At 56.6% G+C, this 41,318-nt stretch carries 32 protein-coding genes, 2 tRNA genes and 3 pseudogenes (1 of these 37 only partly in view); 18 read left to right on the top strand and 19 right to left on the bottom strand.

Annotated elements, in window-relative coordinates; translation table 11 throughout:
• Positions 1 to 559: 559 nt before the first annotated feature.
• The 3 genes and pseudogenes from katG to AC1DFB_RS15990 all read right to left on the bottom strand — a co-directional run bounded on the left by katG (position 560) and on the right by AC1DFB_RS15990 (position 5,074).
• Positions 560 to 2,762: pseudogene (gene katG, locus AC1DFB_RS16000) on the bottom strand (catalase/peroxidase HPI).
• Positions 2,763 to 3,186: 424 nt separating this feature from the next.
• Complete coding sequence (locus AC1DFB_RS15995; protein ID WP_480921654.1) at positions 3,187 to 4,170, bottom strand: glycosyltransferase family 2 protein; 984 nt, start codon at positions 4,168 to 4,170, stop codon at positions 3,187 to 3,189.
• A 46-nt stretch (positions 4,171 to 4,216) separates the two neighbouring features.
• Positions 4,217 to 5,074, bottom strand: coding sequence for an SDR family oxidoreductase (locus tag AC1DFB_RS15990; protein ID WP_170408734.1), 858 nt, complete (start codon positions 5,072 to 5,074; stop codon positions 4,217 to 4,219).
• 88 nt (positions 5,075 to 5,162) lie between these two features.
• On the opposite strand from AC1DFB_RS15990, the gene AC1DFB_RS15985 reads away from it, so the two are divergent.
• Complete coding sequence (locus AC1DFB_RS15985) at positions 5,163 to 5,795, top strand: class I SAM-dependent methyltransferase (RefSeq protein ID WP_170598618.1); 633 nt, start codon at positions 5,163 to 5,165, stop codon at positions 5,793 to 5,795.
• 66 nt (positions 5,796 to 5,861) lie between these two features.
• On the opposite strand, the gene AC1DFB_RS15980 is transcribed toward AC1DFB_RS15985, so the two are convergent.
• Both AC1DFB_RS15980 and AC1DFB_RS15975 read right to left on the bottom strand, forming a co-directional pair.
• Complete coding sequence (locus tag AC1DFB_RS15980) at positions 5,862 to 6,848, bottom strand: sterol desaturase family protein (protein WP_480921653.1); 987 nt, start codon at positions 6,846 to 6,848, stop codon at positions 5,862 to 5,864.
• 24 nt (positions 6,849 to 6,872) lie between these two features.
• On the bottom strand, positions 6,873 to 7,628 hold the full coding sequence (locus tag AC1DFB_RS15975; RefSeq protein ID WP_480921652.1) for a class II aldolase and adducin N-terminal domain-containing protein: 756 nt from the start codon (positions 7,626 to 7,628) through the stop codon (positions 6,873 to 6,875).
• Between the two features lie 116 nt (positions 7,629 to 7,744).
• On the opposite strand from AC1DFB_RS15975, the gene AC1DFB_RS15970 reads away from it, so the two are divergent.
• The 7 genes from AC1DFB_RS15970 (at position 7,745) to AC1DFB_RS15940 (ending at position 15,248) form a co-directional block, all read left to right on the top strand.
• Positions 7,745 to 8,620 carry a LysR family transcriptional regulator gene (locus AC1DFB_RS15970; RefSeq protein WP_170399135.1) on the top strand — a complete coding sequence of 292 codons (876 nt, stop codon included), beginning with the start codon at positions 7,745 to 7,747 and terminating at the stop codon, positions 8,618 to 8,620.
• A 157-nt stretch (positions 8,621 to 8,777) separates the two neighbouring features.
• On the top strand, positions 8,778 to 10,580 hold the full coding sequence (gene ade, locus AC1DFB_RS15965; protein ID WP_480921651.1) for an adenine deaminase: 1,803 nt from the start codon (positions 8,778 to 8,780) through the stop codon (positions 10,578 to 10,580).
• Positions 10,577 to 12,040 carry an AMP nucleosidase gene (locus AC1DFB_RS15960; protein ID WP_170737318.1) on the top strand — a complete coding sequence of 488 codons (1,464 nt, stop codon included), beginning with the start codon at positions 10,577 to 10,579 and terminating at the stop codon, positions 12,038 to 12,040. The genes ade and AC1DFB_RS15960 overlap by 4 nt, the downstream gene beginning before the upstream one ends.
• A gap of 130 nt (positions 12,041 to 12,170) precedes the next feature.
• Entirely contained in the window at positions 12,171 to 12,458 is a 288-nt protein-coding gene (locus AC1DFB_RS15955) for an HU family DNA-binding protein (RefSeq protein WP_010442901.1), read from the top strand.
• Positions 12,459 to 12,631: 173 nt separating this feature from the next.
• A complete protein-coding gene (locus tag AC1DFB_RS15950) occupies positions 12,632 to 13,345 on the top strand; it encodes a hypothetical protein (protein ID WP_170408740.1) in 714 nt (237 codons plus the stop codon).
• A 48-nt stretch (positions 13,346 to 13,393) separates the two neighbouring features.
• Positions 13,394 to 14,179 (top strand): hypothetical protein, encoded by a 786-nt coding sequence (locus AC1DFB_RS15945; RefSeq protein ID WP_480921650.1) that lies wholly within the window; start codon positions 13,394 to 13,396, stop codon positions 14,177 to 14,179.
• 181 nt (positions 14,180 to 14,360) lie between these two features.
• Complete coding sequence (locus AC1DFB_RS15940; protein ID WP_170399146.1) at positions 14,361 to 15,248, top strand: DMT family transporter; 888 nt, start codon at positions 14,361 to 14,363, stop codon at positions 15,246 to 15,248.
• Here the strand turns inward: AC1DFB_RS15940 and AC1DFB_RS15935 are convergent.
• Complete coding sequence (locus AC1DFB_RS15935; protein ID WP_480763828.1) at positions 15,224 to 15,745, bottom strand: glutathione peroxidase; 522 nt, start codon at positions 15,743 to 15,745, stop codon at positions 15,224 to 15,226. The two genes, AC1DFB_RS15940 and AC1DFB_RS15935, sit on opposite strands and share 25 nt — an antisense overlap.
• A 143-nt stretch (positions 15,746 to 15,888) precedes the next feature.
• On the opposite strand from AC1DFB_RS15935, the pseudogene msrB reads away from it, so the two are divergent.
• Both msrB and msrA read left to right on the top strand, forming a co-directional pair.
• A pseudogene (gene msrB, locus AC1DFB_RS15930) lies at positions 15,889 to 16,336 on the top strand (peptide-methionine (R)-S-oxide reductase MsrB).
• Positions 16,336 to 16,848 (top strand): peptide-methionine (S)-S-oxide reductase MsrA, encoded by a 513-nt coding sequence (msrA, locus tag AC1DFB_RS15925; protein ID WP_170408742.1) that lies wholly within the window; start codon positions 16,336 to 16,338, stop codon positions 16,846 to 16,848. The pseudogene msrB and the gene msrA overlap by 1 nt, the downstream one beginning before the upstream one ends.
• A gap of 39 nt (positions 16,849 to 16,887) precedes the next feature.
• Here the strand turns inward: msrA and AC1DFB_RS15920 are convergent, their stop codons facing one another.
• From AC1DFB_RS15920 to AC1DFB_RS15885, 8 genes are all read right to left on the bottom strand, one after another.
• Entirely contained in the window at positions 16,888 to 17,055 is a 168-nt protein-coding gene (locus tag AC1DFB_RS15920; RefSeq protein ID WP_480921649.1) for a YegP family protein, read from the bottom strand.
• Positions 17,056 to 17,309: 254 nt separating this feature from the next.
• Positions 17,310 to 19,313 carry a hydantoinase/oxoprolinase family protein gene (locus AC1DFB_RS15915; protein ID WP_480921648.1) on the bottom strand — a complete coding sequence of 668 codons (2,004 nt, stop codon included), beginning with the start codon at positions 19,311 to 19,313 and terminating at the stop codon, positions 17,310 to 17,312.
• 62 nt (positions 19,314 to 19,375) lie between these two features.
• Complete coding sequence (queG, locus tag AC1DFB_RS15910) at positions 19,376 to 20,413, bottom strand: tRNA epoxyqueuosine(34) reductase QueG (protein WP_480921647.1); 1,038 nt, start codon at positions 20,411 to 20,413, stop codon at positions 19,376 to 19,378.
• Between the two features lie 76 nt (positions 20,414 to 20,489).
• Positions 20,490 to 21,155 (bottom strand): FtsZ-binding protein FzlA, encoded by a 666-nt coding sequence (fzlA, locus tag AC1DFB_RS15905; RefSeq protein ID WP_170399162.1) that lies wholly within the window; start codon positions 21,153 to 21,155, stop codon positions 20,490 to 20,492.
• A 60-nt stretch (positions 21,156 to 21,215) separates the two neighbouring features.
• Entirely contained in the window at positions 21,216 to 21,956 is a 741-nt protein-coding gene (gene mtgA / locus AC1DFB_RS15900; RefSeq protein ID WP_170648953.1) for a monofunctional biosynthetic peptidoglycan transglycosylase, read from the bottom strand.
• Positions 21,957 to 21,994: 38 nt separating this feature from the next.
• Positions 21,995 to 22,945 carry a Hint domain-containing protein gene (locus AC1DFB_RS15895; RefSeq protein ID WP_170515298.1) on the bottom strand — a complete coding sequence of 317 codons (951 nt, stop codon included), beginning with the start codon at positions 22,943 to 22,945 and terminating at the stop codon, positions 21,995 to 21,997.
• Positions 22,946 to 23,130: 185 nt separating this feature from the next.
• Positions 23,131 to 27,663: a glutamate synthase large subunit gene (gene gltB / locus AC1DFB_RS15890; RefSeq protein ID WP_170515240.1), complete on the bottom strand. Its 4,533-nt coding sequence runs from the start codon at positions 27,661 to 27,663 to the stop codon at positions 23,131 to 23,133.
• Positions 27,664 to 27,772: 109 nt separating this feature from the next.
• Positions 27,773 to 29,206, bottom strand: a complete 1,434-nt coding sequence (locus AC1DFB_RS15885; RefSeq protein WP_170408747.1) for an NAD(P)-dependent oxidoreductase — start codon at positions 29,204 to 29,206, stop codon at positions 27,773 to 27,775.
• A 228-nt stretch (positions 29,207 to 29,434) separates the two neighbouring features.
• On the opposite strand from AC1DFB_RS15885, the gene AC1DFB_RS15880 reads away from it, so the two are divergent.
• On the top strand, positions 29,435 to 30,238 hold the full coding sequence (locus AC1DFB_RS15880; protein WP_170408748.1) for an undecaprenyl-diphosphate phosphatase: 804 nt from the start codon (positions 29,435 to 29,437) through the stop codon (positions 30,236 to 30,238).
• Here the strand turns inward: AC1DFB_RS15880 and AC1DFB_RS15875 are convergent, their stop codons facing one another.
• Entirely contained in the window at positions 30,239 to 31,222 is a 984-nt protein-coding gene (locus AC1DFB_RS15875) for a complex I NDUFA9 subunit family protein (RefSeq protein WP_480921646.1), read from the bottom strand.
• Positions 31,223 to 31,419: 197 nt separating this feature from the next.
• Between AC1DFB_RS15875 and AC1DFB_RS15870 the strand changes: the two genes are divergently transcribed.
• Positions 31,420 to 31,506 (top strand) — tRNA-Leu (locus tag AC1DFB_RS15870).
• 310 nt (positions 31,507 to 31,816) lie between these two features.
• Positions 31,817 to 33,178, top strand: a complete 1,362-nt coding sequence (gene hmgA, locus AC1DFB_RS15865) for a homogentisate 1,2-dioxygenase (protein ID WP_170613482.1) — start codon at positions 31,817 to 31,819, stop codon at positions 33,176 to 33,178.
• Between the two features lie 88 nt (positions 33,179 to 33,266).
• Here the strand turns inward: hmgA and AC1DFB_RS15860 are convergent.
• A tRNA-Arg gene (locus tag AC1DFB_RS15860) sits at positions 33,267 to 33,343 on the bottom strand.
• Positions 33,344 to 33,457: 114 nt separating this feature from the next.
• On the opposite strand from AC1DFB_RS15860, the gene AC1DFB_RS15855 reads away from it, so the two are divergent.
• Both AC1DFB_RS15855 and AC1DFB_RS15850 read left to right on the top strand, forming a co-directional pair.
• On the top strand, positions 33,458 to 34,483 hold the full coding sequence (locus tag AC1DFB_RS15855) for a LacI family DNA-binding transcriptional regulator (protein WP_170399205.1): 1,026 nt from the start codon (positions 33,458 to 33,460) through the stop codon (positions 34,481 to 34,483).
• A 6-nt stretch (positions 34,484 to 34,489) separates the two neighbouring features.
• A complete protein-coding gene (locus tag AC1DFB_RS15850; RefSeq protein WP_480921645.1) occupies positions 34,490 to 35,704 on the top strand; it encodes a winged helix-turn-helix domain-containing protein in 1,215 nt (404 codons plus the stop codon).
• Here AC1DFB_RS15850 and AC1DFB_RS15845 read toward each other — a convergent pair.
• Both AC1DFB_RS15845 and AC1DFB_RS15840 read right to left on the bottom strand, forming a co-directional pair.
• Entirely contained in the window at positions 35,697 to 36,611 is a 915-nt protein-coding gene (locus tag AC1DFB_RS15845; protein ID WP_170408751.1) for a helix-turn-helix transcriptional regulator, read from the bottom strand. The two genes, AC1DFB_RS15850 and AC1DFB_RS15845, sit on opposite strands and share 8 nt — an antisense overlap.
• Positions 36,612 to 36,774: 163 nt before the next feature.
• Positions 36,775 to 37,140 (bottom strand): MarR family transcriptional regulator, encoded by a 366-nt coding sequence (locus tag AC1DFB_RS15840; protein WP_480921644.1) that lies wholly within the window; start codon positions 37,138 to 37,140, stop codon positions 36,775 to 36,777.
• A gap of 196 nt (positions 37,141 to 37,336) precedes the next feature.
• On the opposite strand from AC1DFB_RS15840, the gene AC1DFB_RS15835 reads away from it, so the two are divergent.
• Positions 37,337 to 38,746 carry a pyridoxal-dependent decarboxylase gene (locus AC1DFB_RS15835; protein ID WP_170408753.1) on the top strand — a complete coding sequence of 470 codons (1,410 nt, stop codon included), beginning with the start codon at positions 37,337 to 37,339 and terminating at the stop codon, positions 38,744 to 38,746.
• On the opposite strand, the gene AC1DFB_RS15830 is transcribed toward AC1DFB_RS15835, so the two are convergent.
• Positions 38,743 to 39,885 carry a DUF3095 domain-containing protein gene (locus AC1DFB_RS15830; RefSeq protein WP_480887650.1) on the bottom strand — a complete coding sequence of 381 codons (1,143 nt, stop codon included), beginning with the start codon at positions 39,883 to 39,885 and terminating at the stop codon, positions 38,743 to 38,745. The two genes, AC1DFB_RS15835 and AC1DFB_RS15830, sit on opposite strands and share 4 nt — an antisense overlap.
• A 145-nt stretch (positions 39,886 to 40,030) precedes the next feature.
• Between AC1DFB_RS15830 and AC1DFB_RS15825 the strand changes: the two genes are divergently transcribed.
• Together AC1DFB_RS15825 and AC1DFB_RS15820 are read left to right on the top strand one after the other, a co-directional pair.
• Positions 40,031 to 41,203 (top strand): MFS transporter, encoded by a 1,173-nt coding sequence (locus AC1DFB_RS15825; protein WP_170408755.1) that lies wholly within the window; start codon positions 40,031 to 40,033, stop codon positions 41,201 to 41,203.
• A gap of 15 nt (positions 41,204 to 41,218) precedes the next feature.
• Positions 41,219 to 41,318: pseudogene (locus AC1DFB_RS15820) on the top strand (glycosyltransferase family 4 protein) (it continues 936 nt past the right edge of the window).

Here is a 41,318-nt window from a genome sequence, read left to right as displayed (position 1 = left end):
TCATCAGAAACCGAAAGCCGTACAAACAGTGAAGCTGACACTGGTCATCGGGGAAAAACCCCTACCAGCGCGATATACAGACATTCAATCCGTCGAAACGAACCAAACCGCCCACATATCTCTTCAGTTATCCATCAATGTCAAAGAACAAAACAACCAAGACCCAAAAACCAGACCATAACGCCAATCTCTCAGCGCCACCGCCCAATCAAAAACCTCAGATGCCCCCAGTCTCTCCCGAGCGTCTCCGCAGCTTCCACCGCGTCCCAGCACCTCAGCAGCGCCGGTGAAGGGGTATTTACGGATTAGGTCTGGGACCTGCAACCCCCAATTTTAAAAAACTTCACATTTCCGACCACCTTCCTCTTCACCTTAATAAAAACAACAGGTTAGCTTAACAAATCCTCCCGAGAACTCACAAAAAAGAGGTTTATAGAAAGAGAAAGAACAGTCTCTCGGCGGAATCGTACCCAATGCTTGGTACGCGCCCTGAGCCAGGCGCATGAAAACGCCGCCCGACTCTCCTCGGGCGGCGCAATTTACTGCGATGGTTATAGGGTTACTTCAGATCAAAACGATCCGCGTTCATCACCTTGTTCCAGGCCGAGACGAAATCGCAGACAAATTTGCCGCCTGCGTCGTCCTGACCATAGACCTCGGCCAGTGCCCGCAGCTGCGAGTTCGACCCAAAGACCAAATCCACGCGGGTACCCGTCCACTTCACGTCACCACTTGCGCGGTCGCGGCCTTCATAGACGCCGTCACCGGATGGTTTCCATTCGGTGCCCATATCCAGCAGGTTCACGAAGAAATCGGTGCTGAGCGTGCCGACCCGTTCGGTCAGCACACCATGAGAAGTTCCGTCAAAGTTTGTGCCCAGCACACGCATCCCACCTACAAGCGCAGTCATCTCCGGTGCCGACAGCGTCAGCAGTTGCGCTTTGTCCACTAGCAGGGCCTCGGCCGGAACCGAGTATTCCTTGTGCAGGTAGTTGCGGAAACCGTCCGCTATCGGTTCCATCACCGCGAAAGACTCGACATCCGTCTGCTCTTGCAGAAGCATCGGTGCGGCCGGGGCTAAAGGGAACATCAACGTCATGACCTGCGGCCTTGGCTGCCTTTTCGATGGCAGCACCACCACCCAAGACAATGAGATCGGCCAATGAGACCTTCTTGCCACCAGACTGTGCGTCATTGAACGCTTTCTGAACGCCTTCCAGCGCATCCAGCGCCTTGGACAGTTTCAACGGTTCGTTGACCTCCCAATCCTTCTGCGGGGCCAGACGAACGCGCGCACCGTTGGCACCGCCACGCATATCCGATCCCCTGAAGGTCGAGGCCGAAGCCCAAGCGGTCGACACCAGATCTGAGACAGACAATCCCGTCGCGAGTATCTTGGCTTTCAGATCGGCTACATCAGCGTCGTCAATAAGCGCGTGATCCACGGCCGGGACGTTGTCTTGCCAAATAAGCTCTTCGCTGGGTGCCTCGGCTCCCAGATAACGCGCACGCGGACCCATGTCGCGGTGGGTCAGTTTGAACCACGCGCGGGCAAAGGCATCGGCAAATTCGTCCGGGTTTTCGTGGAAGCGCTTCGAGATCGGGCCATAGATCGGGTCCATGCGCATCGCCATATCGGCGGTGGTCATCATAGTCTTGACCTTTTTCGATGGATCACCCGCTGCCGGGGCCATGTCCTCTTCCTTGACCCCAACAGGTTCCCAGATCCACGCGCCCGCTGGGCTCTTGGTCAGGTTCCAGTCGTAGCCAAACAGCAGGTCGAAGTAACCGTTGTCCCACTTGGTCGGGTTTGCGGTCCAGGCACCCTCGATGCCGCTGGTGGTGGTATCATCACCCTTGCCGCTGCCAAAGTCGTTGATCCAGCCAAAGCCCATCGCCTCCATCGGGGCGGCCTCGGGTTCGGGACCGACAAGACCGGGATCACCGGCGCCGTGGGCCTTACCAAAGGTGTGACCACCCGCAACCAAAGCAACGGTTTCTTCGTCATTCATCGCCATTCGGCCAAAGGTGTCGCGAATATCGCGACCTGAAGCCAAGGCATCTGGCTGACCATCTGGACCTTCGGGATTCACATAGATCAGACCCATTTGCACAGCGGCCAACGGGTTTTCCAGATCACGTTCGCCCGAATAGCGGCTGTGCGGGTTCTCGGTTGGGGCCAGCCACTCGGTCTCGGCACCCCAATAAATGTCTTCTTCGGGTGCCCAGATGTCTTCACGACCACCGGAGAATCCAAATGTTGTACCGCCCATGGATTCGATCGCGCAGTTGCCCGCCAATATGTAAAGGTCAGCCCACGAGATCTGGTTGCCGTACTTCTGCTTGATCGGCCAAAGCAGACGGCGCGCCTTGTCCAGGTTGCCATTGTCCGGCCAGCTGTTCAGCGGAGCGAACCGCTGATTGCCAGTCGATGCGCCACCGCGGCCATCTGCCGTGCGGTAGGTGCCCGCTGCGTGCCAGGCCATACGAATGAACAAACCGCCATAGTGCCCATAATCTGCGGGCCACCAATCTTGCGAATCCGTCATCAGCGCATAGAGGTCTTCCTTCAGTGCCTTCAGGTCGAGCTTCTTGAACTCTTCGGCATAGTCGAATATCTCGCCCATCGGGTTCGATGCAGGGCTATGCTGATGCAAAATCGACAGGTTCAGTTGGTTCGGCCACCAATCCCGGTTGGACCGGGCCTCGGCGCCATGCATTACCGGGCATTTGCCCATGTTGGGGGTATCACTTCCGTCCATATCGATCTCCAGTCCTGGCTAGATGTGTGCGTCGCGCGGTTAACTTTGAAACGAGAAACAGGGGTCTTGATTGTTTTTGCGCTCGTCCTTGACAAGGGCGTTACGCGGGATCGCGCAGATCGGCCCTGCCTTCATTGTAGGAAATAGCATTAACGACTCGTTCTTTCTGTTTGGATGTAGATTTAGCAAATCCAAGCCATTCATATAAGTTTTGTTTTTTGATGATATTGATAATCCAGAGCTATCACTTGAGCGTCTACGCGCGGCCTGACCCTGAAGCGCATGATTACGATTGCACCACCAAGCTTCACCGTGCCTCGCAAGTCGGGCACGAGAGAGAGTGGACGCAAATAAGCTTACGATGATGGCCGCGCATGAAACGACTGAACTGAGTCTAACGCAAAACGGATTGACCGGCCCAGATTCAGTGGCCACTGACCTTCTTATAAAGGGCCGATTTATAGCCGAAGGGAATTCCCAATACCCCGACAAGCCACCCAACCGTTCGGGCGATCTGGATCAATCGCCGATCTGGTTGGAACGGAAACAGAAGGATTGCCCCTAACAGCGCCAACAAGCGGAAGGGGGTGCTCAAAAACCCCAAGATCGCCCTTGTTGGCTTCTGATCAAGCTTACGGCGCATATGGGTGTTGGACTGGTCCCTTCCCCGGGCGGTCTGATACCAGAATGACAACCTTTCAGGAGGAATGGTCTCGTACACAAAAGCGTCGGGCACCCAGCCGACCGGTAAGCCTGCAGCAACGGTCTCGGCATAAAACTTTGCATCCGTCCCCCCGGTCATCCGCATGGTTTCATCGAACCAAAGGCCGGTTTCGCTGAACAGACGTGTCTCGCCCAGCCAGTTATTTGTCACGATGGTCACGCCACCGGTACCGTTCAACGTGGCTTTCTTTGCAGCCGCGTTTTCCTTGTCGAGGTAACGATTGCTGATATTGCGCAACATCAGCCGCTGAATCGCGGTCTCCTGCCCCGATGGCCCCGCCGCACGAAGCGGAGCGCCCATTAGCACGGCAGAGCTGTTGCGATACCCGGCGACCAACCGTTCAAGCCAATCGACCGCCACCACCTCGTCATCATCGACAAAACAGAGCAGATCCGAGCCATTCTCCAACGCTTCGCGCGCGGCTCGGTTGCGTCCGAACGGGATGCCGAGTTCGGTCTCAAGGACATAGTTCAGACTTGCTCCATTAGGCAGCTTCTCCCCTACTGCCTGCACGGTACCTTCGCTGAGCGCTGCGCTGTCGTTTTCCACCACCAAACATCGCACCGAGCAGTCGGGCGGCAGCTTCATCTCTCCCCAGCTTCGAATCAAAGCGGCCAGCATCTCGGGCCGCTGCCGGGTCAGGGTCGAAACGGTAATGTTCAGCGGGACAGAGCGGTCTTTCATCGAAATCCCATACAATCCGTGCCGGTTTCTTGGCAAGGCGCGGTGATCAAGTGGCATCCTTCTGATGCTGCATCAGTGCTTCCAACCCTACACGGTAGTTCGGATAGAGCAATGAGACGCCCAGTTCATCCTTGATCCTGTCATTCCGAACGCGCTTGTTCTCATTATAGAAACTGCGCGCCATCGGGGTCAGATCAGCCTCATCAAACGGAACAGCAGGTGGCATCGGCAGACCTTGCAATTCGGCGGCATAGCCGATCACATCCTGCGGCGGCACCGGTTCATCATCACAGACATTGTAGATCGCACCCGGATTGGGTTTGGCCATCGACGCGATCAAAACCTGTGCAATGTCGTCAACATGAATGCGCGAAAACACCTGGCCCGGCTTGATGATCCGCCGCAACCCACCGCGTTTCAGCTTTGAAAACGGCCCGCGACCCGGCCCGTAAATCCCTGCCAGTCGGAAGATATGCAAGGGCAGGCCCGGAATGCCGCCCCATTGCTCCTCGGCACGCACGCGCCAACGGCCACGTTCAGCCGTCGGTGTGGCGGGCGTCGTCTCATCCACCCAGCCTCCCTGGTGATCCCCGTAAACGGCTGTGGTCGAAAGGTAGCCGACCCATTTGAACTGTCCGATCCGCGCGGCGATCTCATCCTTCAATTCCGCCAGCACCGGATCACCATCGGCTGTGGGTGCTGTAGAGACAAGCAGATGCGTCACCCCATCCAGATCAGGCCGATCCCCCGGCCAGACCCAAGGCTCGGCGCCCGAGTCGCGGATTGTCTCAAGTTGCTGGGAATCACGCGTGGTTCCGATGACCCGCCATGTGGTTGGATCCAGTTGCCTCGATATCGCTCGGGCAGAATAGCCGTGGCCGAAGGAGAATAGTGTCTGTGTCATGGTCCCTTTGATGATCTGCCCGGCACGTGGATGCAAGCGCCGGATGGACGCACTTGATTCGAATCCTCTGATGCGCATTCATTGAGAAATGACCAAAAAGACACCTGACTTGCACGCAGCCTACTCCCTGAAATCGCCCGAGGAGAACAAGCGCCTTTATGCGGAATGGGCAGGGGAATATGACGACAGTTTCGCAGCGCTTGAGGACTATCAACTCCACAACCACACGGCACGCGCTTTTGTGGGTGCAGGCGGACAAGGCCCGGTATTGGATGTAGGCGCGGGCACGGGGTTATGCGGAGCGATTCTGGCCGGGTTGGGCGTGGGTCCGATCGACGCCACCGATATCAGTGCCGAGATGCTGGACGAGGCGATGCGCAAGGATATCTATCGCGACGCGATCGAAGCCGATCTCAATCAGGGCCTGCCGGTTCCGCGCGGCAGCTATGCCGGTGTCGTCTCGTCCGGAACGTTCACCCATGGCCATCTTGGGCCAGAAGTTTTGCCAGCGCTCTTGCGCGTCGCACGCCACGGTGCGCAGTTCGCCCTGTCGATCAACGCAAAACACTTTGAGGCGCTCGGGTTCGCCGATACCTTCCGCCGCCTCGAAGCGGATCAGATCAGAGACTTATCGTTAACGCAGGTCCGGATTTATGGCGATCTTGCTGCCGGCCCTAACAAAGATGACGTCGCTTTGATCGCGTTGTTTGAGAAAACCTGACCAAAGCTCTGCGTAGGTCATATACGGACCTATGCAGAACTCGGCGGGGCAGAACGCCCTCGTGATCTAAGTATACATCTGCTTCTTGAAAGCCCGTGTCCGCGTTGTCGCCTCGGCTGAACCATCATGATAAGTGCCGAACCACTTGTCGAACGGAATCTCGGATGTGCCGTAGTTACACTCGAAATACCGGTGATGAAGCTGGTGGAAGAAGTCCCCTGCCCGCGCGGCATCCGTTTCACCAGCCTTCAGCTTTTCGAAACCCGAGTGAGACAGTACAGGGCTGATCTGCTGGAAGTAGGCGTGAAACAGCAGATGCAGCGGATGCGAGGGTACAATCAGATGGATGAAGTAAGTGGTGAAATAGAGAAGGTTTTCATACCAGTGGTTCGATATTCCTGACCATGGTCCGATATTGACGTTGCGATGGTGCACGGCATGAACGTGCTTGTAGAGTTTCGGGTGATGTTCCAATCGGTGCACCCAGTAGAAATGAAGCCCTGACCACATCGGGATGAAAAGCATCCAGATCACGAACCAAACGGGGGCCGTGGCCCAGGTTATCACTGGCGCATAGCCATTCGCCATCGCCCAGTAGATCAGCCACTGATAGACAGTCGCCACAGTCATCGCACTTCCCAGCGTCCACCAGATGTTATCCAAAACCTGATTTCGAAAGGTAAACGACCCATTGTCACGTGTCAGATCGCGCCGGTCGAATTTCTTGTACCTGCCCTGCCCTTTGCGCATGTAAAGCCACCAATGCAGACCTCCTGCTATCATGATCTGAGGCACCATGTTCAGCAGCCAGATACGGAACATCCAGCCGGGCGCGAAACTCTGCATGGTCTCTAATGGAGGTAAAAACACGAAATAGGCGGCAAAAGCCATCACCATGCAAAGCGTCAGCGACGTAAGGGGAAGCCAAGCCCCTTTGTACCAGTTCAGGATAGCCGCAGGACGCGGCGGCCAGTTGAACAAAGGGTTCAAACCGACGGGCCCTTCGGGGCGGTAATTCCATCGGGCGGCTTCTGCATCATGCATATCGGTCATGGCTGAAACTCCTAACAGTGCGCTTCAGGTTGCGTAATCCGAGCCTTCGGCATCCAAAACAGATTTGATTTCGCGTAGATGTGCTTCGGCCTGACCGGGATATTCATCAAGCTCTTGCGCGGTTTTCTCAGCAATCTCATTGGACAGAACGCGCAAAGGTTGCCCGGTTTGAAGAGCGCGAATGTACGTTTCTGCGGCGCGTTCAAAATAATAGAGTCTGTTAAAGGCATCTGCCGGGCTGTCGCCGATCGCCAAAACCCCGTGGTTGCCCATGATCATGACTTTCTTTTTCGGGTCCGACAGCATCGCGGCACAGCGCTCACCTTCGTTTTCAAAAGCCAGACCTCCGAATTCTTCATCGATTACGTAGCGATTGAAGAAAGTTGCGGTGTTCTGATCGATCGGCGGTAAGGTGCTGTCTGCCAGCGAGGCAAGAACCGTCGCAAAAATCGAATGCACGTGCATCACGCAGCGCGCATTTGGGCAATGGCGGTGGATCGATCCGTGCAGCCCCCAAGCCGTTGGGTCCGGTGCGCCGGGCTGATCCATGACATCTTTGTCATTGGCATCAAGCAGCAGCAGATTTGACGCCTTGATACGCGCAAAATGCATCTGGTTGGCATTCATCAGGAACTGCGTGCCGTCTTCATTCACCGCGAGGCTGAAATGGTTCGCCACCCCTTCATGCATGTTCAACCGTTCGGTCCAGCGGAATGCGGCGGCCATGTCCACGCGTTCGGACCAATGATCGATGTTGGGACGCAGGTTTGTAACGCTCATGCCGGGCTCCTTCGCGGGGTATTCAATTTCTGGAAATCGTGCCTTCGCCGCAAACGTTTGACCAACGAAAAAAACAAGCCTAGTTCATTAGTAGAACTACTGGCAGAGTTATAAGCATGCAGAAATCACTTCCTCCGCTCGGCTGGCTGCGCACATTTGAAGCTGCAGCCCGTCATTTATCATTCACCGGGGCGGCGCGGGATTTGAACATGACGCAAAGCGCAGTCAGCCAGCAAATCAAATCACTAGAGGGCTATTTGGGTCAGCCCTTATTCCTACGTCGTCCGCGTGCATTGGAGCTGACCGAAGCTGGTATCACCTATCTGCCGGTCGTGCGTGAAGCCTTTCGAACTCTGGTAAGGGGGACACAAGCCGTCACGGGCGCACAACAAAACGCGGTTCAGGTCCAGAGCAACATCACATTTGCCGTCAACTGGCTGGCTCCGCGCCTACCCCGGTTTCGGGAACTGCATCCGGATGTACATCTGAATATCTTCACTGAGCTCTGGGAGCCGCGCGAAATGGCCGAAGGCGCGGCGGTGGAAATCCGCTATTCGCTGCGCCCAGCCGATACGGTGCGAACGGAATTGCTGCGAACAGATCACTACTATCCTGTCTGTGCCCCCGACTTCCCGGTGACGCTGGAAACTCTGCAGGAACAGCCCCTATTCGACTGTTCAAATTTGTTGTCGAATTGGGAGAGTTGGATCACAGATCAGAGTCTAACTTGGCAAAAACCCAAGGTAACCTATTCGACGACCTATCTGGTCAGCCTGTCGGTTGCGATGGCCGGAGGAGGCTTGTGTTTAGCCCACGACATGATCGCAAAACGGTTGATTGAAGAAGGGCGCCTGATCGCGCCGTTCAACCATCGCGCTGCTATGCCCGAGGCCTATTATCTATTGCTATCGCCCCAAGCCGAGGAAACGCCGGGCGCGTTGGCGTTTGTCGACTGGCTGCGCGCAGAGATTGAAGCCGATCGCCACAACTAATCGCGGGTCGCTCCCACCCATCGTCAATGCCCTTCGGGCCTCTCCTCTGGTTGGGCGTGGCAGCGCTGGCGCGCTGCGGATGGCAGGTTTTGTGATGATTCCATGATACCTTAATAGTGGGGGTTGCACCTTGCGCCGCATTCGGGAAAGTTGGGCCATGGAATACACTCCCTTCCCAAGTTGGCCCGATACCGCCCCTCGTCTCATCGCTGTTGCTGCTGGCCGCGAGGCTGCCGATTTGGTGATCCGTGGCGGCGTCTGGGTCAATGTGCATAGCCGCGAAACCCTGCCTGACCATGACGTGGCGATTGCTGCGGGGCGCGTCGCTTTTGTGGGGCCGGACGCCGCGCATTGTATCGGTCCTGAGACTCAGATCATCGAGGCGCACGGTCGCTATTTGGTGCCGGGGTTATGCGACGCACATATGCATATCGAATCGGGCATGTTGACCCCGGCAGAATTTGCCCGCGCAGTCATTCCGCATGGCACAACTTCGATGTTCACCGACCCGCATGAGATCGCCAATGTGATGGGGTTAGAAGGTGTGCGACTGATGCATGACGAGGCGCTGATGCAGCCGGTGAACATTTTCACTCAGATGCCGTCCTGCGCGCCATCAGCTCCCGGGTTGGAGACGACCGGGTACGAAATCACTGCTGAGGATGTGGCCGAGGCGATGTCGTGGCCCGGTATCATCGGACTGGGCGAGATGATGAACTTTCCCGGTGTCATTCATGGCGATCCGAAAATGTTGGCAGAGATCGCAGCCACACAGCGCGCCGGGAAAATTGTTGGCGGGCACTATGCTTCGCCTGATTTAGGGTCTGATTTCGCGGCATATGTCGCCGGCGGCCCTGCTGATGACCATGAGGGCACCTGCGAGGCAGACGCCATCGCACGTGTCCGTCAGGGAATGCGGTCAATGATGCGGTTGGGGTCGGCTTGGTATGATGTCGAAAGCCAGATTACTGCGGTGACTGAAAAAGGGCTGGACCCGCGCAACTTCATCTTGTGCACCGACGACTGCCATTCGGGAACGCTGGTAAATGACGGACACATGAACCGCGTAGTGCGACATGCGATTGCCTGTGGTTGCGATCCTCTGGTTGCGCTGCAAATGGCGACGATCAACACGGCGACCCATTTTGGGTTGGAACGCGAGATCGGCTCGATCACACCCGGGCGGCGCGCTGACATTATCCTGAGTTCTGATCTGGTAGAGCTTCCGATCGAAACCGTGGTTGCGCGCGGTCAGATTGTGGCTGAAAACGGGACGGTAACGGTCGAATGCCCGCATCTGAACTGGCCCGCTAAGGCGCGAAATACCGTACACCTAGGGCATGCGCTGACCTCGACAGACTTTGAAATCGCAGCCCCTGCCGGAGCGAACCGTGTCACGGCCAACGTGATCGGGGTGGTTGAAAACCAAGCTCCAACGCAAGCGTTGAAATCCGAGCTACCGATTATCGAAGGGCTTGTTGAAGGCGAAGGCGATGTGTGCCAAATCGCATTGGTCGAACGGCATCGCGCTACCGGAGGTGTGACCAACGCCTTTGTCTCGGGCTTTGGGTATCAAGGCAAAATGGCCATGGCCTCGACCGTTGCGCATGACAGCCACCATATGATTGTTGTCGGCACCGACCGTGAACAGATGGCGCTGGCAGCGAACAGGCTGGCCGAAGTGGGCGGAGGCATCACAATCTTTCGCGATGGCGAGGAACTGGCCTTGGTGGAACTGCCGATCGCAGGCCTGATGTCCGACAACCCAGCGACTGAGGTTGCCGCCAAAGCAGAACAAATGGTCGAGGCGATGAAGACCTGCGGCTGTCAGCTTAACAACGCATATATGCAGCATTCTCTGCTGGCCCTGGTTGTGATTCCTGAACTGCGGATCTCGGACCTTGGGCTGGTGGACGTACGTACATTCGAAAAGATCGACCTTCTGGAACCCCTTGCATGACTACTATCCGAACACCTGACGTTCCCAACCCCGAGAAATTTAGCGATCCGCTTGCAGCTGTCGCACGTTTAGAAGAGCTCTATGAACAGGCGACAAAATTCCTGTGCGATAGGTTTGCAAATGCACTTAAGAACGGCGCTCCTACCGAGAGGTTCCGGGCGTTCTACCCCGAAATTCGGATCAGGACCTCGTCTTACGCGCAGGTCGACAGTCGGCTGAGCTTCGGTCACGTGTCCGAACCAGGTACTCATGCCACGACAGTGACGCGCCCCGATCTGTTCCGGTCCTACCTTACCCAGCAAATCGCGCTATTGATCAAGAACCACGATCAGCCGGTCACAATCGGCGCCTCGGAAACGCCGATCCCGGTCCATTTCGCTGTCGCCAATAACCCGGATCTGGTTGTCCCGCATCAGGGTGCAGCTGGGTTCACTCTGCGCGATGCGTTTGATGTACCGGACCTGAATACAACAAACGACGATATCGTGAATGGCGTGCACGAGCTGGAAAACGAAGCGGGACCCCTTGCGCTCTTCACAGCCCAGCGGGTGGACTATTCGTTGGCAAGGCTTTCGCATTACACCGCGACTGACCCCGGTCATTTCCAGAACCACGTGCTGTTCACCAACTACCAGTTCTATGTCTCGGAATTTGAGAGCTACGCACGGGCGCAACTGGCCGATCCCAACAGCGGCTATACCAGCTTCGTCTCGACCGGGAATGTCGAGATCACGGATGCCGAAGCCGTACTGGAACAGCCCCTTAAACTGCCGCAAATGCCAACCTACCACCTGAAACGCGCGGATGGGTCTGGGATCACGCTGGTCAATATCGGCGTCGGGCCATCGAATGCCAAAACAGCCACCGACCACATTGCGGTTCTGCGCCCGCACGCCTGGTTGATGGTCGGCCACTGCGCCGGTCTGCGCAACACGCAGGCGCTTGGGGATTTCGTACTGGCACATGCCTACCTGCGCGAGGACAAAGTGCTGGACGACGACCTGCCCGTCTGGGTGCCGATCCCACCGCTGGCCGAAGTCCAGGTCGCGCTGGAACAGGCTGTGGCCGAGGTAACCGAGTTGGAAGGCTACGAGCTGAAACGTATCATGCGAACAGGTACAGTCGCCTCGGTCGATAACCGCAATTGGGAGCTTCGCGATCAGTCCGGCCCGGTGCAACGACTCAGCCAGTCCCGTGCGATTGCGCTGGATATGGAAAGTGCAACAATCGCAGCCAACGGTTATCGGTTCCGCGTTCCTTACGGCACCTTGCTGTGCGTCTCGGATAAGCCCTTGCATGGTGAATTAAAGCTTCCCGGCATGGCTTCGGCGTTCTATACCACTCAGGTCAGTCGTCATTTGGCGATCGGAATCCGGGCGATGGAGCACTTGCGCGGCATGCCGCTGGAACGGTTACACAGCCGGAAATTGCGTTCGTTTGACGAAACGGCCTTTCTCTGAAGCAAAAAAGCAACGAATTTCCCCTATTTTTGGGGTTTTTAGTGCTACTATTCGTTGTGTTCAGCCACAATATCCCGTTACAGTTACGCGGTGAGGCCCTATAGATCGGGCACGTTAAGGAGACCAAGAAATGGCAAAGCCTATGACAAAGACTCAGCTGGTGGCTGCTCTCGCTGAGGAAATGGGAACTGACAAGAAATCCGCAAATGCTGCGCTGGAGGCCATGACCGGCCTGATCACTCGCGAAGTTTCGGCCGGTGGTGCCGTCACCCTGCCCGGCGTTGGCAAAATCTACTGCCGCGAGCGCCCCGAGCGCATGGTGCGCAACCCCGCCACCGGCGAGCAGTTCAAGAAAGAAGCCGACAAAGTGGTCAAAATGACCATCGCGAAAGCTCTGAAAGACAGCGTCAACGGCTAATTCGCCGAAGACAGATCGCAAGATCGAAGGGGTCGCCACCGGGCGGCCCTTTTTTGCCTGAATAAGCTATGTAAACATCTGATTAATATCGAGTTTTTGCAGCTATCGCCATAGTTGTGTCATATTCCTCATCCACTCGCTTAATGGGAAGTATTATTGAGGAATCTCGATTTTTGGCACGATATCAAACCACTGAATTCGATACAGAAAATCAATTCGACTGGGCAAGCATCCAATACACGATTGAAGACGATGTTGTCGTTGCAACGCGGACGACTTTTGATGCCGGATACGAGGTCTTCGGGACTTACGAAGACGGCGTTTTGCGTCAGGAATTTTATGTCGGAACAGAAGAGGCATTGGGCTTTGATAATCGGTTCATTGACTATGACGCCAATGGCATAATGACCGAACGCGGAACGGTTTATCCAGACAGTATCCGCGTGACCGAGACCTTTCAAAATGGTGTTCCGAATGAGATTCTCATCCAAGATGGGTTTTTCGGAGACGGTGCAAAACCCTGGGACCAGATCGTTCTACGCTATGATGCGTCGGGCAATATCGTAGGCCGCACGATAACAAACGATAATGGTGCCCGGACGGTTGAAGCCTTCGCGCCCGGTCATTTCAGTACTGTTCAGGACTTTCTACAAACCAAATCCTGGGATCGGATCGACACGTTCTTCGATGTCAACGGAGAGACAACCGGACGGACGACCACCTATGACAATGGAATTGTCAAACAGGAAACGTGGGCAGACGGACAGCATAGCAACGTAACGCAGACAGACGGAAGCGACATAAAGTCGTGGGAAACCATCAGCACCTCATTTGATGGCAGTGGAAAGAAATCTGAAAGACAACGACATATGACAATGGAGTCGTGAAACACGAGGTCTGGTCAGATGGCCAGCGCGTCAGCATCAGCCAGACCGATGAGCTGGAAGCGAAATCCTGGGATCTCGATCACGACCACCTATCAGGACGGACAAATCTCGGAACGTCGGCTGGAGAAAGATAATGGGGACGTAACCGTTACACTTTATGCGGATGGAAAACGTTCTGACGTGCTGCAACTGGACGGGGACGACAGTGCTTCTTGGGCATTGAAGGTCACCAGCTATCCAGACGCAGGCGGGAAAGAGATTTCTTTGTATGAAAAGGTCGAGGACATCCCTGAATCCTTGCTCCAATACTTCCCGGAACTGACCGCGCCTGACCCGCTTGAAGAGTTCGTGCTGGATTTCAATGACGGAACCCGCATCAATGACAGTGATCAGGTGCTGAATGGTGCATTTATTGCAAGTGTTAGCAAAGGGCAGAGCAACACTGATGGTATTCTAACCCCATACGAATACGGTGGCTCAAACCCCGACCCCGACCTGGAGGCGTTCAATTCCTGGGGGGCAACTGTCGGCTTCTCGAAAAGCGATGGCGAAGAATTCAACTTCAACAGCGTTTCCTTGGCCAATGCTTCCAGATCGGACACCACGTATATACCTGAATCGAACTGGGCAAACCAAGTCACTATCAATGCCTATAATGGCGATGAGCTGGTGCACTCTGCAGAGGTCGATCTGACATTCGATCACGTCACACACGAGTTTGACTGGCGCGATATTGATCACGTCGAGTTCGTTGCATCGGGAGGTGAAATTACCAATGACCATGTCGAGAACGCGGGTTGGTTCTCGATGGACGATCTTAGCTTTTTCGCCTGAATCAAGCGACAAGCTGAATCATAATGATGAGCAGCGCTTTTCTACAAAAGCTCTGCTCATTCTCATTGCGCGCAAGCTCATTGATGCCAACTATCGGGCGACCCCGCTATTCGACGCAATGGGTCCTTGCAGCTCATGTTAAAATCAGGAACAGTCGCCCGAATTTCATCAGGAGGCCGTAATGGACCTGCGCGCCATCGCCATGGGGCTTGTTTTCGCCCTCATCTGGTCTTCGGCCTTCAGCTCGGCGCGGATCATCGTTGCCGATGCCTCGCCTTTGTTCTCGTTGGCGCTGCGATTTCTGATTTCGGGACTAATTGGCGTGGCGATCGCACGCGCCATGGGGCAAAGCTGGCGCCTGACTCGCAACCAATGGCGCGCCACTATTCTGTTCGGAATCTGCCAAAATGCCCTTTATTTGGGTCTAAACTTCTATGCGATGCAGACAGTCGAGGCTTCGGTCGCGGCGATCATCGCCTCGACTATGCCCCTGCTGGTAGCCCTAGCCGGCTGGCTGCTATTGGGTGAGCGGATACGCCCGCTGGGCATCGTCGGCTTGCTGGCAGGTTTTGTCGGTGTCGCGCTAATCATGGGTAGCCGGATTAACGCTGGTGTCGATCTGTTCGGGGTTCTGCTCTGCGGAATCGGGGCGCTGGCGCTGACCTTTGCCACCTTGGCTGTTCGGGGGGCGACTTCGGGCGGTAACTTCATGATGGTGGTTGGGCTGCAGATGCTTATCGGATCGGCGGTGCTGTTTCTCGCCGCCCCGGTGTTCGAGTCTATTCATATCCACGCCACACTGCCTTTTATGCTGGCTTTTACCTACACCACGCTATTCCCGGGCCTTCTGGCAACTTTCATCTGGTTCCTGCTACTGGATCGCATCGGCCCGATCCGTGCAGCAACGTTCCATTTCCTCAACCCGGTATTCGGCGTGACCATCGCCGCCATTTTACTGGGTGAGAAGTTGGGCCCATTGGATGCGGTGGGGGTTCTGATCACAACGCTGGGAATTCTTGCCGTACAGCTGTCGCGCGAACCCGGTCAGCGCAGTAACGCCTCGACCTGATCTATCAATTTAGGCGCATTTGGCTTGGTGCTTGACCCATAGGTGGCAACGACCTCACCCTCGGGGCCAATAAGCACTTTGTTAAAGTTCCATTTCGGGACAAAGCCAGTCTGCGCAGCAACAGCTCGGTAAAACGGATGGGCATCCGAACCTTTCACTGGAGTGATATCCGTCATCGGAAGCGTAAGGTCATAATTTAGTTCGCAAAAATTCTTGACCTCTTTCGACGACGCCAGCTCTTGTTTGAACGAATTCGACGGGACCGCCAGTACCACCAGCCCGCGTACTTCATATGTTTCGTGCAGCTCCTGCAACGCTGCGTATTGTCCGGTAAAGCCGCAAAGCGACGCCGTGTTGACCACAAGCACGGGCTGTCCGCGCCAGTCTTCCAGTGATAATGTCCCGCCATCGATTGATGAAAATTCGCCCGTCAGTGGTGCCGCCTGAAGGGCTTTGCCCAACAAGATCAGAGCAGTCAACAGAGCCATACGGAACATCACTTCACCTCCTGTTATAAATCATACGCGCTGTGCATTCGTTTGGATCAACTGCACAGACCCGCGAGCGCGCTGTAATATGGTTTTGATTCCTACGCATCTATGCCCAAATAGGACATCATCATTCAAACACCGGAGGATCCATGTCCCGTTATACCAAAGACCCCGAGGTCATTGCGGCCCTCTCACCTGAAGAATTTCACGTCACCCAGCGCAGCGGCACCGAACGCCCGGGCACTGGCAAGCTGTTGAACAACAAGGAACCGGGCATCTACGTGGATATCGTCTCGGGCGAGCCGTTGTTCGCCTCGACCCACAAATACAGAATCCGGCTGCGGCTGGCCCAGTTTCACCAAGCCAATCATACATGAACATGTCGAAGAGTTTCGCGACACCACTCATGGCATGATCCGGACCGAGGTCCGCTCGAAACACGGCGACAGCCACCTGGGCCACGTGTTTCCCGATGGGCCCCGCGAACATGGCGGGCTACGCTATTGCATCAATTCCGCCTCGCTGCGGTTCATTCATCGCGACGAGATGGAGGCCGAAGGGTATGGCGAATTTCTGATCCATGTGGAGGATATCTGATGACCGATGAACGCGCCGTTCTGGCCGGAGGCTGCTTTTGGGGCATGCAGGACCTGATCCGCAAACTGCCCGGCGTCTCGCGCACCCGCGTCGGATACACCGGCGGCGATGTGCCAAACGCAACTTATCGCAACCACGGCACCCATGCTGAAGGGATCGAAATCTGGTTCGACCCGACCCAGATCACCTATCGCGATCTGCTAGAGTTCTTTTTCCAGATCCACGACCCGACTACCCTGAATCGTCAGGGCAATGACCGCGGAATGAGTTATCGCTCGGCGATCTACTATGTGGACGATGCCCAGAAACAGGTGGCCGAAGATACAATTGCCGATGTCAACGCCAGCGGCATTTGGCCCGGCAATGTGGTGACCGAAGTCGAACCCGTCGGCGATTTCTGGGAAGCCGAGCCCGAGCATCAAGATTACCTAGAGCGCATCCCCAACGGATACACCTGCCATTTCCCGCGCCCGGACTGGGTGCTGCCAAAACGTTCCAGCGCCGCAGAGTAAATCAGAATGGCGGCATCCAATGATACCGCCATCGATTGTTTACTCATAGACTGGAGCGTCGCCAGAACCTTTAACAAGACGAATACCGTTCATCGCATCCGACTTGTTTCTATAACCTTCGGCTGAGTCGGCCACAGTCAGGTGGTTGGCGGCCTTTAACCTCCAACGCCAATCATTTGACGAGTCGCGGTAAAGTTCGAAGTACATACCAGTATTCTCCATTGTGGCGCAATTTTCGGTCGCGCGTGCTTTAGTTTGCTGCTTAGCGCTTGACCGATCACCCTCAATCATGAGAATCTTGGGTGTGTTTGGAGACACGATCCGTTGCTACGCAGCGGCTAGCGTCCGGGAATCCCCGGACGCTTTCATTTTATCCACAGTCAATTTGAGAGTCTAATCTAAATTTAGTAGCCGCGCCCACTGGTAGTAGTAGTTCGGTGGAAGCATACGAACTGTAGGGGCTACCCGACCGCTACCCGAGGCCGTCCACTGGCCTCGACCGTGATCAACGCTTCGACGAATACCTCTTGCGCCTCAATCTTGGCGGTGCGGATATCGCGGTCGACTGTCACGCGTATATCCTCGGCACCTGCTTGGCGCACCGCGCCCTCAGCCTCGTTGCGCAGCACCTCTTCAAGCAGCTGCAGAGCGGAATTCGAGTCCGAGAAATCCTGCGGCCCCTCTTCCAGATGTACCCGATAGCGGCCTTCGGCCGGGGACGTAACTGAACCGGCACGCCGAAGGGTCAGCCGCCCGACAACCGCACCGATGGCATTTGCAACACCGGCATGCTCTGGCAGTACCATCTTGCAATGCAACCGCTCTCCGACCGCCGGGTAGTAGCTGGGGGCCGAAGCCCCAAGGCCCACCACATCCACATTCAGCGCGGTATCCAATGCCAACAACCCACGGTGTTTCGCCAACCCGCGCTGCGTCAGAACATGCCGGGCCAGATCTATTGCAGGCTGGTCAAACCCATGGCTTTCCTCGGCAAAAGCAGTCTCTAATAAGGTCAATGAGGTTTGTTCCGTCAACTGATCGACAATGAGTTGAGCCAGCGCTTCAGGCGATGCTGCCAGCTTGTCCCCTGATCCAACCCGCTTACGCGCCATCAGTTCCAGCGCCTTGAGCGCTGCCGAGCAGTCCCAATCCGCAAGCCGCCCCAGAGCATGGCTGGCATCCGAAGGGGTGACTCCCGAGACCTGTACGATCCCGCGATCCACCAAACGACCCAGTGCCCCATGCTCCATCCGGGTTTGCAACAGACTGCTGAGCGGCACAACACGATCCTCCAACCGGTCTAGCAACACTGATTCACGCGCCCCGACACCATCGGCGGGGATACCCGGCACACGACGGGCAAACCTCGTGTCATGTTCACCTACAGTCGTCGCCCGCAATTGCTCATCCAATGCCGCATGTACCACATCCGGGGCCTCAGCTGCGATCAGCGACACCGGCAGCACCCGACGCGGCCCAAGGAAGACACCGCCGCCCAAGCCTTCGGTCACCACATGCACCTGACTGTCACCGCCCAAACCATGAGTCCGCATCGCAACCGCTTCAACCATGGTCCTGAAACCGCCAACCTGCGCGCCTGCGGGGTCGATGGCAGGTTTGCCATCTCTGATCAGCGCGACGTCGGTCGTGGTCCCGCCGATATCGGACACCAGCGCGTTCTCAACATCAGTCAGCCAGCGCGCGCCAACGATAGAGGCCGCGGGGCCACTTAGGATCGTTTCAATCGGACGCTCCCGCGCCTGCTCGGCGCTCATCAAAGCGCCATCCCCACGCACAACCATCATTGGGGCGGTGATGCCCTGCGCGCGCAACTGATCCTGCGCGCGCCCGATCAAGCGGTCGATCATCCCGATCAATCGTGCATTCAGCACGGCGGTCACCGCACGCTTTGGCCCATTCAGCTTGGCCGACAGGTGATGAGAGCACGTGACCGGCACTCCCGTACGCTCGGAAATCACGCGCGCCACTTCCAGTTCATGCGCCGGATTCCTGGTCGCGAACTGTGCCGCAACCGCATAGCCGGAAATGCCTGAATGTGAGCCTAGAAAGGCCTCTAGCCCTGCAACATCCAATTCGGCGACCTGACCCCCGGCATGGTTGTGCCCCCCAGCCAGAACCAAAGCCGGATCGCCCTTCAACGCCTCTCTTAGACCGTGTTTCTCAAGGTCGCTTTCCCGAAACCCGACATAGATCAACGCCACGCGCCCGCCCTGGCCTTCGACCAACGCATTGGTGGCCAGCGTTGTCGACAACGATGCCATCCCAATCTGATCCGGAGACACATCAGCCGTCACCAGCACGGCAGAAACCGCGCGGCCCACACCAATCGCCAGATCCGCCCGCGTGGTCAGCGATTTGGCCGACGCGATCACCTCGCGCTCATCCCGGATCAGCACCGCATCCGTATAGGTTCCGCCCGTATCCACCCCCAAAGCCAACGCCATCGGGTCCTCCATCTGTTCGCCAGAACCGGGTGTAGCGTTTTCCTGCGGCGCGTCCAGCCTGTTTACGACAACCGGGATGCCGCCCAGCGCGCTGCATCAGCCACGGTCGGATCCGGATCATCGGTCAGCGCCTGTGCAACCGGCAGTAACGCCGGCACCGCTGAGTTCCCAATCGCATAAAGCACGTTCCGCACGAACCGATTCCGGCCGATCCGCTTTATCGGCGAGCCCGAGAACATCGCGCGGAATGCTGTATCATCCAGCTGCGCCAGTTCCGCCAACGGAGGCGCCTTTAGCTCCTCCCGCGCCGCATAGCGAAGGTCACTGGCCGCGACCGCAAACTTGTTCCACGGGCAGGCCGCAAGACAATCATCGCAGCCGTAGATTCGGTTGCCCAACAGCGCGCGCAACTCTTCCTCCACCGGCCCCTTATGCTCGATGGTCAGATACGAAATACAGCGCCGCGCATCCAACTGATAGGGTGCCGGAAACGCGTCGGTCGGACAGGCCGTCAAACACGCGCGGCATGAGCCACAATGGTCGACCTCAGCGCCATCCACAGGCAAATCTAAAGTTGTGAAAACAGACCCTAAAAAGGCCCAATTTCCCCAATCCTGACTGACAAGATTGGTATGCTTGCCCTGCCACCCCAGCCCAGCGGCCTGCCCCAGCGCCTTCTCTGGCACCGGAGCAGTATCGACAAACACCTTCACTTCACCCCCACCCTCGGCAATCAGCCAGCGCGCCAATCGTTTGAGGCGCTTCTTAACCAGATCGTGATAATCCTTGTTCTGCGCATAAACCGAAATGGCGCCCAAGTTGGAATGCGCCAACACCGCAGTCGGGTCATGCTCGGGCGTATAGCTCTCCGCAAGCATGATCACCGACCGCGCGTCAGGCCACAGCACAGACGGATCACCGCGCCAATGAGCCCGCTCAGCCATCCAGCCCATCTGGCCATGATATCCGGCTTGTAGAAAGGCATCCAACCGTTCGGGAACAAGGGGCACATCCCAAGGACGACAAAGCCGACAGGCGACAAACCCCTCAGACAAGGCTTGCTCCACCAACCGCTGTTTCAACTCCGATCCGCTCTTCATCTGGCCAAAAATACCTTCGGGGGTGAATTGGCCCAATGGCCAAGAGGGGGCGGACAGCCCCCTACCCCTCAATCTATCAGAAATCCAGATCCGCGTAATGTGGCGGTGGCCGGAATCCCGGAACCTGATCCGCCAGAATAGAGCGGAACGCCGGGCGGGATTTGATCTTGGCGTACCAGTCCTTCACCGCAGAGCTTCGGTTCCAATCTACGTCCGAAATGTAATCCAGCGCCGACAGATGCGCCGCCGCGGCGAAATCGGCCAATGTCATCTGATCTCCGGCCAGCCAGCGACGGTGATCCAGCAGCCAGGCCATATAATCCAGATGATACTTGATCGCGCGCGCGCCTTCCTTGACGTTCTTGCTGTCCGGATAGCCTTGCCCCGTTACTTTCTTGTTCACCCGCTCATACAGTAGCTTTGAGGTCACCTCGTGGTGAAACTTGTCATCAAACCAGCCTACCAAACGCCGCACCTCATAACGTGCTTCGGCTTTTTTAGGCATCAAGGGTGGCTCGGGTCGGGTCTCTTCGATATATTCGCAGATCGCGGCGCTCTCGGCCATGATCTGACCATCCAGTCGCAGCACAGGAACCTTACCCGCCGGGTTGCGGCGCAAAAAATCCGGGTCCTGTTCCCAGTATCGTTCTTCGACCAGCTCAACCTCGATCTTCTTTTCGGCCAGAGACAGGCGAACCTTGCGGCAATAGGGCGAGAGGGGGACGTGAAACAGACGCGCCATGAACTTCCATTCGAACCAGTAGAGTACCCTTCAAGCTTTAGCCGCTGAGGGGTCTGGGTTTCAATCCTCGAAACACGCGGCGCGTCCATCTGCGCGGATGGTGGCCGCTCCATCCAGAATTGACGCGGCACGCCTGCGGGTCCGCACCGATGGATCCGTCACCGACCGGTTGCGCGGGGATGGCAGAATCGCCGCCACACGCGCCGCTTGTGTCGGAGACATTTTTGCCGCACTCACCCCATAATACTTCTGCGCCGCGGCCTCGACGCCAAAGATCCCTTGTCCGGTTTCCGCGACGTTCAGATACACTTCGAGAATGCGGTGCTTGCTCCAGACGATTTCAACAACCGGAGTCATCGAGGTTTCAAGCGCCTTGCGGACCCAGCTGCGCCCCTGCCAGAGAAATACATTCTTGACCACCTGCTGCGTGATGGTCGATGCACCCCGGCTACCGCCATCTTCCAGCGCATCGCGGATCGCTTCGACATCAAAGCCCCAATGCAGGCAGAAGTTGGCATCCTCGGCTGCTACGACCGACCGCGCCATGATCGGGGCAATCTCTTCGATCGGCACCCACTCGCGATCAACCTTCCCAAGCCGACGCCACTCGGACCAGATCGTATGCGTGACCGGCGGGTTCACGACTGAATAGATCAGAACCAAAGACACAAAAGCCACGACCATCGCCAGAACAACACGAAGGGCCCAGCGCCGTATCCGAGCGATGGGGCCTGTTGTTTTGTTTGATCTGGACGCCTTCTTTTTCTTACCGCGCGGTTTGCGGACTGCTTTTTTTGCCATGCCTTGCTATACGCCGCGAAGGGCGTATTTGAAACGGATTATTTCGACAACATCTGTCCGTCGCGCGGTCGCACAACCGGGCGTGCAGTTCTGACTGAGGCTGCTCCGCGCGCCGCCAACTCCGGGAACAAGGCCAATACTTCTGCTTGCGTCCGACGCTCGGCCTGGGTCAGTGCATGTCCCGGGTAGTAGCTTTCACTTTTGGCGCCATTGGCGAACACGATCTCATGTCGCCGGAACAGAATGTGGATATAATCCACCTCGCCCCCTTCGACACGCGTGACTGTTGTTCCGTTCACAAGACAATGGGCAGCGATCAGAACTTCTTCATGGCCAAACAGGTAGGGTGCACGCCAATCATCGATCAGCATCCTGTGCTGCGGCGAAACAAGCAAAGGGCGCGTGAGCCCGAACATCCCTGTCTCGAACCGAATTGGGGCCAGTTTACCCTCGGCTGCTACCTTGGTCCGACCAATCCAGAGCACAGGTTTAGCGCCGCTATCCGCGGTCGTAACCAGATCTCCAAGTTTCAGGTCCTCGACCGGCCGGGGCCCATCGGGGGTATTAATCAATGTGCCGGGCGTAAAGCAGGGCGGACCGAGATCACCGTTGGCGATATCGACCGAACCAAACGAAGCCCCATCATCGCTAAAATCGGTGACTGAAGAAGAAACAAACGTGCCTTGCTGCAGAACCGATCCGTCTGTTGGGGTAAAAACCTCGCGCCCGTCAGCAAGGTAGAAGGTAACGCCGGTATATGTAACCTGCGCACCACCCGGCAACTCGATCGTCACCATATCATCGAAGTAAGACGCAGTGATGTCAGATCCGTCAACCGAGTCTCCATTCAGCCGGTTGACCAGATCATCGTCATTCTGATCGATGATATCAAAGAACTCGACGTTCAGCGTGGATCCAACAACGGTTCCGTTCGCACCCGGATTGGCCGGGTCGAGCACAAAAAACTGGTCTGTATACGTCGTGGGCACACCGATATTCCACTTCACTCACATCATTGGGATAGCAGCATGCCTGCATTTCCCGAATAAACTATGACTAAAGCTAGGCGTTATGCACGGCATTACACAAGAATTGGAAACAATATGGCCAGACAAAAGAATGCCCGGCGTGTTGGGAACGACACGCCGGGCCAAAGATTTAGATCTCTCAAGACTTATTCTGCAGGAACCGCCGCCACTTCGGTGGTCAAAGGATGACTGAGCTTGTTCAACATCTCTTTCGGGCAAACCTGCAGGAAGTTGGTCTTTTCCACATCCCAATGCTGTAAGATATCAATGGCTTTGCGGCTATTGGTTTCCGCGACATGGCGCTCGATCATTGCTTTCAGCTGATCTTCCCAATGGTCCACTGTCACCGGACAGGTGACAAGCGTCTCCATGTTCATCAGCGCTTCGGCCTTGCCTTCGGGGTCGTACAGATAAGCCATACCACCCGTCATCCCCGCACCAAAGTTGGCACCGATATCGCCGAGAATAACCGCAACACCGCCGGTCATGTATTCACATCCGTTCGAGCCGCAGCCTTCGATCACTACTCTGGCACCTGAATTTCGCACCGCGAACCGCTCACCTGCGCGGCCTGCTGCAAATAGGTGGCCATCGGTGGCACCGTATAGGACGGTGTTGCCAATGATGGTGTTATATTCCGCCTTGAGCGGGCTCACCTGCGGGGGCCGCACAACGATCATGCCGCCCGAAAGCCCCTTGCCGACATAGTCGTTGGCATCACCCGAGACCTCCAGCTTGAGACCCGGAGCGGCAAAAGCCCCCAGTGACTGGCCCGCCGAACCCTGCAGCTTCACATGCAAGTGATCGTCCTGGAACGTGTTCCGCATGCCGAAATTCTGGACGATGTGGCTTGAGACACGTGTACCCACGGTCCGATGCGTGTTCTGCACCGCGTAAGATAGTTGCATCTTCTCACCGTCTTTCAGGAAGCGCGCCGCATCGCGCACAATCTCGGCATCCAGCGTATCCGGCACTGCATTACGATCCTTGTCGCGGTTGTAGACGATATCATGTGCGCCATCGACGGTGATCAACAGCGGGTTGAGGTCCAGATCATCCAGATGCGCCGATCCGCGGCTGACCTGTGCTAGCAGATCAGCACGACCGATGATTTCGTCAATCGAACGAGCGCCGAGGCTAGCCAGCAGTTCTCGCACTTCCTGTGCGTAGAAGGTGATCAGGTTCACCACCTTGTCCGCGTTGCCAGTAAACTTGGCACGCAACGATTCGTCCTGCGTACACACGCCCACCGGACAGGTGTTCGACTGGCACTGACGCACCATAATACAGCCCATTGCGATCAGGGCGGCGGTACCGATGCCGTATTCCTCGGCGCCCATCATCGCGGCCATAACGATGTCACGACCGGTGCGCAGGCCACCATCGGTGCGCAGGGTCACACGGTCGCGCAGGTTGTTCATCGCCAGAACCTGATGGGCTTCGGTCAGGCCCATTTCCCATGGCAGGCCGGCATATTTGATGCTGGTCGCAGGTGAGGCCCCAGTGCCGCCATTGTGACCCGAAATAAGGATAATATCCGCTTTCGCCTTGGCCACACCGGCAGCAATCGTGCCAACGCCCGAGGACGCCACCAGCTTAACCGTCACTTTGCAGCGCGGGTTGATCTGTTTCAGGTCATAGATCAGCTGCGCCAAATCCTCGATCGAGTAGATGTCGTGGTGCGGCGGCGGCGATATCAGCGTCACACCCTTGGTAGAATGCCGCAGACGCGCGATCAGGTCTGTGACTTTCATACCCGGCAGCTGACCGCCCTCACCCGGTTTCGCGCCTTGGGCGACCTTGATCTCAAGCTCTTCGCACTGGTTCAGGTATTCGGCGGTCACGCCGAACCGGCCCGAGGCCACCTGTTTGATCTTGGCCGACGGGTTGTCACCGTTGGGCTCGGGCACAAAATGCGCAGGGTCTTCACCACCTTCGCCGGAATCCGACTTCGCGCCAATCCGGTTCATCGCCACGTTCAGTGTCTTGTGCGCCTCGGGGCTGAGGGCACCCAGCGACATGCCTGGAGTGACAAAGCGTTTGCGGATTGAAGTGATCGATTCGACCTCTTCGATCGGCACCGGCTTGCCCAGCGGCTTGAAATCCATCAGATCGCGCAAGTGAATCGGAGGATTGGACTGCATCTTGGCCGAATACTGTTTCCACAGCTCATATGAGGCGCGGTTACAGGCCATTTGCATCATGTGCATTGAGGTTGCTTCCCACGCGTGGGTCTCACCCGATTTACGCGCTTTGTAGAAACCTCCGATGGGCAGAACATCCAGACCGCTGTCCCACGCCTTGGCATGAATTTCTTCGACTTTGGTCTGAATGCCGGTGACACCGATGCCGGAGATACGACTGGTCATGCCCGGGAAATACTCGGCCACCATCGCGCGGCTGAGACCCACGGCTTCGAAATTCAGACCACCGCGATAGGACGAGATCACCGAAATACCCATCTTGGCCATGATCTTGAGCAGACCCTGGTCGATGGCTTCGCGATAGCGCGCAACGTTTTCGGTCAGGGTGCCGTCCAGCAGACCACGGTCAATGCGATCAGCCAGTGAGTCTTCGGCCAGATAGGCGTTCACAACAGTCGCGCCACAGCCGATCAGAACCGCAAAGTAATGAGGATCAACACATTCAGCAGACCGCACGTTCAGCGAACAAAAGGTCCGCAAACCCTGACGGGTCAAATGCGAATGCACAGCACTGGTGGCCAGGATCATCGGCATCGCCACACGACCTTGCCCTGAATTCATGTCAGACAGAACCAAGTGACCCGCGCCCGAGCGCACGGCTTCTTCTGCTTCGGCTCTAACACGTGCCAAGGCGGCGCTCAGAGCGCCTCGGCCGGGTTCAAAGCTACAATCGATCTCCGCAAGGGGTGAACCCAGTTGATTGACCAGGGTGTCCCATTGTGCATTGCCTACAAAGGGGCTTTCCAGAACGATGATCTCGGTCTGGCTGCTGTCTTCGTCCAGCACGTTCTTAAGGTTGCCGAACCGCGTCTTCAGCGACATCACACGGTATTCACGCAAACTGTCGATCGGAGGGTTCGTCACCTGGCTGAAGTTCTGCCGGAAAAAGTGGCTAAGCGGGCGGTATTGCTTGGACAGAACAGCCGAGGGCGTATCATCCCCCATCGAAGCCAGCGCCTCTTTGCCGTCCTCTGCCATCGGGGCAAGAATCTGTTCTAGGTCTTCTACAGAATACCCGGCCGCGATCTGACGCTTGCGCAGTTCTTCTCCAGTGAATTTCGGGTGTTCCGTAACGCCCGCAAGTGACTCGTCCAGATCGTTGATCTTGCCGACCCAGTCGCCAAACGGCAGTGCTCGGGCCAGTTTGTCCTTGATCTGCTTGTCGCGGAACAGCTTGCCCTTTTTCATATCGACAGCCAGCATCTGGCCCGGTCCCAGCGCGCCTTTTTCGGTCACTGTGGCCTCATCAATCGGCACCATACCCGCCTCGGACCCCGCGATGACCAGACCATCGCCGGTTACCACATAGCGCATCGGGCGCAGACCGTTCCGATCCAAACCGGCACATACCCAGCGGCCATCCGTCATTGCCAGCGCAGCAGGGCCATCCCAAGGTTCCATCACTGAATTGCAGTAGGAATACATGTCGCGCCAGCTTTGCGGCAGCTCGATAGCTTGCTTGGACCAGCTTTCCGGAACCAGCATGGTTTTCGCCATCGGCGCCGAGCGCCCAGCACGCACCAAGACCTCGAATACCGAGTCTAATGCGGCAGAATCCGACGATCCGCCCGCTATGATCGGTTTGATATCCTCGGCATAGACGCCAAAGCTGTCCGAGGTCATGCGGATCTCGTGGCTTTTCATCCAGTTGATGTTGCCTTTCAGCGTGTTGATCTCACCGTTGTGGGCCAACATACGGAAGGGCTGAGCCAGCCACCATTGCGGGAACGTGTTGGTCGAATAGCGCTGGTGGTAAATGGCAAAAGCAGACTCGAACCGCTCATCCATCAGGTCGGGGTAGAAAACAGCGACCTGCTCGGCCAGCATCATGCCTTTGTAGATGATCGACCGGCAAGACAGCGATGCCAGATACAGCCCCGAGATTCCTGCGGCCAGCGCCGCTTTTTCAATACGGCGACGAATGACATAGAGCTCACGCTCGAATGTCTCTTCATCCACGCCTTTGGAGTTCGAGATCAGAATTTGCTCGATCTCGGGCCGGGTCGCGTTGGCCTTTTCGCCCAGACAGGTCACATCAACCGGCACATGTCGCCAGCCATAAATATAGTAACCCATGCGCAGAACTTCGGTTTCCACTATGGTCCGGCACTGTTCCTGCGCGCCAAAATCCGTGCGGGGCAGGAAAACCTGACCGACAGCAACCAGTTCATCCAAGTTTGGTTCATGACCCGTGCGACGAATCTGATCATAGAAGAATGGAACCGGGATCTGCACATGGATACCTGCGCCATCCCCGGTTTTACCGTCCGCATCCACCGCGCCGCGATGCCAGATTGCCTTTAGCGCATCGATCCCGGCATCCACCACCTTGCGTGACGGCTTACCATCGACGGACACAACAAGGCCCACACCGCACGAGGAATGTTCTTCTTCCTCTGAATAGAGACCGTTTTCTGCCATCCATTTGCGCTTGGCTTCTTCGGCCCGCACCCAATCGGCATCATATTTGGTCATTGGCTGTCTCCTTCTTCCCAAGGGGGCACACAGGCTTTTGTTCATCTGTCGGCGTTCGCTTTCGAACGCATACCCGCTGGGATTTTTCGAATTGCTTTTGCGTTTTGTTTCACTCGGCTGCGATGGCGGATTTGGCGTTAAAACGCTCAATTATGGCATCTGCGCAATCGCGCCCGTCACGGATCGCCCAGACCACCAGCGAAGCACCGCGCACGATGTCGCCGATGGCATAAACGCCCTCCATCTCGGTTGCACCGGTCTGGAACGCAGCTTTGATTGTACCCCAGCGGGTCACAGGCAGATCAGGTTGGCCGAATAAGGTGGGCAGGTCTTCGGGTTCGAAGCCAAGCGCCTTGATCACCAGATCGGCCTCTTCGACATAGTCTGCGCCCTCAATCACTTCGGGAGCCTGACGGCCCGAGGCATCGGGCTGGCCCAGACGCATCTTCTGCACCATGACACCGTTTACTTGCTCATTGCCGGTAAAGCCTTTGGGTGCGCTAAGCCATTCGAAGATCACGCCTTCTTCCTCGGCATTCTGGGTCTCACGCTGCGAGCCCGGCATATTGGCGCGGTCCCGACGATAGAGGCATTTGACCGACGTCGCACCCTGACGAATCGACGTGCGCACGCAATCCATTGCGGTATCGCCCCCGCCGATGACGACCACTTTCTTACCTTCCGCGTTCAGGCGGCCATTGTCGAAGTCATCAACCGCATCGCCAAAACTTTTGCGATTCGAGGCTGTCAGAAAATCGATCGCCTTTTCAATCCCACCCAGACCGCTGCCGGGCATGGACAGATCACGGGATTTGTAGACGCCCGTTGCAATAATCACCGCATCATGTTTCGCGTGGATTTCCGCGAATTTCGCGGCGTCCACATCGCAGTTCAGCTCAAATGCAACACCACCATCTGCCAGCAGGTCATTTCGGCGTTGGACGATATCCTTTTCCAGCTTGAAACCGGGAATGCCGTACATCAGCAGCCCCCCCGCACGGTCATATCGATCATAGACCGTGACCTGAATACCCGCCCGGCGCAGCATATCCGCCGCTGCCAATCCTCCGGGACCACCGCCAATGATACCCACGCTTTCGTCGCGCTCGGCACGAGGCTGAACGGGTTTGACCCAGCCTTTGTCCCAGGCTGTATCGGTGATGTATTTCTCGATCGAGCCGATGGTGACCGTACCGTGGCCCGATTGCTCGATCACGCAATTGCCTTCGCACAGACGGTCCTGTGGGCAGATGCGGCCGCAGATTTCAGGGAAAGTGTTGGTAGCCTGGCTTGTTTGATACGCCTCTTCCAACCGCCCGGTTGCCGTCAGGTTCAGCCAATCAGGGATATTGTTGTGCAGCGGACAATGGGACTGGCAATAGGGCACTCCGCACTGGCTGCATCGGCTGGCCTGTTCGGCCGCCTTCTCCGCGGCGTACTCGGCATAGATTTCATCGAAGTCCTCTTTGCGGTCACTGGCGGCACGCTTTTCAGGCATGACACGATCGATCTGCACAAATTTCAGCATCGGTTGCTTGGCCACGGGTCAGACTCCATGAATTGGCTTGGTCAGGGTTCTTTAAGTGATGTCACTCTGGATGAAAAGTCAACAATACTGACCTATATTGAGAAAACTGCATCGCTCGATGTTTTTTCAGAGAAATTTGTCGTGTTTTTAGTTCCGATTCGGACCTATCTGAGCACTTCACTTTCCCGTTGCCCGCTTATACCCATTGTTCTCAACAAAACGAGCACGGTACCGGCAGAGCAGATGAGCCTTTTTCACTTGATTCTTGTGGCGATCATTCAGGGCGTCACCGAATTCTTGCCTGTATCTTCATCCGGGCACCTGATCCTGTTGCCCCGCCTGACTGGCGCGGTTGATCAAGGCCTGGCAATCGATGTCGCCGTCCATGTAGGAACACTTGGCGCGGTTATTCTTTATTTCTGGTCAGATGTGAAACAAGCCCTAGCCGGGATACCACAAATTATCCGAGGACGAATTGAGACGCCTCAGGCGCGGTTGGCACTGGGCTTGGTCATCGCCACGATTCCGACAGTCATTGCGGGCGGGATCGTGTACCTGACGGGGCTTGAGCAGGCTCTGCGTTCAGTCGCCGTCATCGGATGGGCGATGCTTGGCTTCGGGTTAGTGCTGTATTGGATGGATCAAAAGGGGGTACAAACCAAACGTAGTTCGGACTGGGGCTTAAAGGACGCAATGATCATGGGGCTGTGGCAGATGTTGGCCTTAATCCCGGGGACTTCACGCTCGGGGATTACGATCACAGGCGCTCGTCAGCTTGGCTATACACGCGAAGATGGTGCGCGGATTGCCATGCTGATGTCGATACCAACGATCATCGCTTCGGGCGTCCTGCTTTCGATCGATGTCGTCCGTGAGGCAGATACACAGCTGGCCAAGGACGGAGCGATTGCCGCAGCCTTCGCCTTTGTTTCGGCTCTGCTCGCGCTTAACCTGATGATGCGGCTTCTGCGCAGCGTCAGTTTCACACCCTATGTGATCTACCGGGTCATCCTCGGAGCAATCCTGCTGGTGATTGCCTATAGCTGATCAGATGCGCAGGTTCTTGGCCGAGTTCTGAATATCGTCATACTGACCCGCGGGGCGGAATTTCCACAGATATTCTGGCAGAACCGACTCCAACGTTGCGGGCTCGATCCCGAGGTTCGAAAAACCTTTAGCGTCATCCGCCACCACATTATCGCGCCGCAGATTCTTAAGTTGGTCACGAGTCAGGATATTGTTCGGAAACAACTGAAAACTGACGAACTTCGCGATATCCAACACACCCGCCATGATTTTCGCCGCCCAGAAAGGCATCCCGATGATGATCCGGCGGCGATGAATTACGTCGAGCATCTGCTGCATCAAGGCGCGGAAACTCTTTACCTCTGGCCCGCCCAGTTCATAAACACCGGCAGACGCTTTGCCCAGAACGCCTTGAACTGCCGCTTGCGCAACATCATCGACATAGACAGGTTGAAATTTCGTTTCCGCCCCAACAAGCGGCAGGAACGGGCTCATCCGTGTCATTCCTGCGAAGCGGTTGAAAAACTGGTCTTCGGTGCCGAAAATGACTGATGGGCGCAGAATGACGGCACCCGGCATGTGTTGCAAAACGCCCGCCTCGCCCTGCGCTTTGGTGCGCGCATATTCGCTGTCGGATTCGGGATCCGCACCAATGGCCGAGATATGGACCATGCGGTCAATACCCTGAGCGGCCGCCAGCCGGGCGATCCGTTCGGCACCTTCGGCCTGCACTGCGTCGAACGCATTCTTGCCCAGCTCATTCAATACGCCGACGCAATTCACCACGGCGTCCACACCATGCATCGCTGCAGCGACCGAGGCGTCATCACGGATATTGCACAAGATAGGCTCGACCTGACCAACCGCGCCATAGGGTCTGACGAACATCGCTTCATTGGGCCGCCGCACAGCGACGCGGACACGCCAGCCTTCGGCAGCCATACGCCGCGCGATATATCGGCCGACAAAGCCCGATCCACCGTAAATCGTGACGAGTTTCGACATGATGGCGCTCCTGCTGTCTTGGTCTGATTTGATCTAGCGCCCACGAGCCCGTCGAACAAGGCGCAATAACGCCGCGCTTCTCTGAAAATCCGTCGCGTGAACCAGAAGTTGGGGCACGCATCAAAAAACTTTCAAAAACCCCCCGAATCTGGTTGACGCCCCCTGCCAGTCAGCTTAAACGCCCCTCCACGACACCTGCCCAGGTGGCGGAATTGGTAGACGCGCTAGCTTCAGGTGCTAGTGTCCGTATGGACGTGGAGGTTCGAGTCCTCTCCTGGGCACCAAAATTCCCATAAAATTTGAACCCCTGGCACTTTCGGTCACTTGACCGATGTACAATCAGACTGGTTTGGCCTGTCTGAGTCAATTTCTTTATTTGACCCCGAGAATCGACCCGTAGCTACCGGAATTAACAATCTCTGTTGCACTACCTTTTGCCAGTCTAAGAAGGACCTGGTGCAAGGCTATGGCAATTTCCTGCAAATCAAACTCATCTTTTTTGAAGATACCTTCCCGTCACGCTTGTTAGTTACAAAGTCAACTATTACCACACCGATTAAATTCGATCGTATCTGTCCGGAAGGAACGTGCAAAATGAATGAGCTGACCAAGAATGAACGCATGACAGTTGCCCCATCCTTGAAAGGGCCGCACGAAGGGTACATGCCGGGCTTTGGCAACGATTACGAAACCGAAGCGCTTCCTGATGCTCTGCCCCAGGGTATGAACAGCCCGCAGAAATGCAACTACGGCCTCTATGGTGAGCAGCTTTCAGGCACAGCGTTCACGGCACCTTCGCACCAGAACGAGCGCACCTGGTGCTATCGTATCCGCCCGTCAGTAAAGCATTCACATCGCTATGAAAAAGTCGATGTTCCCTATTGGAAATCAGCGCCCAATGTCGATCCTGACGTTGTCAGCTTGGGACAGTACCGCTGGGATCCGGTGCCCCATACCGGTGAACAGACAACCTGGGTCACGGGCATGCACACCATGACCACTGCCGGGGATGTGAACACTCAGGTCGGGATGGCCAGCCATATCTATATGGTGAACACTTCGATGCAGGATGATTACTTCTTCTCGGCTGACTCCGAGCTGCTGGTGGTGCCGCAAGAGGGCGTTCTGCGATTCTACACCGAATTGGGGATCATCGACCTCGAACCCAAGGAAATTGCCATTCTCCCCCGCGGTCTTGTCTACCGGGTCGAAGTTGTGGAAGGCCCTGCGCGCGGGTTCGTGTGCGAAAACTACGGCCAGAAATTCGAACTGCCGGGCCGCGGTCCGATCGGTGCCAACTGCATGGCCAATCCGCGTGATTTCAAAGCCCCGGTCGCGGCGTTTGAGGACCGCGAAGTGCCCTCAACCGTGACCGTCAAATGGTGCGGCCAGTTTCACCAGACTAAAATCGGTCACAGCCCGCTGGACGTGGTGGCGTGGCATGGCAACTATGCACCCGTTAAATACGACCTGCGTACCTATTGCCCGGTCGGAGCCATCCTGTTCGATCATCCGGATCCGTCGATCTTCACCGTTCTGACCGCACCTTCAGGCCAGCCCGGCACCGCAAATATCGACTTTGTTCTGTTCCGCGAGCGCTGGATGGTCATGGAAGATACCTTCCGTCCGCCCTGGTACCACAAGAACATCATGTCCGAACTGATGGGCAATATTTACGGCCAATATGATGCGAAACCGCAGGGCTTTATTCCCGGCGGTATGAGCCTGCACAACATGATGCTGCCCCACGGCCCGGATCGCGAAGCCTTTGAAAAAGCATCGAATTCAAACCTGGGGCCAGACAAACTGGAGAACACCATGTCCTTCATGTTCGAAACCCGCTTTCCGCAACATCTCACAGCGTTCGCCGCCAATGAGGCACCACTGCAGGACGATTACATCGACTGTTGGAGCGACATCGAAAAGAAATTCGACGGCACACCCGGCAAGAAGTGACGAGGGTATAATTCCTTCGTCTCCCAAAGGGCAGAGATTTAGAACGCTTGATCTGTAACGCATTTAATCGGGTACGTTCAGAAAAGCTTGGCGACCCCGGCAGGATTCGAACCTGCAACCTGCCCCTTAGGAGGGGGCTGCTCTATCCAGTTGAGCCACGGGGCCGCGCGTCGTTTTCTCTAGCGGGGTTTTTTCAGATTGTCATGAGCTTTGCACAACAGTTGAACAATTCGCCCTGTTCACGCTACCATCGGCCAAACAAACAATGCAGGTATCTCGGTGACAACAGAAACAAAACGCCCGCTTACCCTTCGTGATGTCTCGGAAGCGTCCGGAGTATCCGAAATGACCGTTAGCCGGGTGCTACGTAATCGCGGGGATGTGTCGGATGCCACCCGTACCCGTGTTTTGGCCGCCGCAAAAGAGTTGGGATATGTGCCCAACAAGATCGCGGGAGCATTGGCGTCAAGTCGGGTGAATCTGGTCGCTGTGATCATCCCGTCATTGTCAAATATGGTCTTCCCCGAAGTTCTAACCGGTATCAATCAGGTGCTGGAAGATACTGAACTGCAGCCGGTGGTTGGCGTCACGGACTATCTGCCAGAAAAAGAAGAAAAAGTGCTGTACGAGATGCTCTCGTGGCGGCCCTCAGGCGTGATCATTGCCGGACTGGAGCATACCGAAGCCGCGCGCGCTATGCTGGATTCAGCTGGCATACCGGTGGTCGAGATCATGGATACTGATGGCAAACCGGTGGATGCGATGGTGGGAATCTCTCACCGCCGCGCCGGGCGCGAAATGGCGCAGGCAATCCTGAAGGCGGGCTATGAGCATATCGGGTTTATGGGCACCAAGATGCCGTTAGACCACCGTGCCCGTAAACGGTTCGAAGGCTTCACCGAAGTATTGGGCAAGCACGGGATCGAGATTGAGGACCGTGAATTTTATTCGGGTGGCTCAGCGCTGGCCAAGGGGCGCGAGATGACACAAGCGATGCTGGAACGCTCGCCCGAGTTGGATTTTCTGTATTATTCCAACGATATGATCGGCGCGGGTGGGCTGCTGTATTTGCTGGACCAAGGGATCGATGTGCCCGGTCAGATCGGTTTGGCCGGATTCAACAATGTGGAGCTGCTGCAGGGACTACCACGCAAGCTGGCCACCATGGATGCCTGCCGGACCGAGATTGGGCGCACCGCGGCCGAGATCATTGCGGCGAAGTTGGCCGATCCGGATTCCGAGGTTGAAACCCGTGTTACCCTGACCCCCAAAATCAGCTATGGCGACACGCTGAAACGGCGATAACTCCCGATGGCGCAGCAACGTCTGGACAACCGCGCGGCGCGGGCGCTGTTCATGGATCGGCACGCGCTTTTGGAACAGCCTACTGGAAGTTCCAAAGGCGATGACTTGTTACAGCTGATCCATCGTTTAGGGTTTGTCCAGCTCGACAGTATCAACACCGTCGCTCGCGCGCATGACATGATCCTATATGCGCGTAAGCCCAGCTATCGCGCGCGCCACCTCAAACACCTCTATGAACGCGACCGCGCGCTGTTTGAGCATTGGACGCACGATGCGGCGGTGATCCCAATGGAATTCTATCGCCATTGGCATCTGCGGTTCCTGCGCGATGCCGACATGTTGAAAGCCCGCTGGAAGAACTGGCGGCGTGACGGGTTTGAGCAAAAGTTCGAAACCGTCCTACAACATATCCGCGACCATGGTCCGGTTGGCTCGTCCGATGTCGGAAAAGACGAGAAAAAGGGATCTGGCGGTTGGTGGGACTGGCATCCATCCAAGACCGCGCTGGAATATCTCTGGCGATCCGGCGCGCTGACCGTGGTTGGACGCGATGGGTTTCAGAAACGCTATGATCTGACAGAGCGGGTTATAGAAACTCAACTTTGCCCCGGCAATTTGCATTGCGACGCAAATGAAACTGTGGATTGGTTGTGTAACGCCGCACTCGACCGGCTGGGGTTCGCCACATCGGGAGAGCTTGCCGCGTTCTGGGATACGGTAAGCGCTGCCGAGGCAAAATCCTGGTGCCAACAGGCTCTAACACAGGGTGAAATCGAAGAGATCTGCGCCGAATGCGCAGACGGGCGGGAACGAAAAGTGTTCGCCCGCCCCGGTCTATGTGAACACGCTACAGAGCTGCCCGATGCGCCGGGCCGGATCAGAGTTCTCAGCCCTTTTGACCCTATGTTGCGTGACCGGAACCGGGCCGAGCGGTTGTTCGGATTCCACTATCGGATCGAGGTGTTCGTACCCGAACCCAAGCGTACCTACGGCTATTATGTCTTTCCGTTGCTTGAAGGGCACCGGTTGATCGGACGCATCGACATGAAGGCCCAGCGAGACCGTGGACTGTTGCAAGTCCGATCCGTATGGCCAGAACGGTCGGTGCGTTGGTCTGACGCAAGAACCCGCCGCCTGCAGGCCGAATTGGACCGGGTACGGCGATTTGCGGAACTGGACGGGGTGGAATTTGAAAAGGATTGGCTGAAAGATCCTAAATAGAACCCAATTTTTCGATCAGGAAACCTTGTTCCTCAATCAGTAGGCGCAGCTCGTTCAGCGAAACATGGGGCGCCCTGCCCGATGTATCTAGCTGCGCATTTGCCCGCCCATACAAAGCCTCGCGACTGGCCAATATGTTCTTGAGCTGCTCCATCGCCTTGGGATTTCCAGCCATCGGGCGTTCGTCGCCTTGGGCGCGCACGCGGTCCATATGCTCGGTCGGTGACGCGCGCAGCCAGATGGTGTGAAACCGGCCAAGCAGGGTAGCATAGGTCGAAGGCTCTGATACTATCCCGCCCGCGACTGCCAGCACGACCCGATCATGCTCTGCAATCACCCGATCCAGCGCCTGCGCTTCCAGATTGCGATACCCGTCTTGCCCGTAGAACGCCATCACTTCAGACATGGGCATGCCGGCCATCTCTTCAATCATGGCTGTGAGCTCAACAAACGTCAGTCTTTGTGCAGCGGCCAGCATAGCACCAAGAGTTGACTTACCCGCTCCGCGTAACCCAATCAGACAAACCCGATGCGCACGTGCATCCTCATCTGGGTGAGGTTGCAATGCACGCCTGACGCTTTCTTTGACGTCGTCGCTGGCTTGTCGGAAAAGCTCAACTATCTGCAAAGCATCCGAATCCCACGGATCATCTTCACCAATCAACCATTCGGCTTTGTAATCCAGTGCCTGTGCGACACGGTGCAACACGCCGATCGAGATGTTGCCCTCACCCGCCTCAAGCTGCGCCAAATAGCGTGGGGAAACGCCCGAGTTCTCAGACAGGATCCGGCGCGGGATGCCTCGCATTTGACGCGCCCGGCGTACACGCGCGCCCACTCGTTCGCTCAAATCCTGCTTTGCAATATGTGCAGGCGGTGCCGGTTCTGGCGGTTTGGGCCCATCCATCTGCATTGAACCGTTTGTTAAAGGTAAGGATGAGGCTACGACGCGAACCATCTACGGGCAACGAATATTACCTTCTCCGCCCACAATGCTTATAGTTTGGGGCCTAAAACGAGGTCTGAACGACGGCAAACAACTTGGTTAGAGCCTGTTCTGAGCATTGCGCTCAGCCTTCCAGCTGGTGAAGCTCTACCAGAAGGTCCAGCAACTTCTCGTGCTGCTCTGCCCCGAGCAAAGAGCGGGTGTGTTCCGCCAGCTCCAACATTTCCGCCAGATTTGCGTCGATAATTTGCAACCCATTCTCGCTGATTTCGACAATCTGTCGGCGGCGGTCTTTGGTATCCGGCCGCCTCATGATCAGCTTGCTGTCTTCTAGCTTTTTCAGAATGCGCGTCAGGCTGGGCAACAAGAGGCAGGCGCGCTCGGCGATCTGAGTAGGCTCCTGAGGCCCTTCTTCCTGCAAAACGCGCAGAACGCGCCATTGTTGCTCGGTGACGCCAGCATCCGTTAGCACACCACGAATAGGCCCCATCACCCTTTCCCGAGCGCGCAACAGCGCTATCGGCAATGATCGGGACGTCTGTGGTAAGTTCTTTGACATATGGAATTTTCGCGCAATTCCAAATATTTCGCAATAGAACGTTGGTTGTGGTTGAGTTTCGTTTACTGGACTTTACTTAACTTGTTTAGCATATGATACTGACAAAAAGGCTACCGAGGCGGATAAGATGAAATGGAATGAATTCTCCGATTGGGGCAAGAAGGTTGCCGAGTGGACGCAAGACTATCACCTGAGGGTGGGCGACAAGCCCGTGCGCGCCCGGACCGAGCCGGGCGATATCCTGAACGCTCTGCCCGCGCATCCCCCTGAGCAGGGCGAGCCGATCGAGGACATCTTTCATGATTTCGAACAAATCGTGATGCCCGGCATTACCCATTGGCAACACCCTCGGTTCTTCGCCTACTTCAATTCGAACGCCTCGGCCCCGTCTGTTCTGGCCGAGTTCCTGGCCAGCGCCATCGCGCCGCAATGTATGCTGTGGCAGACCTCGCCCGCCGCAACCGAGATGGAAACACGAATGATGGACTGGCTGCGCGAAGCGCTGGACCTGCCCAAAGGTTTTGCCGGGGTCATTCAGGATTCGGCGTCATCTGCGACATTGGCGGCTGTGCTGACCATGCGCGAGAAGGCGATGAACTGGCAGGGCAACACGCTGGGGCTGTTCGGTCAAAAGCCACTGCGCATTTATTGCTCTTCCGAGGTTCATACCTCAATCGACCGCGCAATCTGGGTTGCGGGGATTGGACAGGACAATCTGGTGCGCATCCCCGTGCAAGGTGATTGGCGTGGAATGAACCCCGAGGCGCTTGAAGCAGCGATTCAATCAGATTTAGAGACTGGTTTCCACCCGGCGGGCGTGATCCTTTGTGTTGGAGGGACCGGAACCGGGGCAACTGATCCAGTGGATCGCTGCCTTGCGATCGCACAGAAATACGGCCTTTATTCCCATGTCGATGCAGCCTGGGCGGGGTCGGCGATGATCTGCCCCGAATATCGTCACTACTGGCCGGGGATCGATCAGGCCGACAGCATTGTATTCAATCCCCATAAGTGGCTGGGCGTGCAATTCGATTGCTGTGCGCATTTCCTGAAAAACCCCGATGATCTGGTCCGCACGCTTGCGATCAGCCCGGAATATCTGAAAACCCACGGCAAGGACGGGATCATCAATTACTCGGAATGGTCGGTGCCATTGGGACGTCGGTTCCGCGCGCTGAAACTGTGGTTCGTCATCCGCACCTATGGGCTGGAGGGGCTGCGCGAACGGCTGCGGAATCACGTCAATTGGTCGCGCGCGCTGCATGACCGTCTAGCAGCAGAACCGGATTTTCGGATCGTGACGCCTCCAATGTGGTCTCTTTGGACCTTCCGATACGAGCCGGATGGGGCCGACGATCTGGATGATCTGAACCTGCGGCTGGTGAATGCAATCAATGATGATGGGCGGATCTACCTGACACAGACCCGCGTGGATGGCGATATGGTCATCCGCTTTCAGGCAGGTCAGTTTGAAACCAAAGAACAGGACGTAATGATGGCCTATGACGTGATCACTGAAATCGCTCGAGGGCTTTAGGCCCTCATTGACGCTGCAGCCTGCGCGTATCCCCCCGAGGCCCCGTCAACAAAATGCACATGGTCGTCGCGCATGGCCGAGGGAACAAAGCAGGTCATCATCGCCTCTTGCTGGGCGTGCATGCCATATCTGATTTTGCCTTTTGTTTGCGCGTCGTCCAGCATCTGAGTGAGCTGTTCCAACGTGCTCGAGTCACAATCCAGCGTCATTTTCAGACCGTCATCAAACTTTCGGAAATCAGCGTTGCTACTGACCATCTCCTTGTAATGCTTGGGTTCGAATTGACCCAGGCGCATCCCGGTCTTGAACAACAAGCCGATCAACATATTCCCGATCATCAAGCGTGTTTTCTGCATCAGAAGATTCCGACCCGCGCGTGAGACATGGGCATCGATATCGACGCCGGGCGGAGGGAAACTCATCGGAGGTCCTTTGGCCGGAACCGGGTGACCGGCGCGTTCTAGCCCTTCGGCGACGGACAGGATGGATTGAGTCAGGGCGGCGAATTCAGCCTCATTAGACTCTGATGTAGGCTGAATAACCAGTGAAACGATCTGACCAACCCTCGCTGGACTGTTGGACCAACGACAAGATAGGCCGGTCAGATCGGGCTGCGCGTCAGGTCCGGCTGGTTGCACAACAAGTTGCCCGGATTTCATCTGAGCCTCGGCCCAGGCCAGTCCCCCGCCGGTAAACATCGCATAGTCAACGCCGGTGGACGGCGCAAAGCGAGCAACACGCAGATCACGTCCAGCGGCGCGGATGTCGGCCACCGAAACCAGCGCTGCACGCAGAGTGATTGAGAATTCCGTTTCGGCCCAGCTTTGCAATGTTGCCAGCGTATCTCGCGCGATCTCGGCATCCTCGTCCGATACGGCGAATCCAGCACCATCACCACCGAAGACATACGGGAATATGCGCCCGCCCAGCGCATTGATCATGCCTGAAATCACGGCCGCCCCCACCATGTTGACGGTCTTGTACCGGCCCCGCGCGATTTCACCGGTCGAATCTACGATATCGGCGACGCCCAGAACCCATGTCTCTGGCAAAGGTGTGAACTGCGCGGGGTCACTGAGGCTGAGGAAATTGTCCGAAATGGGGACGGAGGCATAAAATACAGAGTCTGAGAGGGTCATAACACACTCGGGAAATCCTAATTCTGCAGTGATGATAGCTCAATTGTGAAGAATGTCCGCCCCAATCGATTCAATCATGGCACTTGTGCCGATCAACGCGGCGTGCAAAGCATCGGGGCGGGGCAGCTAGACAATAGGTCAAGAAATGCAGGCAGGTTTGGTGATCTTGTGTCTGGCCTATGTACTCAGCCAGTTTTTCCGAGCTTTTCTGGCAGTTTTGACCACCGATCTGGGACGCGATATCGGCGCAACACCCGAAGACCTCGCCTTTGCTTCAGGTCTTTGGTTTCTAATCTTTGCGGCGATGCAGATTCCTGTGGGCTGGGCACTGGACCGCGTCGGTCCTCGGCGCAGTTCTGCGGTGCTGCTGCTGATCGGCGGGGCTGGCGGGGCTGGCCTGTTCGCGGTCGCAACGACCCCGTTCCATGTGGCGCTCGCCATGGCGTTGATCGGGGTAGGATGCTCGCCGGTTCTGATGGCATCCTACTATATCTTTGCACGAGAGTTTCCACCTGCCAAATTCGCCACGCTCGCCGCCGTGATGCTGGGCGTGGGATCTGTCGGCAATCTGGTCGCCTCATACCCCACGGCGCTGGCGGTCGAGCTGATGGGCTGGCGCGCGACGCTGGCCGGTCTGGCGATTATCTCTGCTGCGGTGGCTGCGGGGATCTGGCTGACGGTGCATGACCCTGAAAAGGTAAAAACCGAGCAAAAAGGATCACTTCTAGACCTGCTGAAAGAACCTGCACTTTGGGCCATTCTGCCTCTCATGCTTGTGTCTTATGCGCCATCGGGTGCGATCCGAGGTCTTTGGGCCGGGCCGTATTTGAATGACGTGTTCGGGCTCAGCACCGCTCAGATCGGGACGGCAACGTTGATCATGGGGGCCGCGATGATCGCGGGAACCTTCGCCTATGGGCCGCTGGACCGTATCCTGGGCACCCGGAAATGGGTGATCCTGGGCGGTAATACCTTGGGAGTCGCAGCACTGGGCCTGCTGTGCCTGTGGATTGACAGCGGCGTTTGGGTCTCGGTGCTGCTGTTGGCAGTGATCGGCTTTCTGGGCGCGAGTTTTCCGGTGATCATGGCCCATGGCCGGGCCTTCGTGCCGCCGCATCTGGTCGGGCGGGGCGTCACCCTGCTAAACCTTTTTGGCGTCGGCGGCGTCGGTCTAGCGCAATTTGCCACCGGGCGCATCCATGCGGCCAGCGCCGGGATCAGCCCCTCAGCACCCTATACGGCGATCTTCGGCTTTTTCGCCGTCACCCTTGCCATTGGCTGCGTGATCTATCTATTCAGTCGGGACAGCGTGGACTGAAACCGGAGACCGCCCGTGCAGGACATTGAGGTGATTGCACCCAATCTGAAGCATTCCCTGTCGGGCGTGACAACGACGGTGATCCGACTGCTGCCAATCCAGCAGAAAATGATCG

The sequence above is a fragment of the Ruegeria sp. S84 genome (assembly GCF_056583445.1).
Note: the sequence above shows the minus strand (reverse complement) of the source record. Positions and strands in the feature narration are given on the sequence as shown.

Bases quoted from the DNA above. Each gene is read 5' to 3' on its own strand.
- AC1DFB_RS15920 (WP_480921649.1), bottom strand. From the start codon at position 17,055: ATGTACTTCGAACTTTACCGCGACTCGTCAAATGATTGGCGTTGGAGG.
- hmgA (WP_170613482.1), top strand. From the start codon at position 31,817: ATGAATGAGCTGACCAAGAATGAACGCATGACAGTTGCCCCATCCTTG.
- AC1DFB_RS15835 (WP_170408753.1), top strand. From the start codon at position 37,337: ATGAAATGGAATGAATTCTCCGATTGGGGCAAGAAGGTTGCCGAGTGG.
- AC1DFB_RS15960 (WP_170737318.1), top strand. From the start codon at position 10,577: ATGACTACTATCCGAACACCTGACGTTCCCAACCCCGAGAAATTTAGC.
- mtgA (WP_170648953.1), bottom strand. From the start codon at position 21,956: ATGGCAAAAAAAGCAGTCCGCAAACCGCGCGGTAAGAAAAAGAAGGCG.
- fzlA (WP_170399162.1), bottom strand. From the start codon at position 21,155: ATGGCGCGTCTGTTTCACGTCCCCCTCTCGCCCTATTGCCGCAAGGTT.
- AC1DFB_RS15935 (WP_480763828.1), bottom strand. From the start codon at position 15,745: ATGTTCCGTATGGCTCTGTTGACTGCTCTGATCTTGTTGGGCAAAGCC.
- AC1DFB_RS15850 (WP_480921645.1), top strand. From the start codon at position 34,490: ATGGCGCAGCAACGTCTGGACAACCGCGCGGCGCGGGCGCTGTTCATG.
- AC1DFB_RS15980 (WP_480921653.1), bottom strand. From the start codon at position 6,848: ATGACCGATATGCATGATGCAGAAGCCGCCCGATGGAATTACCGCCCC.
- AC1DFB_RS15845 (WP_170408751.1), bottom strand. From the start codon at position 36,611: ATGGATGGGCCCAAACCGCCAGAACCGGCACCGCCTGCACATATTGCA.
- AC1DFB_RS15975 (WP_480921652.1), bottom strand. From the start codon at position 7,628: ATGAGCGTTACAAACCTGCGTCCCAACATCGATCATTGGTCCGAACGC.
- AC1DFB_RS15940 (WP_170399146.1), top strand. From the start codon at position 14,361: ATGGACCTGCGCGCCATCGCCATGGGGCTTGTTTTCGCCCTCATCTGG.
- queG (WP_480921647.1), bottom strand. From the start codon at position 20,413: ATGAAGAGCGGATCGGAGTTGAAACAGCGGTTGGTGGAGCAAGCCTTG.
- gltB (WP_170515240.1), bottom strand. From the start codon at position 27,663: ATGACCAAATATGATGCCGATTGGGTGCGGGCCGAAGAAGCCAAGCGC.
- AC1DFB_RS15995 (WP_480921654.1), bottom strand. From the start codon at position 4,170: ATGAAAGACCGCTCTGTCCCGCTGAACATTACCGTTTCGACCCTGACC.
- AC1DFB_RS15985 (WP_170598618.1), top strand. From the start codon at position 5,163: ATGACCAAAAAGACACCTGACTTGCACGCAGCCTACTCCCTGAAATCG.
- AC1DFB_RS15880 (WP_170408748.1), top strand. From the start codon at position 29,435: ATGAGCCTTTTTCACTTGATTCTTGTGGCGATCATTCAGGGCGTCACC.
- AC1DFB_RS15970 (WP_170399135.1), top strand. From the start codon at position 7,745: ATGCAGAAATCACTTCCTCCGCTCGGCTGGCTGCGCACATTTGAAGCT.
- ade (WP_480921651.1), top strand. From the start codon at position 8,778: ATGGAATACACTCCCTTCCCAAGTTGGCCCGATACCGCCCCTCGTCTC.
- AC1DFB_RS15830 (WP_480887650.1), bottom strand. From the start codon at position 39,885: ATGACCCTCTCAGACTCTGTATTTTATGCCTCCGTCCCCATTTCGGAC.
- msrA (WP_170408742.1), top strand. From the start codon at position 16,336: ATGACCGATGAACGCGCCGTTCTGGCCGGAGGCTGCTTTTGGGGCATG.
- AC1DFB_RS15840 (WP_480921644.1), bottom strand. From the start codon at position 37,140: ATGGGGCCTATTCGTGGTGTGCTAACGGATGCTGGCGTCACCGAGCAA.
- AC1DFB_RS15825 (WP_170408755.1), top strand. From the start codon at position 40,031: ATGCAGGCAGGTTTGGTGATCTTGTGTCTGGCCTATGTACTCAGCCAG.
- AC1DFB_RS15990 (WP_170408734.1), bottom strand. From the start codon at position 5,074: ATGACACAGACACTATTCTCCTTCGGCCACGGCTATTCTGCCCGAGCG.
- AC1DFB_RS15875 (WP_480921646.1), bottom strand. From the start codon at position 31,222: ATGTCGAAACTCGTCACGATTTACGGTGGATCGGGCTTTGTCGGCCGA.
- AC1DFB_RS15915 (WP_480921648.1), bottom strand. From the start codon at position 19,313: ATGGCGTTGGCTTTGGGGGTGGATACGGGCGGAACCTATACGGATGCG.
- AC1DFB_RS15945 (WP_480921650.1), top strand. From the start codon at position 13,394: ATGAGCTGGAAGCGAAATCCTGGGATCTCGATCACGACCACCTATCAG.
- AC1DFB_RS15955 (WP_010442901.1), top strand. From the start codon at position 12,171: ATGGCAAAGCCTATGACAAAGACTCAGCTGGTGGCTGCTCTCGCTGAG.